Below are 57,671 nucleotides of genomic sequence, written 5' to 3' on the forward strand. Positions count from 1 at the left end.
GATAGTCGCCGTAGCCTTCTTTTTCAAGATCAGCTTTTGGTACGAAACGCAGCGCCGCAGAGTTGATACAGTAACGCATGCCACCTAATTCTTGTGGACCATCTGGGAAAACGTGGCCTAAATGTGAATCAGCATCTTTACTACGCACTTCTGTACGAATCATGCCATAGCGTGTATCAGTATGCTCTTTTAAAGGCGCTACAGGTTTTGCAAAAGCAGGCCAACCACAACCTGAGTCGAATTTATCTTTCGATGTGAATAATGGCTCTCCTGACACGATATCCACGTATAAGCCTTCTTCAAAATGTTGATCAAACTCGTTTTGGAACGGTGGTTCTGTTCCTTCTTCTTGTGTAACGTGATATTGCATCGCTGTTAAGTTTTTTAAACGTTGTTCTTTGTTGTCCATCTATTTTTGCCCCCAATGTTGCTGTTGAAATGCTACGCGACCTGAGCCGTGTGAATAGCGTTCGTAATGCAACGGATTTTTTCGATAATATTGTTGGTGGTAATCTTCTGCTGGATAGAAAGGTTTTGCAGGTAAAATTTTAACGGCAATCGGTTTATCAAACTTACCTGATGCTTCAAGTGCGGCTTTTGACGCTTCGGCAATTTCTTTTTGCTCGTCATCGTGATAAAAAATCGCTGTTTCATAACTTTGACCACGGTCAAAAAATTGGCCGCCTGCATCAGTTGGGTCGATTAATTGCCAATACAATTCTACTAAATCTTTGTAAGGATATACTGCTGGATCAAATGTAATTTGCACCGCTTCGTAGTGCCCTGTCGTTTCCGAACAAACTTGTTCGTATGTCGGATTTTCAACGTGACCGCCTGTATATCCTGAAATGACAGACTCAATGCCTGGTTGTTGGTCAAATGGTTTGACCATACACCAGAAACAGCCTCCTGCAAATGTTGCAACTGCCATATCAATTCCTCCTTAGTTAGATGGAATAATTACTTTCAATTCAATTTCATCTTTCGTTAAATCGAATTTTGTTGCACGTAAATGCGCATTTGTACCTTCTGATACTGGTACGTTAATTTCATTTAAATTAATGTACGCTTGATTATCGTTCGGTTGAATCGTAATAAAGTTTGGTAATTTACCAGTATCTTTTACTAATTTTAAAGCGGTTTTCGTTGGAATATCAAGTATTCCGACTGCAATGTTCGACAATTCTAGCATTAAGTTCCCATTTTTATCGATTTCCGGATCGAAATCCATCGTTACAGGTAACGTCGCGCCAAGAACGCTTACTTTACTCGTGAGCGTAATATCTTGGTCTACGTACATTTTGACAGGCATTTGTGTATCTTGTGTCGCATCGCTAATGAAATGATTCGCTAACGTTTCAAAATCATCAGCAGTTGCTTGTACGGTTACTTCACTGCCCGTAATCGATTTAAAATTCGTTGGAATTGCTTGATCTTCTGGCTTTGACGTGATCATGATAAATAAAGCAATAAAACCGATCACAATAAGTGCTAGTAACGTAAAGAAGGCAATTTTCCATTTATTCATCGTCGTTTCCCTCCAAATCTAAATTACCTTTCGATAATGTATATAAATCTTTCGTCTTTAACGTTGTGACAATTCGTTTTTCGATTAAACGATATCCTTTCGCATTCGGATGAAAGAAATCTGTATGATAAACTTTTTTGTCATTTGACACGAATAAATCGTTAATCGGTACGAATACCGCGTAATGATTATCTTGTTCGACAATTTTTTGCATGACCGCATTATATTCCGCCATCACAGCGTCGGTATCCCCGACATCTGTCGTATAAACGGTAAATGGATTGTAAACACCCATTGCGATAATTGGCGCTGTCTTATTTTGTTCACGAATCAAATGAAAAATTTGTTCGTAACGCTTTTCGTAAGCTGGAAGTGCCGCATCAAAGTCTTTTTTATCGAGACCGTTAATGTTTTGACGAACAATTTTCATAATATCATTGCCGCCCATCGTTAACGTAATAATGTCAGCATCTTTCAGTGCATCATTAATCTCGCCACTTTCTAATTGTGCTAACAGCTGATCGCTACGACGACCTTTTTTAGCCGTATTTGTCACGGTGACGCTTTTAACGCCTTCCCATTGTTGCATATCTTTTGCTAGACGCCCAACGTATCCACCACGTTCTTTCTCATCGCCGACACCTTCTGTTAATGAGTCGCCAAGTGATACGTAATGGATCGGTTTTTCTTCAATTTCTTTCTTATCGCTAAATGGCTTCCAACCGCTATCTTCTAGCTGTGAGGTCATGTCGCATGCGCTAAGCAACGCTAACAAGAAACACATCAGCATGATTGCTAAACCTTTCCTCATACAAACGCTCCTAATTAAAAAAGTTGCCCATGTTTGGACAACTTTTATGTTACTACTATTTGGCTGTTTTTGAAACTATTGTGCAATGATTATTCAGCGTAGTAGCTTAAGCCAATAGCGCCGACACCTGTATGCGTACTAATAATTGGAGATGTCACACTGAAGCGTACATCATCAAAACCAATTTCATTTTTGAAGAAGTCCATTAACGGTTCTGTTAACGCTGGACTATCCGCATGCTCTAAGCCGATTGCTTTAACCGTCTTACCTGCTGTATCTTCTAAAAATTGCTTTTTCAAAAACTTCACTGCTTGTTTATGGCTACGTACTTTCGTGCGATTCGTTAACGTACCTTCATATAATTCGGCTACTGGTTTGATGTTTAGTAACGTGCCGACCATACCCATCCCTTTACCGATACGGCCACCTTTAATTAAGTTTTCTAACGTATCTACAACTAAATATAGCTTCGTATTCGCGCGTACGACATCTAAACGTTCAACGATTTCAGTTAACGTATGACCTTGTTGCGCCATTTTTGCAGCTTCTAGCACTTGGAAACCTTGAGCCCAAGAAGTAAACGCTGAATCGATGACTTGCACATTTGCAATAGAAGACTGCCCAGCTGCAGTAGCAGACTTCACAGTACCGCTTAGTGTGTGTGTAAGCGTGATCACAAGTACATCGTCTCCATCTTTACCTAAATCATTAAAAAGTTCTTCAAATACGCCTAATGGTGGTTGAGAGCTTTTCGGTAATTGCTTTGAAGTAGACATGCGTGTTAAAAATTGCGCGGGTGTTAAATTTTCGCCGTCTTGGAACGATTCTCCATCAATAAAAATTGTTAATGGCACAATATGTATTCCGTATTGTGCAGCTTCTTCTTTTGAAATACCACTTGTTGAGTCAGTGACAACATGTACACGTTTCATAATATTTTGACACATCCATTTCTAAATTCAGATGCATTTCTGCATAACCTCTACTTTTATAACCTATTTTACTAGTGTTTGTCATATGATACATGTGACAAACGTCAATATTTATGCAGAGAAAAAGATGTCATAATTAATATAGACAAGAAAAAGACAAATTTAGCATGATTTTCAAAGGAGTGATGGCGTCATGACGCAAATTATCGCTGCAACAGACAAAAAAGATAGCGAAGAATTTTGGAACGTATTGACACATGGAATTGGTTTTTTACTCGCCATTCCGATATTAGTTTTTTTAATTATAGAGGGCGTTGCGAAAGGTTCAACACTATACGTCGTCAGTTTTACGATTTTTGGTATATCTACGATGTTGCTTTTTTTAGCGTCTACCGTTTATCACGCAGCATCTGAAAAATATAAAAGGTTTTTCCGTATTATTGACCATTGTTCTATATATGTATTAATTGCAGGAACGTATACACCATTCGCCTTAATTGCCATTGGCGGTAAACTTGGATGGACGATTTTTGCGATTGAATGGGGCATCGCTTTATGTGGGGTTTTATTTAAAATGTTCTTTATCGAACGTTTTAAAGCAGTGTCGCTCATTTGTTACTTAGCAATGGGATGGCTCATCATTATTGCTTTTAAAACTGTCGTATCACATATTACGATGCATGGTTTTTATTATTTATTAGCAGGTGGCTTAATGTACACGATTGGTGCATTTTTCTTCGCAAACCATAAAATCCCTTACAATCATGCAATTTGGCACGTATTTGTCCTTGCAGGTAGCGGATTTATGATCGGTACTGTTATGATATATGTATAGCAAAAATGGCTCGTAATATCGAGTCTTTTTTTATGAACATTTTTGAAGTATGATGGATTCAACTAAGGGGGCTTTTGCATGAAACAATATTTAGATCTTTGCCGACACATTTTAGCCGAGGGTCATGATAAAGGCGACCGTACAGGCACAGGCACATATAGCATTTTCGGTTATCAAATGCGTTTCAACTTACAAGAAGGATTTCCAATTTTAACGACGAAAAAAACGGCTTTTCGTTTAATCGCTAGTGAATTATTATGGTTTTTACGTGGCGATACGAATGTTCGTACATTAATGAATGACAACAACCATATTTGGGATGAATGGGCATTTGAAAACTGGGTAACATCTGCCGCTTATAACGGCCCAGATATGACAGATTTCGGCCATCGTTCATTAACAGATGATACGTTTAAAGTCGTTTATGAAGAACAAATGAATTTATTCCGCGAACGTATTTTAACGGATGATGAATTTGCAAAAAACTACGGAGATCTCGGTCCTGTATACGGGAAACAATGGCGTTCATGGCCAGACAATGATGGCGGCACAATTGACCAAATGCAACAAGTAATTGAATCAATTAAAACGAATCCAAACTCACGTCGTCATATCGTTAGCGCTTGGAATCCAGCAGAAGTAGATAACATGGCGTTACCACCTTGTCATACGTTATTCCAATTTTACGTAGCAGACGGCAAATTATCTTGCCAACTTTACCAACGTTCAGCTGACGTCTTCCTAGGCGTACCATTTAACATTGCAAGTTATGCGCTATTGACGCATTTGATTGCGAAAGAATGTAATCTAGAAGTAGGCGACTTCGTACATACATTAGGTGATGCACATTTATATAAAAATCACTTAGCACAAGTAGAAGAACAACTATCTCGCACACCACGTGCTTTACCAAAACTCATCATTAAAACAGACAAACCGTCTATTTTCAACTACACAATTGATGATTTAGCATTAGATGGTTATGATCCATATCCGCGTATTAAAGCACCTATTTCAGTTTAAAAGGGGTATTTAAATGATTTCATTAATCGTTGCACATGATCAAAATCGTGTTATCGGCTATGAAAATGATATGCCATGGCACTTACCAGGAGACCTTGCTTACTTTAAAAAAATGACGATGGGTAAGCCGATTATTATGGGCCGTAAAACGTTCGAATCCATCGGACGCGCACTCCCAGGTCGTACGAATATTGTCATTACACGCAATGCCGCATATACCGCAGATAACATTACGACAGTGGACAGTTTAGAAGCAGCGTTAGCAATCGCTCAACCACTCCATGATGAAGTAATGATCATCGGTGGCGGTCATATTTTTGAACAAAGCTTAGACATTGCAGATCGTTTATACATTACAGAAATTCATCACGCTTTTAACGGCGATACGTACTTCCCTGCTTATCCGGCATTTCATGAAGTGCAAGCTTCGGCACCACAACAAGCAGACGGTTATACGTTCGTTTATAAAATCTTTGAACGCTAAAAAAGAGGCTGGGACAAAACATTTCATTTTCCTTTTTTAGCGTTTGCAACAAAAAACCGGAACCGCGCCAGAGCGCGATTCCGTTTTTTTTATGCTCATTTGAGATGGTGTTTTTACACTTATATCCCAGCCTCTTTTTATTATTGGAGTTCTCTCGTTTGAGAAGATGCCTTTTGCTGTGCAAATTCTTGTGCCGTCATCACATCATCGACTTGCACATTCACTTCGATGACATCTAGGCCTGTAATATGATGAACGTCAGATTTAACAGCTTCAGCAATTTGTTTGAACACGAGTGGTGCACTATAACCAAATGCTAATATAGCTGTTAAATCGATTGCGACTTGTTTCTCTCCAACTTCGACACTTACACCATTTGTGAGTTCATCTCCGCCTAGTTTATTTGTAATACCGGCGGTGAAGCCACCTTTTAAATCTAATACACCTTCAACAGATCGCGCACTAACCGCAGCGATTTTTTCAACGACACGATCTTGAAACGTCAAAGCGTCGTGGAAGGTACGTTCATTCTGATCACCTTGCTTATTGATCGAGAGCGACGACATATGCATCCTCCTTATCTCAACTTATCGATGAATGTTAAAAACTCTGCTGTACGATCTTTCGCATAACCGATTCCGACACCGAGTGCACCGAGTGCGATGATGAGAATCGTTTTCCAAAATCCGAGGGTTAAAAATAAAATGGCGATTAAAATCATTGTTAAACAGCCGATAATGCGCCACTTATACGTACGTAGAAATGATGTTGCTGCGTGTTCTTCCTGCATATGAATTCCTCCTTGTTAAATCACGCGCTTATTTAGTAGCTTTTGATCTAACACATTGATTTTCACATCGCGAACAGGTAACTGTGAAAAATGTTCTGTCGTTTCTTTCACATCGTCGCGCATCGTCTTAATAAGCGTTTGAACATTCGTCGTCTGTGCAATAAACACATCGACAACAATGTCAATATAAGACGTTTTCTTCTTGTCATACATTTGAACGGATACGCTCGGTTGACGAATATCATCATATTTCGCAACCGTATAGCGAACATTTTTTTCGATTGCCTTTTTGTTTAACATCAGATCGCCATCACCATATTTTAATGCAACGTTTCGCTTTTTATGCGATGGAGAAAGGGCAAAAATAAGCATTATAATGGCAATAAAGATCAATACACCTACGACAATGTAAACGGTTGGCATAAACCACTCATATGCTCTAAGCTGTTCTTGGTACGTCGCCCATGATGATTGGTCAATGACGAGGAATAATAAAGTCGCGGTGGCGACGAGTAGCACAAGACCGTAGAGAAAACTAAAAAGTCGCTTCATACACACCCCTCCTATTTTTGTAAACAATATACTTTTCCCAACTTACTAAGGAGTTAATCATAGAATTAAACATTCACGTAAAAAGGCCGAATCATCTTTACGATGACTCGACCCATTTGATTATCCTTATTTTTCAAAGCGATATATAGGTGCAGCTGTTTCATTTGTCGTCGTTTTAAACAAGCTACCAGCGTCTTGTTGGGCTGCTTTTTGCGTGTCGGTTAAGCCCTCAGAAGCTGTTGTAATATATAAATTCGACGTCCCAGGTTGGAAAGCACAGCTCGTAATGTTTGCAACAGGCAGTGCTACCGTTTCAACAATGTCGCTTGTCGTCGGATCGATGCATTCAATGCGACGACCACCCCATAACGCAACCCATAGATGATCGTTTGCATCAATCGTCATACCATCAGGCGAACCGTCAACTTCTTTAAAATCGTAAACGACATGCCCTTCACCAAGCGTTAACGTCTCAGCATCAAACGGATAAGCACGCACTTGCTCTGTCGGCGTATCAATCGCATACATCGTATCACCCTTCTTGTTCCAAGCGAGACCATTTGAAATTGTTAAGCCTTCTTTTGCAACGTGTACATGTCCCGTCGCATCAACGACATACAATTTTGCATTTGGCGTTTGCTCGTCCTCATTCATCGTACCAATCCAAAGTCGACCAAATGGATCAATGCCACCATCGTTAAAACGTAGTGCATCATCGAAATCGGTAAATTGCACAAACTTTTCTTTATGACCCGTTTTTGGGTCAACAAACCATAATGCATTACGCGTCGACACGAGTAATTGCTGATCCGTCGTCGGCGCAACGAACGTTACATTCTCATCGAATGAAATTGTCGTCGTCTCCTTCGTTTTAGGATGATAGCGATATAATATACCTTTTTTAATATCAACAAAGCGTAAACTTTGTTCATCTTCATGCCACATCGGACCTTCCAATAAACGACCACGATATGCTTCTACTAATTGTGCTTTCATCTGCCCAGCTCCTCATACCATTTTTTGTTATTATACAAAAATTAGTACGTTATGTGCCACAATATGTCACGTACGGTTGTTTCATCATCGGTGGTTCACGATATAATTCGTGCTCCAATTTTACGTCAAACGGTTGTTGTAGCGCTTCCACAAGTGTTTTCACTGCCGTAAAATCGCCCGCTTCGGCATCTTGTATCGCCGCTTCTACATAGTAGTTTCGCGCAATAATCGCTGGATTGACTGCTAGCATCCGACGTTGCGCCGCTTCTACCGTTTCTGCTTCTGCAACAACACGTTGTTGCCACTGATCATGCCACGCTGCTAATACAGTCGGGACATTTCCTTCTGAAAGCGCACGGAATGTCGACGTGAAATCGAGTTGTTGCTCATGCATCGTCTGCAATAGTTGTACGATAAGCGTACGATCTTGCTCTGTTGCTGTTTGTAATCCGATTTTAGCACGCATTTGGTTTAACCATGCTGTTTGAAAAGCGTTGTTATAGTCCATTAACACTTCTTCTAACATTGCCGTTGCCACCTCTTCGTCATCATCGATAAGTGGGATAAACGTTTCTGCTAAACGTGTTAAATTCCACCCACCGATAGCAGGCTGTTGGCTATAGCGATATCTGCCATGCTGATCAATTGAACTAAACACTGTATCTGGATCAAATGTATCCATAAACGCGCACGGGCCATAATCAATCGTTTCGCCACTAATCGTCATATTATCTGTATTCATGACACCGTGAATGAAGCCGACACATTGCCACTGTGCGATTAGTTTTGCTTGACGGTTCATAATACGACGGAAGAAACCGATATAGTCCCCTTTTGCTAAATCTGCATCATGACGCGCCATTGCGTAATCTGCGAGTTCACGCACAGCCTCTTCTGACACCATAAAACGTGCAAATTGGAACGTACCAACACGTAAATGGCTCGCTGCAACACGCGTTAATACCGCTCCTTTTTGCACGTCTTGACGGTATACTGCACCGCCTGTCGTTGCAACTGCTAAACTACGGGTCGTCGGAATACCTAATCCGTGCATCGCTTCGCTAATAATATATTCGCGTACCATCGGGCCAATGCCGGCTAAGCCATCGCCACCTCTTGAGTATGGTGTTCGGCCTGCGCCTTTCAATTGAATGTCGTAACGTTTATTATCGACGACATGTTCGCCAATTAACATTGCACGACCATCGCCAAGCATCGTAAATTGGCCAAACTGATGTCCTGCATAACTTTGTGCAACATATGGACGATTTTCAGAACCTGTAAATAATGCTGTACGTTGCGCCTCATCTTGCACGTTTAACGCTTTTGCAAGTCGTTCGTTCCATAAGACAATATTTGACTGTTTTACTTGTTTTTCTGCGACAAATTGATAAAATACTTCCGGTAATACCGTATATGTCGTATCAAATTGGAATGGCATGAAACCACCCTTTCGTGTTGAAATCATCGGTCTTTTTTAAAGCCGCTGTTGTATTCATAAGTATACTATACCTCGTTTATTTTTTTGCATGTGCTGTTTTGAAAATGAACGGAGCAAAAAACATCAATAAAAAGCGGCTTACTGGATTGTCCAATAAGCCGCTTCGCTATATATTATTTCGTATAAGACAAGATCGCGTTGTGTAAACCTGATAATTTTTCAACTGCTGCTGCTTTTTCCGTATACTCGTACATTTCGATATCATTGATGTTATTAAATACTGTTATTACCCACATAGTTCATGTCTCCGTTTCATTTGCTGTGTATTACAACAATTATTATTTTTCCGATGACTTTTGCAAATTGTTATATAACATATTTCTTGAAATTTATTTTACGCTGATTTCCAAAAAAGAAAAGACCTTTTAGAATTTTTTCACAATTCGTTCATATTCAAAGCGTTTTCATTGACAGTTATGTGACAACAAAAAAGATGCCGCACAAGGCGACATCTTTTTTTATGATAACCATTTCGGTGGCGTATTTTTACTCCAATAAATATCCCCTAGATCATAATGTGTTACAAAACCATCATCATATGTATGGTAGTGGAAGTTGTAGTAAAAACCATCCATTGGGCGATTTTCTGTACGTACGTGGAAACGAATAATATCTTCGTGCGTATTGCGATTATACACATTAAAAATTTTCTCTGAATAATTCCCACTTGGGTTTTCCGTAATCGCTAAGTTTGATAAATCTTCATCGTTTAAACGCGCTACTGTCATATCGATTGCTTCTTGCATTTTCGGAAAAATAAGTGTATCGAAGTCTTCTTGAATTTTTGGGCCGATTTTTGCGCCGAATTTTGCGTAAGCTTGTTGACGTGCAATTTCTGTTAAGTCAATTGGTTGTTCATCTATTTGGTCTATCTGTTCAATCGTTCGTTGTTCTGAGGCATACGCAACGAGTGTCGTCGGTTCACTCGTATTTCCTTCCATTTGTGTTTTACTATTCGTATGCCCTTCAAAAATCCCTTCCCAGAAAGCATGGGATGGCGATACGAGTCCTAACGTCACTACCGCAACAGCCGATACCATTGCTTTTTGGAACCATTTTTTCATACAATCACCTTCTCAAAAATATTCTTACTATTCATACGTTTTTGTTTATATAAAAGTTTCGTAAAAAATAAAAAGTAGTAACCAAAATGGCTACTACTTTTATTATTCACGAAAATGCTTTTCATCAAACGTTGCGTCTTGTATAAGTTCAACGAGTGCTTTGTATTTGTCTAAATGATTATCGTTGGCACGTCGGACAAACACTGTCATAATGCTGCGATTTAATTCATCTTCAGCATAGTGCAATCGAATTTGCAATTGATTGCTCAGCAACATACAATCCGATACTTCAATCGTTTGGATCGTCGGTGTCATAATATCTGAAACGAAAGGCTTCGCCGCAATAAATTCGGTTAAATAATGTTTGATATTCATTTTCCGAAAAATCCACCCATGAAAAATCATTTGTTTTTGTTAAATCAAGCGTCAATGTTTCTCCATTTACATGACAGCGAACTGACGAGCGATTTTGCCAATAACGTCGCGTCAATAGCAATTGAATCATCGTTGAACTACCCCCACTTAGCCGTCTCTCCGTTGAAATAACAAAGCCTAATTTTAGAATATTTACCTCTTTTTTTAACATATTTTATCTAAGACGCCATTTCTTTCGATATATCAACTATATTTTTACCATTTCATCACTTTTCAATAACGCCGTAATGAAATTTAATATTCGGTCTTATAATGCGGCGGAAGCCAAATGTTTCGAATAATGGTGAACGATAATGTGCTTTTAATACGACGCGTTTTTTCGCAACGCGTAACGCTTCATTCATCCATTCGGTATCTAAACCGATATGCACACCTGCTTCACGCAGCGGTGCAAAACTTTTAGATTCTTCGATAGTTTCTTCAAACATCGGATCCATATAAACAACATCAAAACTATCATCAGCCAACGTTTTTAAATAATCTACCGCCACACTTGAAACAACTTCGATATGACGCATGACGTGCAACTGAGGTAATTTTTCTTCAAGATAGTCGTACGTAGCTAATCCTTGTTGTATGACGAACGCAATAATCGGATTACCTTCACAACCGACGACACGTCCTTCCTCGCCTACTTGTATAGCCGCAAGCATACTATCTGTCGCCATTCCAAGCGTACAATCTAATAAACGATCTCCTGGCGCTAACTTTGCAACATTTACAAACGTATCCGTTTCCCCACGTGCCATACGTTTTGCACGAAATGCTGCTGACGATGGATGAAAGAAAAAGGGTTCACTTTGCCCGTATGCATAATATTCATAGCGCTGCTTACCTGCTACGAGAATATTTGCTTGCTCTGTCTCCATCATTTTTTTCATCGATCGTTTACGTCGCTCAACAAATGGAATGTGTAATGTTTTTGACGCAAAAAGAGCGCGCTGACGAGCATTGTCGTCAGGGCGCCCTCCAGTTGTGACAACTGTTTGCATTAGTCGACGATTTTATCGAGTACGTCCGCTACGTGGTCACGTACTGATTCCATCATTTGACCTTCAATTTGTTCACGTGGGATGAAGTATGCTAAGTTGCCATCTTTCCAGAAAGCAATTGATGGTGATGAAGGTGGTACTTCTTCAAAGAATGCACGCATTTGAGCAGTTGCTTCTTTATCTTGACCTGCAAATACTGTTACTAAGTGTTCTGGTTTTTTAGTTGCAGTTTGTACCGCTTCAATCACTGCTGGACGTGCAAGACCTGCTGCACAACCACATACAGAGTTGATCACGATAACAGAAGTGCCTTTTGATTCTTGCATATGTTCTGCAACATCATCAGCTGTCATTAATTGTGTGAAACCTGCATTTACTAATTCTTCGCGCATCGGTTGAACGATGCCGCGCATGTACTCATCATAAGCGTTCATAATTCTAGCCTCTTTCGTATTGGGATACTCCCTTATATTTATGGGTTTTCTACTTTTTCATTGTAGCGTTCATTGCATGATATTTCATCCTTTTTTACTCGGAATATGAGATTTCTATCTGAACCACTTTATTTTAATGAAAACGAGGAATATTTATGGCTCATCACTATTCGCCTAGTTATGTTACACATTATTTAAAAACCGAGTCGTTTAATACTTTATCATTTCTTCGCACAATACCCCTTCCTCAAGGAACGGAGTGAGTAGGGAACGGATGAATGCGAACGCAATCATTTTGCTCGCATCAATTTGTTAAAAAGAACATCCATTCTCAATATAAAGCGTGAAGATTTTTTGAACAACCTATCAACGGCATTGATTCGCCAATATGACGTCATCTGCCTCGAAGACTTAAACACAAAAGGGGTGGTAAAAAATCACTCGATATTCGCATCTGGACTTGCCCATCTTGTGGCACAGAATTAGACCGAGATATTAACGCAAGTAAAAACATCTTAATCGAAGGATTAAGAATATTACACCAACAACCGTAGGAACTACGGGGCTCGCCTACTCAAAAAGTGAAGCCGCTGTTTCGAGCAAGTGGTAACAAGCAAGCGCTATTCGTAGGAATCTCCCACTTCAAGCATGTTCGAAGAACGGCTAAGTGGGGGTAGTTCAATGTATGTTTAAGCGTACGATTGTCATTTCTTATTAAAATTTTGCTATTCATCATTTTGTCGTTGAAAACTGGGTAAATGGGAGAAAAGCGACCATTTTCGACAATCTATTGTTTTTTGCATCTTTATTGTGTGTAGCCACACATAAGATTTTAAACACATTGTTTATTTTTCGGAGTATTCATCTTGCATTTACTTTATTTATACAGTTTAGTGTAATTTTATTCCGTTCTTTCACACTTAATCATACTTTTATTCCTTTTTATGGATAAAAAAATTAAAATCGAGCGTTTTACTTAGTTATAAATGAATGTGTAGCTTTCACATAGTTTTTAAAGCTGTTTACTGCCCTTGTAAACGTTTTTTCGACACCAATTGATGTAGTTGTCGATTTTTGTCTGATAACCAGTAAAAAGCCTTATAAACGCTTTTGTAATAAAATAAAAATCTACGAACGCAGGCGCTCGTAGATTTTTAACTTTTTTACCATTGGAATAACTTTTTACGCACGATAGAATCGAAATAACGATATAGTAAAGAAACACTTTCTACTAACTCTTCGATTTCTGCGTTTGAATAACCCCAAGGATTTTCTTCGTTATCCATAATGACTAACATTTGATTTATGTACAATTCATAGACTGCGATAGCATCTGCAAAACGATCAATTTCTGACTGTTGTGCAATTTCTTTGTCTTTTATGCTATCAAATACGTTTAATGCTTTTTGAAGTTCTTCTGCTACAGCTTGACGATCGCCAATTTTCACTGTTGGTGTTGGAACTTCACGTAAGCTAGAAAAACGTTTAATTCTTTTGTTTTTTTTATGTTTCTCTAATAATTCTTTCGTAGAATGCATTTCAATTCCCCCAACAAATATGTATTGATTTATCTCTTGTAATTCATGTTTGTAACTTACAATATCATAGTTTTTTAGTATAACGCAACTGCTATCAAAAAAAATTATTGTATATTTAATCAAACATTAAAAAAACGAGAAACCATCAAAATAATGCAAAACTAAGCGAAGCATTAGAACTTTAGAATTAAATGATAGGTATAAATTACTCATTTCCCCCATAAAAATATAGCTTCAATGCCTCTACCCATATATCATAGCCCTGTCCATTTAAATGTAAACCGTCATTTGTATAGGACTTTTTTAACTGGCCTTGTTGCTCATAAAGACGATAAATATTGATAAATGTTGCATTATATTTTTTTGATAAATGCATTATTTTTTTATTAAAAGCGATTACATCATCATTATGAACTTTTTTCCTATAAATATCATTATTAACAGGTAATACAGACATTGTATAAATTTTTGTATTCGGTGATTGATATTGAATTTGCGTTAACACCTTTTCGTATTGTAATACTGTCTTCTTTTGTGGCACATTCCGAGAAATATCATTAATACCAATCATTAAAACAACACGTTTCGGTTGGCCTTCTGTTATCGTATGCAACCGTCGCAATAAACCTGATGTCGTATCCCCGCCAATACCACGGTTCACAATTGGTTCATCAAAAAACTCTTGCCATTCATTATAGAGCACCATACTATCCCCTAACATGACCGTGTCATTTGGTGAAATCGTCAACGATTCAAATAGAGATTTTCGTTGTTCATAATGTGCGGGTCTTAAAACATCAGACGTCATCTTTTTCGTCGATGCTTCGCTATAATGCGTCCAGCTTATAAAAGCTAAAATACTTATCATCAAAACATTTATTGTGATTGAAATGATTAATTTTTTAGACATATTTTCACTCCTTTTGAAAAATTTCCAATTAAAAAAACGAGTTTACATTAAGATGTAAGCTCGCTTAAATCACTATATTTAGCTTGCAATACGCTGATGATAATACCAATTTAAAAAATCGAGACGTTTCACGACGTTTAATACGCATTTGGACTGTTCTAAACGTTCGAGACGACGATGTTCTATTGGAAATTGTGTTTCTACACGCGTTGTCATATATGGAAGATGACGTTGTGATGTTCGAGAGCGTAAGTTTTCAACACGTGCACCAGCAAATACATAATCTAATTGATAATTTAAAAATGCAGTATACAAAATTTTCTCTTTTGCAGCGAAATTATAGCCTTGCCCCCAATATTGTTCACCAATCCACGTGCTAATATGACAGCTACGCGTCGCTTCATCAATATTTTTTAATGTAATGACGCCAACGATTTCTCGTTTTTCATTCAAAATCATTCTTGAATAAAATCGCCCTTCCATTTCTTCTAATTGCATCGTACGAATAAATTGTTCCATCGCCTGCACCGTACAATCCTCATCCTGTAATGCTAATGCATGTTTCACACCAGGTGATTGGATAAGTGATGACAATTGTGTAGCGTATTGAATATCATGTGGCTTTAAAACGACTTTTACCATTGAAGTTCCCCCTAATCTACATTGGAGAGCTTCCCGATGACTTGCTTTGCGAGTTTATGATCTTTTTCAATTGCGATTATATCTTTTGCAAGTTGTAATGCTTCTTGTTGTGATACGAGTACTAATGATTCCGTATATAAAAACAATAAATCTTCAAGTGGCTCAAGCTCTTGGTGACTTGTAATTTCAATAGCACGTCTAGCATGATAGGCGGCCGATACGTAAGCGCCTTCGATAAAACTTAAACTACTCGTCAATAATTTATAAGCAATTTCATGTAACTTCCACGATTCGAGTTCGATGAGCAATGAGTTAACGAACGTATAGATGGCGATTGTTTCATGCTCATATGCCAAGTACAACAACTGTTCTTCGAGCTCTTCGTATGAAATTGTACGTGCGATATGAAATGCTTGAACGAAATGACCATTTAACAAATAATCCTCTAAATCACTATTCATCGGTATACTCCTTTTTTGTAATCTATGCCCATTATACACATTCGGACACAAAAAATTCAAATTTCCAACATGTTTTTTAAGTCTTATCGATTCTAATTATACTTATCATTTTAAACAGTCTAATTATTTTCCTAAATTATGTTTAAATGTAAATCATTTCGTCTATATTTTAATAAGTAACGCAGAAGGAGATGGTTACATGAAAGATCAGAATACGGCTTACTTTTATGCTTTCATTAGTATCACCTTATTGATTATGCTATTACTTGCGCCAATTGACAGTGTTATCATTCAACTCCTACTTTTCTTTACAATGCTATGTACAGGTGCTTTTGCTTATAAGCTGTACAAGCAGGTACAATTTCTTAGACTCGGCAAAACAACAGATGATTTATTCTCATCTTATGACTACGAATAAGTTAAAAAAGCGTGAACGAATGTAAATCGTTCACACTTTTTTTATCGTTATAAATCATTGTATGAGCAAGCTACCATTCCTGATACTTTGCTTTCTTGATCTTTTATGTATTCATCGAGTTCCATTTCAACTGAATGTGAGACGTGCACACCGCATTCACAAAATGTTGCCGGAATATCGCCAATCATTAATTGACCTTTTGCCATTTGGAATACTTTTGATGTTAATACTTTTTCTTTTTTGCAGGCACATGTTCCGCAAATCATCGCTTCCACCTCACCGTATATATTATGCTGATACACTATTATAGACCTATTCAAAAAAGAAAGTCAACGAAGCAAAAATACCTATTAATCGATATATAAATAGGTTTTAAATATCTTTATGATAGATGAAATAGTCATCTTTTTTTACCTTTTTTAAACTTTCATGAAATAATGATTCAAAAAAAATCCGTTGAATCATCATAAATTCAACGGATACATACTTATTTTTTATTGTTTTGACGCATTTCGGTCATTTGACGCCACATAGAACCTTTTGCATCTTCACCTTGTGTAATACGTTCAATCGCCATTTTCACTTGGAGTGCGACTTCAAACTCTTTATCGTCACTCGCAGCTTCTAATGCTGGCAGTGATGCTTCAGTTCCCGTTTCATATAAGTACATCGCCGCGCGCCAACGCACGAGTTTATTTTTATCCTTTAATGCTTGTTGCATTGCAGGCTCAAACTCCACGAAACTTAAATCACTCATACAGTCACCTGCTGTACGACGGACCGAAGCAGATTTATCGTTCAATGCTTCCACTAAATACGGTACAATTGCTCGATCTTCAATCATCCCGAAATAAACTGTAGCTAAACGACGAATTGACATCTTTTCATCGCGCAGTGCTGCCGCAAGCATCGGAATATCATCAAGCTCTGGGTCTGGAATTTGGTCAAGTAATTGGAAGCGTGTTTCCCAATCATCTACTTGGAACTCGGCTAATGAAATTTTACGTTTTGTCGTCGGTACGGTCGTATTATCTTGGCTTGCTTGAACAAGTTCTGCAATACGTGTATCTGTAAATGATGCTTCTAACTCTTGTACGAGTGACGCACCAACTTCTTCTTTATCCCCATAACGTACACCGTAATCGACCCACTTACGTTGCATAATGTAGTTTTCGTCTGCTTTCATCGCTTCATTAAACGCATCAATGAAACGTTTTGACAAACCGAAACGTTTTTCTTCCATATTATCAAATACTTTTACTTGTAATGGAATGCCATTAAACATTTGTACGTGAACATACGCTTCACCAAAATGGTCTACTGGGCCTTCTGCTTGTTTCGTTTGTGCTTCTTCACCGAACACTTCTCGAACGCTTGCTAAAATATTTACCCAGTCAAACTTACCGATACGTTCTACTGCTAAAAAGTCAGCGACGTGGTATACACCTTTTACACCTTCGATTTGCATAATAGCTTGAATCATTTCTGGTGCTGTATCGATATTTGTTTTGTTGTAGTTATGTGCTGTGCCAAATGGTAATTCTTGATCTAAAATAACCTTCATCGTATTTGGACTTGGTGTTGGTTCAATTGATTGAATCATCATTGTGCATTCCTCCTAATCGTTACCCATTTACAATATCACTTAAATATTCATAACGCTCAATCAAATGCTCATATTCAGCATTTAGTTCATCAAGTTCTGTCGTTAAGCGTTGCAATAACGTAAAGTCAGCGCCAGCTTTACCGATTTGTTCTTCATGTTCCATAATAGCTGTTTCGACTTTTTCAATGTTTCCTTCTATCTCTTTCCATTCTTTTTGCTCTTTGAAACTTAATTTTTTCTTTTCAGTCGGCTGTTTTTCTTTTACTTTTTCTTGCTTGTCTTCTTTCGACGCTTGATGCTTTTCTAATTGTTGTTGTTTTGCTAAAAAGTCTGTATAAACATCGAGTGAAACATCAACGCTACCCATTCCGTCTAACACCCATAATTTTTTCGCGATACGGTCTAAGAAGAAACGGTCATGAGAAATCGTTACGACAACGCCTGCAAATTGTTCAATGAAATCTTCTAATACAGACAATGTTTCAATATCTAAATCATTTGTCGGTTCATCTAATAGCAAAACGTTCGGTTGTTCCATTAACAATTTTAATAAATGAAGACGCTTTTTCTCGCCACCTGATAATTTACCAATTTGAGAACCATGCGTATGCATCGGGAATAAAAATCGTTCTAACATCGCTGCGGCAGAGAAATGTTCACCGTCTGCTGTTTTAATATCGTTTGCTGACTCACGAATGTATTCAATCATGCGTTGGTTCGAGTCCATTTCTGGTAAGTGTTGCGTAAAGTGCGCAATTTTCACAGTAGAGCCGACGTCTAACACACCACTATCTGGTTGTAAGTTACCCGCAAGCATATTAATGAGCGTCGATTTCCCTGCGCCGTTCGGTCCGATAATGCCGATGCGATCCCCTTGTTGTAGTAAGAAACTAAAATCGTTGATCAACTGTTTCTCGCCGAATGCTTTTGAAATGTTTGTCGCTTCAATGACTTTTTTTCCTAAGCGTGTTGTCGCTAAGTTAATATCTAAATCGGTATTCGTATTATCTTTTTGTAGGTTTTCTGATAACGTTTCAAAACGTTGAATACGTGCTTTTTGTTTCGTTGAACGTGCTTGTGCACCACGACGAATCCATTTTAATTCATTGCGGTAACGGTTACGGTTTTTCGCCTCTGTCGCCGCATCCATATCTTCGCGGATGGCACGTACTTCTAAATAATCTGCGTAGTTACCGTTATGTTTGTACAGCGTTTGATTCGCAAGTTCTAAAATTTGTGTCGATGTACTATCTAAGAAGTAACGATCATGGGTAATAATAATCGCCGCGCCTTTTAAGCGATTGACCATATCTGTTAACCATTCTGTTGATTCAACGTCTAAATGGTTCGTCGGTTCATCAAACAAATAAAGGTCAGCTGGTTCAATGAGTGTTTTCGCAAGTGCAACACGTTTTTGTTGACCACCTGATAAATTCGTCACGATTGCTTCATAATCGCTAATCCCTAGTTTTGTCAGTGCCGTTTTCGCAAGCGCATTGACGTCCCAGCCATCCTCATTGTCCATACGTTGTTGCAAGCGGAATAAATCTTGTTGCAAACGTTCATTCATTGGGTCTGCATTTAATTTTACTAATGCTTCTTCGTATGTACGGTTTAATGTGATGACGGGCGAATCACCTGTGAACACTGCCTGTAATACCGTAATTCCTTCTTCAAACACTGGATTTTGCGGTAAGTACGCAATACGATAGTTTTTCGGGTGATCGACGTGGATACTATCCGTCTCTAACTCTCCTGCTAAAATCGCCATTAACGTCGATTTTCCTGTACCGTTAATACCGATTAAACCAGCGCGTTCCCCTTCTACTAAAGTAAGTTCAATATTGTTAAACAGTGTTTTATCTCCAACTGTTTTTGTAAAGTTCGATACGATTAAATGGCTCATATGTTACCTTCTCTTTCCTGCTGTAATTGTGCTAAAAATGTTAGCATAAACTGATGACGACACTCAGCAAGCGCTTTGCCTTTTTCCGTTGTCATTAAATCTTTTAATAGTAGTAGTTTTTCATGAAAATGTGTGACGACTGAACTATTTTTCGCGCGATAACTCGCTTCTGAGTCGTACTGTTTGGCACTTTCCGCGTCATTATAAAGTTGACTTCCAAACTTTCCACCAAACGTAAAAGCACGTGCAATGCCAATCGCGCCGATTGCGTCCAGGCGATCTGCATCGCGGACAATTTTCATTTCAATCGTCGTTGCCGGTAACTCATGACCGCCTCGGTAAGAAACGGCTGCAATCGTTTGTGAAATTTGCTTGCGTTCTTCTTCAGTGAGTGGTAATTGCGCTAAAATTTGCTGTTCGTGATCTTTAGATGCCGTATATTTCGCATCACTCACATCATGAAGTAATACGGCAAGCTCAATAATTTTTAAATTGGCAGTTGGCTCTGTTTTCGCAATCGTACGCGCTGTCGCAAGCACACGTTCAATATGTTGAAAATCATGACTTGCATCAAACTGTGCATAAATTTGTTTTACAAGTGATGTGCATTGTTCAATCGTATTCATCGTTTCACCTCGTCAGTTGTATTATACCATCTGACAGCACAAAAAAAGAGCCGATTGCTACCGACTCTTTTCGTATCGTTAAAATAATCCAATGGCGTTGCCGTCTTCGTCAATATCCATACGAAGTGCAGCCGGTTCTTTCGGTAAACCAGGCATCGTCATAATATCCCCCGTTAAACATACGAGAAATTTAGCACCTAATTTCGGGATCACTTCACGAACTGTGACTGTAAATCCTTCAGGACGACCGAGTAATTTCGGCTGATCTGATAATGAATATTGCGTTTTCGCCATACATACCGGTAAGTTACTCCAACCGAAACGTTCAATGTCTGCTAATTGTTTACGCGCTGTATCTGTGAATACTACATCTTGTCCACCGTAAACACGTTGAACAATTGTACGTACTTTCTCTTCAACACTTTGCTCTACATCATAAATCGGTTTAAAGTTGTTATCTGTTGCTAATACGTCTAATACGGCTTGGCCAAGTTCAAGACCACCTTTACCGCCTTGTTCCCAAACGTTTGTAAGCGCAATTTTAACACCATTTGTCGTACACCAATTTAAAATGACATCTAATTCTTCTTGTGTATCAGTAATGAAACGATTTAACGCAATGACAGGCTCTACGCCAAATGCACGAATCGTTTCTACATGTTTTGCTAAGTTTTGCATACCTGCAGCAATCGCTTCTGCATTTTCTTCTTTTAAGTTCGCTTTATCGACGCCACCATGCATTTTTAACGCACGCGCTGTCGCAACAACGACGATAGCGCTCGGTTTGAAACCTGCTTGACGAGCTTTAATGTCCATAAATTTTTCTGCGCCTAGGTCCGCACCGAAGCCCGCTTCTGTTACGACGATATCAGCCAATTTACGTGCTGTTTGTGTCGCTTGTACAGAGTTACAGCCGTGTGCAATGTTGGCGAAAGGACCACCGTGAATGATTGCTGGTGTCCCTTCTAACGTTTGGACTAAGTTTGGTTTAAACGCGTCCTTTAATAATAGTGTTAGCGCGCCTTCTACTTTTAAATCGCGAACGAAAACAGGTTCTTTGTCATATGTGTAACCAATCACGATATCGCCAAGACGTTTTTTCAAATCTGCATAATCTGTCGCTAAACAGAAAATCGCCATAATTTCAGATGCTACTGTAATATCAAAGCCATCTTCACGTGGCACACCTTGTGCTGGACCACCAAGGCCGATGACAACATTACGTAAAGAACGGTCATTCATGTCTAATACACGTTTCCATAAAATACGACGTGGATCTAAATTTAATTCATTACCACGATGGATATGGTTATCGATTAACGCAGCTAATGCATTGTTTGCTGTTGTAATCGCGTGTAAATCACCTGTGAAATGTAAGTTGATTTCATCCATTGGTACAACTTGTGCGTAACCGCCACCTGTTGCACCACCTTTAATCCCCATTACAGGTCCTAATGATGGTTCACGAAGGGCAACGATAACATTTTGTTCTAATTGATGTAAAGCATCTGCTAAACCGACTGTTACTGTTGATTTCCCTTCACCAGCTGGTGTTGGATTAATCGCTGTAACGAGTACGACTTTTGCATCTGCTGTTTGATTTTTCAATTGCGTTACGTCAATTTTCGCTTTATATTTGCCGTATAATTCAAGCGCATCTTCTGGAATGCCAGCTTCTTTTGCAATCGTTGTAATCGGCTGCATGACCACTTTGTTCGCAATTTCTAAATCAGATAATGGTGTTGTAACGTTTGACATGAGTATCCCTCTTTCTTCATCTGAATGTTTCGAATCTTTCTAGCCTTACATTACTACAAAATGCGCGTCGCTTCAATGACAGGACGCATCTATCCTATTAATTGACAATAAAAAGAAATTCGTGCTATAGTTTTGGCAAGAACTTGCATGAAAACGAATATTGCGACATACGGAGGGGACGCATATGCACCAAGGTACGGTGAAATGGTTTGATACTGTAAAAGGCTATGGATTTATTGAAACAGATCAAGGTGAAGATATTTTTGTCCATTTTACAGGGATTGTAGCTGAAGGTTTTCGTACATTAGACGAAGGGCAACGTGTCCAATTTGATGTCGTTGAAGGCAATCGTGGTAATCAAGCAGCGAACGTAACTGTTATATAAATAAAAGAGGAGATCACTTTTACGCGATCTCCTCTTTTTTATTGTTCTGCTTCAGCTTCTGCTAAATTTTCACGCGCTTCTGGTAGGCGTTTAATGTCAATGCGGACGATTTGATGATTATTCACTTCGATTGCTGTAAAGCGGAATCCTTGTTCATCAATTGTATCGCCTTGTTGAACATCGCTACGTTGGGCCATAAACCAGCCACCAATCGTATCAATGTCCTCATCGTCTAATGCCATACCCGTCAAGTCGTTTACTTCATCAATCAACAACTTACCGCTAACGTTAAAGTGATTTTTATTGAATTCATGTTTTTCAGGTAATTCATCTGCATCAAATTCATCGCGAATTTCCCCGACAATCTCTTCAATAATATCTTCAATCGTTACTAAACCAGACGTACCACCGTATTCATCTAATAAAATTGCAATATGAATGCGTTTCGCTTGGAATTTAATTAATAAATCGCCAATTGGAATCGTTTCAATGACTTGAATAATCGGTTGTACAAATTCTTCAATTTTCTTTTGACCACTTTCTTCATGGCGAATCATTTCTGAAAGCAATTGCTTCATATTCACGAAGCCGATAATGTGGTCTTTATCGCCGTCCGTTACCGGATAGCGCGTATATTGTTCTACGTCCATTAACGTAAATACTTCCGTTAATGTCATATCTTTTTCAAGACTAAAAATTTCAGTACGAGGCACCATTACTTCTTTCGCGACACGATCATCAAATTCGAAGATACGGTTTACATAGTTGAATTCAGCAGGGTTAATCTCGCCGCCTTTAAAACTATCAGCAACGATCATACGAAGTTCCTCCTCGCTATGTACCTCTTCGTTTTCAGACATCATTTGTAAGCCAAACATTTTTGTTAATAGACGCGCTGAACCGTTTAATAAACGAATCGGCAAGTACATAATTTTATAGAAAATCATGAGTGGTCCTGCAAAAGCTAATGTTACCGCTTCTGCTTTTTGAATGGCTAACGTTTTCGGGGCAAGTTCCCCGACGACTACGTGGAAATACGTGACAAGTGAGAACGCAATAATAAACGACACAATCGTTGCAATGCTTCCTTCCAGTCCCATTGCATGGAATACTGGATGTAAAATCGCTTCTACTGTCGGCTCCCCGATCCAACCTAAACCTAATGCTGTAATCGTAATACCGAGTTGACACGCCGATAAATATTCATCTAAATGTGTAATCACTCGTTTTGCTTTTACTGCACGTTTATTGCCTTCTGCGATTAGTTGATCAATACGTGTTGTACGAACCTTTACAATCGCAAACTCCGTCGAAACGAAAAATGCGGTTGCGGCGATTAATACCGCGAATAAAATAAGTTTCCAGACTATTTCTCCGTCCAAATAATTTCTTTACGATGGTGTAATGCTACCACCATAAAGAATTCACCTCCTGTACATGTGTTAATTCTAATGTAATCAAAATCTACTCTATAATGCAATCTATAACTATTTTAAAAGTAAATTTTCTATACAAAAAAACTTTTTATGTCACAATTTCACAAAAAAGACGTACACAAATTGTATACGTCTTCTTAACAACTTTATTTACACGTTAACGGGCTGAAAAAATTCTTCGTACAATGATTTTAAAATAGCATCTGCATATTGATCTTGTACCCCAAATGATAACGATACTTCTGAAGAACCTTGATTAATCATTTCGATATTCGCACCCGTTTTAGAAATGGCTGTCGCTGCACGTGCCGCTAAACCTGTATTGTTATTCATACCTTCACCGACGACAACGATCATCGAGAAGCCATGACGGAAATGTACATCATCCGCATGTAATTCTTCGCGCACACGTTTTAAAATACGTGCTTCTTTCGCTTCATCTAATTGATAGCTACGAACGATCACTGAAATATCATCTAATCCTGATGGTGTATGTTCGTATGAAATATTTTCTTCTTCTAAAATTTGTAGCAATTTGCGACCGAAACCGATTTCGCGGTTCATTAAATATTTACTTACGTAAAGAATCGAGAAACCTTTATCGGCAGAAATACCTGTTACAGGACGACGTTTTTCAACACTTTCTGCAACGATACGTGTACCTGGCGCTGCTGGATTGTTCGTATTTTTGATGTTTACTGGAATTTTCAATTTAAATACAGGCATTAAAGCTTCATCATGGAACACTGAGAAACCTGCATATGATAATTCACGCATTTCACGATAAGTGATTTCTGTAATTTCGGCTGGATTGTTTACAACTTTCGGATTAGCACTAAATACGCAATCGACGTCTGTAAAGTTTTCATAAAGATCTGCACCGACTGCAGCTGCTAAAATTGCGCCTGTAATATCTGAACCACCGCGGTCAAACGTACGTAAAACGCCGTCTTTCGTATAACCGAAGAAACCAGGGAATACGATAATTTCTTTTGAATCTTTTAACACGCTTAAGTTTTCGTACGCTTCTGGTAATGCCATCGTACGTGCAGGTGGTTCGTTAACGATTAAACCGTCTTTCGGGCTTACGTATTTCGCTTCGATTCCGATGCTATTGAAGTACATCGCAATCATTTTTGCGTTATTGTCTTCTCCACTCGCCTTTAAGCTATCTAATACGTATTCAGGCGAAACTTTTACAGCGTTCGTGCAACGGGCACGTAAATCTGCTTCGATAATGTCAGAGATTTCTTGATCTAAGCCTAAGCCACGTGCGTTATCTTCGTAACGTGTCACGACTGCTTGGATTTTATCTTCGATTTCAGCACCAGCGTTTACAGCTTCTGCTAAATCGATTAATAAATCTGTTACTTTAATATCGTCTGCATGACGTTTACCAGGCGCTGAGACGACAACGCAACGACGTTCGCTATCACTCTGTACGATATTTGCCACTTTTTTTACTTGCTCTGCACTAGCAACGGATGTGCCACCGAATTTACATACTTTCATGTCATCAAATCCTTATCGTCTGTATTTTTAGAATAAACATCTGTCTTCCAACAGTGTACATAATGATTATCGAAAGAGTCAATATATTTTTATATTTTATTCTTGCAAAAATATTCAGAATTTTCAAGAGTATATAATAAAAGGGACGTCCAAAAACGCGTGAATTCGCTCGATTAAGAGTGCCATTTACGTCTTGTGAAAAGATTTGCTACAAATATCTTTTCTTTCGTCCCAGCTATCTATTATTTTCTTGTATATACCTTCAACAATTCTTGTCCTAAAAACTGTAATTGTTCGCCAACTGTGCACGATTCAATGCAAAAACGGTGTGCGCCTGGTTTGCCGCGATCTTTGCGCAATTGTTCCTTCACGAAACACCCTTCACAATAACGGTCGGTCATATCGTCTATTTCTTTTACGATCGATTGATGATCCAACAATGAAATCACCTCAATTTTAAGTATTTTTATATTTTACGCTGTCCTATGATATGATGCAAGTAACGTTTCTTAGAAAGTAGGGATTGAATGTTAGAAGTGTATATTGATGCAGCAAGTGCCGGAAATCCTGGCAAATCAGGCATCGGTATTTTTATTAAAGGCGAAGGCCATCACGTAAAAATTAGCGAACCAATTGGTGTGACAGACAATCATCATGCGGAATTTCAAGCGCTTGTACGTGCGTTACAAGAAGTACAACCGTTAGCGCCATCGATCGTCTCTGTGCGCTCTGATTCTAAAATTGTCGTTACTTCTATTGAAAAACGCTACGTGAAAAAAGAATCGTATCGTTTGTTGTTAGATGAAGCGCTCGAAATCATCGATACGTTCCCACTCTTTTTCATTAAATGGATTCCTGATGATAAAAATAAAGCAGCGGATGCGCTCGCGCGTGAAGCAATTCGCAAGCAATAAAAAAAGCGGTACCACAATTGTGGCCCGCTATTTTTTATGCGTGGGTTTGTTTTTTACGCGTAAATCCAATCATATATACGATTAAAATGACAATCATTAAAATGGCTGACAGTAAGTATACTTCATGATAGCTCATTGATACGGCGATAATACCGAGTACGTATGAGCCAAGTGCGATACCTAAATCGAAAAATGTGAAGTAAGTCGCTGTCGCATAGCTTGTACGTGTCGGCGCTGTCGCTTGTACGCACAGTGATTGGAAACTTGTCGTTAATGTACCATACCCTGCCCCAATGAAAATAGCAGAGCATAAAAATAATAATGCACCGTTCGCATTGGCAATCATCGCTAAACCGATAGCAAACAACATGAATGATGGAATAATGACAAATTTAGCACCGTACGTATCATAAATACGCCCTGTCAGTGGACGGACACCGATCATCGCAACAGCTAATACAGCGTAAAAATAACTAGCCGCGCCGAGTAAATCTTTCTCCGATGCGTATAGTGATAAGAACGATAAAACGCTTGAATACGCGATCGCGATAAACGCTGCAATCATCGCTAACGGCACCGCTTTTTTCTCAAATAAATCGTTAAATGTTAAACGGAATTTTGTCGTTTGCTTCACAACAGGTGCTGTTTGTTTAAACGTCATCGCAAACAATGCTCCGAGTGTCACAAAAACAGCCAATACGATGAAAAGCGCGTTAAAGCTAAAATATTGAATCACTAATAAGCTAATAAATGGCCCGATAACAATCGCTAAATTCGTAGACATAGCAAAATATCCTAAGCCAGTCCCTTTACGTTTTTCCGGCACGATATCGGCAGCGAGTGATCCTGCTGCTGTCGTTGCAATACTAAACCAAATCCCTTGGAAAAAGCGCAACGCTAACAATAATGTAAAATCTTTAAAAAACACATACGCCACGGTACAAATTAAGTAAAATAATAAACTAATGACGAGCAAACGTTTTTTGCCGTATAAATCGAGTAACTTCCCGCTAAACGGACGTGCAATAATTGCAGATACTAAAAACACTGTCACAAGTAATCCAGATTCATCGTCCGAGCGATGCAATGTGTCTAATGCGTATAATGGCAATGTCGTCACTAAACCGTAAAAGACGAGGAAAATGGCTAAATTCGTAAAAAATAAGCTTAAAAAGCGTGGTGTGAAAATATGTTCGTTTTGTTGTTCCATATGCTCAACCTTTCTATTGCGTCTACAATAGACGTCTTCAATATTACGTATCCATGATACCGCAACAACAAAATTATGTCATAAAGCACGTAAAATAGAGCAAATCTATTGGAATCATCAGTATATTTTTACACAAAAATCATAAAAAAAGAACCGTCATCCGACGATTCCTTTCATTTTTATAAAGAGTTTGTAGCACATTCTTTAGCATATAACAATGCCCCAATAGCGCCACTAAAACCTTCATCCCCTAAAAAGACAGCTGTTTTTTTCTTTAATTTCGTATAACTTGCAATGACTTCTCGTAATTTATCGTTATGATCCAGTGTCGTTCCTATATAAACGATGTGCTCTACTTGATATTGCTCAGCAAGTTGAATACTTAACGTCGAAACAACTTCCCCTACAAGTCCCATCGTCGTCGCTAATAAATCTGCTTTTTCATAATCACGTGGCGATTTTAAGCCAACTTTCCCGAAATTACTTGCTGTTAAATCAGGATCTAGCGGTGCAGGTACTTCCATACCTTCAAAAATGTCAGCGACCATCAAGTCCACTTTTTTACGATTACCCGTTTTTGCATGCTCTGCAATCGTATGATAATCATATTCTCCTGTCATTAGAGCGCTCAAGCCAACGAGCGTACCACCACCAATACCTGTACCACTTACACGTTGATACGCATCACCATTTTTATAATGAATCGATGTCCCCGAGCCAATATTCGTAATAATACAACGGGCCAAGTTGCTATTTTGTTGTTGTAATTGTTCGTTCACACCGCGCAATGTTGCTTCAAATTCGACTAAAAAATAAAGCTGACGTTGATCGTCTAAAAGAGCGTTTAATTGCTCTGCGCGACCACCTGTCATACCGATTGTCTCAATTTCTGGATGTTCATTAATAAAAGCTGCTACACGCGCTAATTGTGTTGATGGATAGTGCTGAACTTGTAATGCACCTGCATCATCTTGATACGCTACTTTCGTTAGCGTGCCGCCCGCATCAATCCCAATAGTTGTCATCATCTATAAATCTTCCTTTCGTTCCCACTCCACTTTAATTCGAAACGCGCTCCGTTGCAACTATTTCTCGTGCTGATAAACAACGTTTCCTGCAACGACGGTTTCTATGACGACCGTTTGTAAAATTTCTTGCGGTGTACATTGACATAAATCTCGATCAACAATCGTAAAATCCGCATCAAATTGTGGCGCGATATGCCCTCGATACGTTTCTTGATTACCTGTATACGCGCTCCCTACTGTATACATATGTATTAAATCATATGCCGACAAGCGTTCGTTTTCGCCGTAAACATCACCACCACTAAACGGTTGACGTGTTACACCCGCATAAATATTTTCAAACGGATTGATTCGTTCAATTGGTGCATCTGTACCCGCGCCTAAAACGAGCCCTGCTTTTAAGAAGCTTTTCCACGGATATAAATATTGTGCGCGCGTATTTCCTAATTTTTTAGCTACCCATGGCATATCAGATAATAAAAAAATTGGCTGTGCATCGACAACGACATTTAATGAAGCAAGTCGTTCAATTTGTGCTGGCGTACATAAACTCCCATGAATATAACGGTCACGCATATGAACGGGCTCAACTTTTTCTAACACTTCGATTACTTGCTCAATCGCACCGTCACCAATTGCATGAACAGCTATGGCACAATCATATTTTCTCGCTAGTTGAACGAGTGCCAACATTTCCTCATCTGTATGAATACGCAATCCTTTTGTCGGTGCCGTTTCATACGGCTCAACTAAATACGCTGTATCTCCACCGAAAGAGCCATCTGCAAAGATTTTCATCGCGCCCATTTCAATATACGGATGTTCAGAAGTTGCGCCATCTTTTATCATTTGTTCGAATACACGATGGTTACGCAACATATGTGCACGAAAATGTCGTTCACGTCCAATAATGCGATGATATGCACCGAGTGACTTCGTGTAATGCCCAAAATAACCTAAATCTTCACTATGTACACCTGTAATGCCATTCGCTACTAATTGGTCAATAGCTAGGCGCATCATGTCGTCTAATTGTGCTTCTGATACATTTGATGATGCTAGTTCTAACAATGCATCATTCGCAGATTCATACAATAAGCCATTTAAACGTCCATCTGCATCTCGGCCATACGTGCCACTTGGTGGATTTTCACTTTGTTCGTGAATATTTAATTGTGCTAGGCCCGCATGATTCGTTAACGCAACATGGCGACAAACACGTCGTAACATCATCGGCCCTTCATAAATTGCATCTAGCTCTTTAATAGTAGGAAGTCGATCTAATTGATTATCATCCCACATATCCGCATACAACCAAGCCTTACCATCTAACTGTTTAGCTTCTGCTTTTAATTCTTCTAACATTTGTGCTGCTGTCGTCACGTGATGTAATGTGCGTTTCATTAATAATTCACCGTAGCCGATTAAATGGATATGATTATCGACAAATCCTGGATACATGACATTCCCATGAAGATCTTTTTTCTCATTTGCGAGTGGTGCTAGCTTTTCATATGCACCTGTTTTTATAATCTTACCGTCTTCTACAAGTAGAGCTTCGACAGTATCCCCTTCACCAATCATCGTATAAATCGTACCACCGTACCATAAAGTTTTCATCATCGTTCCCCCTTGCGCGCTTAAGTTGGCATTATTATATCAGAAATTGGAAATTGTCTCGAAAATCTGTTTTTTCATTGTCTATTTCAAACTATTTGCGATACGATAAATAGGAAAACAATTTAACAGTTCGAACGGAGGTATCCGCGTGATACAACAAAAACAATTATATAAAGAAGCCATGAATGTTTTAAAAGCGACGAGTCGTACATTTTTTATCCCGATTACGTTTTTAGAGAAAGAAATGAAAACGACCGTTGCGACAGCTTACTTATGTATGCGTGCAATCGATGAAATCGAAGATCACGAAGACATTTCAGTAGAAGAAAAAGCACGTATGTTAAATAAAACGGCGGATTTACTGGAAAACTTACCTTTTAATGAAGAAGTTTATTTAGCTGAGATCGCGGATTACGCGAATATTTTACCAGAAGTATCATTACGTTTAGCTGATTGGTTATCACTTTGCCCAGATGCCATTCGTACACGTGTCGCCGCTTCTACAGCCGAAATGGCACGCGGTATGGCAAAATGGGCATTAAAGGGTTGGGTTTGCAAAACAAAAGAAGACTTAGACGATTACACATACTATGTAGCAGGCCTCGTCGGTGTCATGCTTTCAGATATTTGGAAAACATTCGCTGATATTGATACGGATCGTGACTTAGCAATCGGTTTCGGTCGTGGTTTACAAGCGGTCAATATTTTACGTAACCAAGACGAAGATGCAGAACGCGGTGTCTGCTTCGTACCAGAAGGCTGGACACGCGATGATTTATTCGCCTATGCCAACGACAATTTAACAAAAGCTGAAGCATATAATCAGCAATTATCAAAACGTAGCATTAAAATGTTCTGTAAAATTCCATTAGCACTTGCGCACAAAACGTTAGCAACGATGGAAAAAGGACATGAAAAATTAACGCGTGCAGAAGTAGAAGCCACTGTCGCAGCGTTAGATGAAGAGACAAAATAACTTCACACATAAAAAGAGACTGAGACGAAACATTTCATTTTCCTTTTTAGCTTTCTCAACAAAAAACCGGAACCGCGTCATAGCGCGATTCCGGTTTTTTTATGCTCATTTGAGATGAGGTTTTTACACTTATGTCCCAGCCTCTTTTTGTGGCACTTTTCGATAAATCATTCAATTCCTATGCCATATGCTCCGTTATATGTCTTTTATATACGAGCAAATATTATTAAATATCCACTTATCTCATAGATGCATAAAAACAATCTCATTTCGTGATCGTTCAACCAGAATAATTTCATTTCCGAACGTTGTTTGATACGCGTAATTTCATCGTCAAAAACTTGACACAACTGTTTCTTTTCTAAAAAGGGATAAAAATTCTGATAAATAATACCTTAAAATCGTTAATTAATCTCATTTCGATATGTAATCAATCTAATTTATCTATATATAATATCCGTTCACAAATTTGTCGAAATTTTTCTAAGAAGATTTTATTTGCATCTTTCGCACGTTTTTTAGGCCCCTTTATGTGCCCACCGTTTTGGCGAATCTTTTTGCTAACGTGGCGGATATTTAACAAAGCATCAATATTTCCATGGGTATATTCTCTCCCATTTTGATCAACACAAAAACCATTTTTTGCTAACACCATCGTGGCAAGACCGTAATCTTGTGTCACGACAATATCCCCTTTTTGAATTCGGTTGACGAGCGCGAAATCCGCGGAATCATTACCTTTGGAAACGGTTACGGTTGTTGCGCCCTCTCTGACAATCTCATGTGATGTATCACAAAAAATGATCACCTCTAGTCCAAATTGTTGGCCCACTTCAATGACTTCTCGTACGACTGGGCACCCATCAGCATCAATACAAATTTTTGGCATTTTCTCTTCCTCCTTCCTTTTCACTTTACCCTCATTATGAACATTTCGAAATGCAAAAACCATTTTTTGTTTAATCGCTCTTTTATGAATTGTCAGTTTTTTTATATCTTAAGACGTTTGAAATTTTTGAAATTTCCGTTTACGATTAATGCATCAACAAAACATAAACACAATGGGGGCATTTTTAATGGTTACACTTACAAACACAGATTCTCAAGCAAAAACATACATCGATAACGTTTATAACAAACTACAAACACTAAACGCTCACGAACCAGAGTTTTTACAAGCAGTAAAAGAAATCATCTATTCTTTAACACCTGTATTTGAACAACACCCAGAATATGTTGACGCAGCGATTTTAGAACGCATCGTTGAACCAGAACGTATTTTAAAATTCCGTGTTAGCTGGGTAGATGATAACGGTAAAGTTCAAGTGAACCGCGGCTACCGTATCCAATTCAACTCTGCAATCGGACCTTACAAAGGCGGTCTTCGTTTCCACCCATCAGTAAACGAATCAATCATCAAATTCTTAGGTTTCGAACAAATTTTCAAAAACTCACTTACTGGCCAACCAATCGGCGGCGGTAAAGGTGGTTCTGACTTCGATCCAAAAGGTAAATCAAACAACGAAATCATGCGTTTCTGCCAAGCATTCATGACAGAACTTTACCGTCATATCGGTCAAGATACGGACGTTCCTGCTGGTGACATCGGCGTAGGTGGCCGCGAAGTTGGTTACTTATACGGTCAATACAAACGTATCCGCGGTGGTTACGAACCAGGCGTCTTAACTGGTAAAGGCTTATCATTCGGTGGTTCTTTAGCTCGTACAGAAGCAACTGGTTACGGCTGCGTATACTTCGTAAAAGAAATGTTAAAAGAAATCGGTGAATCTTTCGCGAACCAAACTGTCGTTGTATCTGGTTCTGGTAACGTAGCAATCTATGCAACGCAAAAAGCACAACAACTTGGTGCAAAAGTCGTTGCCGTATCAGATTCTTCAGGTTACATCCACGATCCAAACGGTATCAACATTGATACATTAAAAGATATTAAAGAAGTACGTAAAGCGCGTATCTCTGAATACGTAAACGTACACCCAGAAGCTACTTACACTGAAGGTTGCGCAGGCATCTGGACAATTCCATGTGACATCGCACTACCTTGTGCAACACAAAACGAAATCGACGAAGCAGCTGCAAAAACATTAGTAGCAAACGGTGTAAAAGCTGTCGGTGAAGGTGCAAATATGCCTTCTACATTAGAAGCAATCGACGTATACTACGCAAACAAAGTATTATTCGGCCCTGCAAAAGCTGCAAACGCTGGTGGTGTAGCTGTATCAGCATTAGAAATGGCACAAGATAGCCAACGTCAATTCTGGACATTCGAAGAAGTTGATGCAAAATTACACGGCATCATGAAAAATATCTACAAAGAATGTAGCGAAGCTGCAAAACAATACGGTCACGAAGGTAACTTATTAGTAGGCGCAAACATCGCAGGCTTCAAAAAAGTTGCAGATGCAATGCTTGCACAAGGTGTTATCTAATTCGAGCTTCATATTTCGTTAAAACAAACTAAAATATGCTACTTTAAGAAAGTGCGTCTCTCCAAAGGAAACGCGCTTTCTTTTATTTTTTGTCGTTTTTACATTAAATCCCTTCTTTTATTCTTTTCGATACAAATTACTATCTTTTCCATTAAAATACAACTAAGAGATGACAGAGGAGTGATTAAAATGAAATTAGTCTACGAAGGAAAAAATAAGAACGTTTATCGCCTACCAAGCGGTGCGCTTCAAATTCAATTTAAAGATGCAGTAACAGGCAAAAACGGGATGTTTGATCCTGCTGCAAAATCAGTATTAAAAACGATACCAGGTGCTGGCTTATCAAGTTTGCGATTATCTGCTTACTTCTTTAAGAAGCTAAACGCCATCGATGTCCCAACGCACTTTATTTCTGTGAACGAAAACAGTCCCACAATGTTCGTTAAAGATACGAAGCCTTTCGGACCTCATGGCATTGATGTCATTTGTCGTTTCCGTGCAATTGGCACATTTGAAAAACGCTTTAGCGATATTATTGAGCATGGCGAAGAACTAGATTCACTCGTTGAAATGGTATTAAAAAACGAAGATGAAGAATTACCACCTGTTACGCAAGAAACGTTAGAAGCGCTTCATTTAGTAACCTCTCGTGAATTTAATTTCATGAAAGAGCTATCACGTGACGTCGCTGAATTTATTCGAAGAGACTTAGCTAAAAAAGGTTTAGAACTATACGATATTAAACTAGAATTTGGGCGCGATTCACAAACGGACGAAATTTTATTAATCAATGAAATTTCAGCGAACAATATGCACGTTTACCAAGGAGAGCGTTTAATCAACCCGATTGAATTAGAAGAAATATTGCTAGCTTAACGATGGAAAAGACAAGGACTCCCCTTGTCTTTTTTATATTTCAAAATTTCGACAATTCTTATATAATGAATTTAATTCGATTGTCGAATGATGAAGGAGTTGAAATGATGCTACAAAGTGCACCGAAAAGACAAGCTATTCTTGATGAAGAAAAATGGGATTTAACACATCTCGTCAAAGATGAAGCAACGTTTGAAAAAGCGTTACCATCATTTTTAGAAAAAGCTCAGCAATTACAACAACAATGGCAAGGCAATGTACAAACAGCAAAGGACGTTTTAGCGTTAATTAAAGCGTATGAAGCATTTGAAACAGCACTCGTACCATTTTCAGAATTTGCGATGCTCGACCCAGAAACAGATGCAACGAATACCGTTGCACAAGAACGTTACGCAAAAATGGCGGCGACACTTGCACAAGTGAATGCCACATTATCATTTATTGAGACAGATATTTTAGCGCTATCAGAAGACGTTCTTACGCAAGCAAAACAATTAGATGAGACGTATACGCACTTTATAACGCGTTTAATTGAGCGTAAGGCGCATTTATTGCACCCAGAGACTGAAAAGGCGCTCGCTTCCCTACAAGAGACGATAAACGCTCCTTACGGCTTATATAACACAACGAAATTGACAGACATTCAATTCCCTAACTTTGATGTAGACGGTAAAAGTTATCCAAATAGCTACAACTTATTTGAGGGTGACTGGGAAGTCGAAGAAAATACAGCAATTCGTCGCGCAGCATTTGACGCATTTTCAAAACAATTAAAGCTTTATGAAAATACGACGGCGAAAACGTATCAAACACACGTTAAAACTGAAAAAACGATTGCAACTTTACGCGGGTATAATTCTGTCATCGATTATTTACTAGCAAATCAAGAAGTTGACCGTGATTTATACAACCGTCAAATTGATATAACGATGAAAGAGTTAGCACCACATATGCGCCGCTATGCTCAATTATTAAAAAAAGTACACGGCTTAGATTTCATTTCTATCGCTGACTTAAAAGTGTCACTTGACCCTGAGTTTGAACCAACGATTACAGTTGAACAATCACGTGATTACTTGAAAAAAGCATTACACGTTTTAGGTGACGATTATTTATCAATGATTGATGAAGCATTCGACAATCGTTGGATCGACTTTGCACAAAATGAAGGAAAATCAACAGGTGCCTTTTGTGCAAGCCCATACGGTCATCACTCATACATTTTAATTTCATGGACGAGCCGTATGAACGAAGTATTCGTACTCGCACATGAATTAGGTCACGCAGGTCATTTCCGCAACGCACAACGCGCACAAACGTTGTTTAATAGCGAATCTTCTACTTATTTTGTTGAAGCACCGTCTACGATGAATGAAATGTTAATGGCCAATTACTTATTAAAATCGTCAGACGATCCACGTTTCAAACGTTGGGTCATTTCAACAATTATCGCACGCACGTACTTCCATAACTTTGTCACGCATTTATTAGAAGCAGCGTATCAACGAGAAGTGTATGACATGATTGATGCAGGTGGTTCGGTGAATGCTGAAACGTTAAACAACTTATTCCGCGAAGTTTTAGAGACATTCTGGGGCGAAGACGTTGTAATTAATGAAGGTGCCGAATTAACATGGATGCGTCAGCCACATTATTACATGGGCTTATACCCTTACACATATAGCGCTGGTTTAACGATTTCTACACAAGTATCTCAACGCATTTTACATGATGAAGCAGGTGCAGTAGATGATTGGTTAAAAACGCTTCAATTAGGCGGTTCCGTTTCTCCTGTTGAACTAGCAAAAACAGCAGGTGTCGATATTACGACTGATAAACCGTTAAAAGATACGATTGCGTTCATCGGCAGCCTTGTCGATCAATTAGAACAACTGACAGCTGAAATTGGTGACTAATGTTCGGACAATCAAAATAAGTCGCTAATAGAGAAAGTAGCAATTTTTGCGAGAACAACATGCGCGCCAACAAATAGATGGAGCTGTGCCCAAGAAAAGCGTCTGTCAAAGACGAAAAAAGACATTCACGATTTTATCCAAATCATGAATGTCTTTTCTTATTGACTATTTTTTCTCTAGTCACTTTTCATTATGCTTTATTGACCTGTCATTTGACGTGTTTGACGCATTTTTGCCCATAAACCGAGCGCAATTAAAATGACCATCATCAGTACTGGAACGATCCAATCCATTTGTGGGAATAATGCTTCTACTAAATATTTATGTCCATATTTATCACTTACAAGCATTTCCCCTGATGTATAGGCGATTAATAAAGCCCCTAACCATACGAGAATCGGTAATTTTTCCATCAGTTTCATAATGACTTGACTACCGAAAATAATAATTGGAATACTAATAATCAAGCCAAGTGCAGCAAGACCAACGTGACCATCTGCAACACCCGCAACAGCAAGCACGTTATCTAAGCTCATAACAAAGTCTGCGATAATGATCGTGCGGACTGCGGCAAACAAACCTGAATTCCCTTTGATATCAGGATCATCATCTCCTGATTTCACTAAATCCCATGCGATATATAATAACATTAAACCACCGATAAATTTAACGAACGGAATATCTAAAATCCAAACGGCTACGACTGTTAAAACAATTCGTAAAATGACAGCCCCTGCTGTTCCTAGTAAAATAGCTTTTTTACGTTTTGACGGGTCTAACTTACGACATGCTAGCGCAATGACAACTGCATTATCACCACTTAGGACGATATCGAGTAAAATAATCGATAAGATTTTACTTATCATTTCACCATCCATAATTCTCCCACTTTCTATTGTAAAATGTATACTTTATTTTACACCTTTCCTCTAAAAAGAAAAGCACATTTCATAGAACAGGTCATTGCGACTAAAAAAGGTGTTTGCGCATCTACGCAAACACCTTTTTATTTAGCGTTCTTGAACGACTGGCTCATATTGAAGCCAATCGCTAAAGCTACCTGTATACACTTGTACGTTCGGATATCCTGCTTCTTTTAGGACAGCATATAATGGCGAAGCAGTTACACCGCTTCCACAATATACGATAATATCTTCATCTTTTGACACAGTATTTGCAAGCGTCTCATTTGGTGCAAGCATTCCTGCTGTAATGAGTTGTTCCCAATCATAGTTGCGTGCGCGCGGAATATGACCCGCGACCGCATCAATCGGCTCTTCCTCACCACGATAACGCACGTTTGAGCGCGCATCTAACAACACTTTGTTTATTTTACCACGCGCAACTTCTTTTACCGCCGCACGATCTACGTACACATCATCATTAAATTGAACGTCTACGTCTGACGTTGTTGTCTCAACGTCGGTCGTTACAGCAAAACCTGCACGTTGTAATCCTTCATAACCATCTTGCACGATATAGCTATTCGTGAAACCGCCATATTGCAACATAAAGTACGCACGTGCAGCGAACGGTTCGCCACCGTTATCGTAAATATAAATCGGCTGGTCATACGTTAATCCGAGTTGACGGAATGTCGCTGTTAATTGCGCTTTTGTCGGCATCGGGTGGCGTCCTGCGTCAGATGACATATCAGATAGATGATCTTCAATGTCGATATGACGCGCTCCTTCGATATGCCCTGCTGCAAAGGCTTGTTTTCCTGCTTGTGGATCTGCTAAGTTAAAACGCGCATCTAAAAAATAAGCTGGTGTTTGAATTTCAGACGCTTTTACAAATACGGTTGTCATATTTAATGCACTCCTGCCACTAAAGAATTGTAAATACCTTTCCATTCAGCTAGCTTGCTATCTTCTTGTAATAAGTTACGTTCCGTTTCAATTTGACGAAGCGCTTGTTTTTCAAGTGATTGACGAAGTGCATCTGATTGCGCCTCGATAATTGCTTTTGCCCAAGCTGTCATGCGTTCGCCTTGTGCATCTAAGTACACTTTCGCATCTGGTTTTGAAATTTCTTCAAGTTTATCACGTAATGCGAAGCGTTCGTTTTTCTCGAAGAATGCTTTTGAATTACGGAATAATTTGTTTACTTCTTTATATTTCGTATAGTCATCGAATGGACCTGTAAATTCTAAAATTTCAGGGTCTTCTAATTCGAATGGCATGAATGAGAAGCTTTCATTCATATCTTTCATTTTACGTACATCTGTTGTGTAACGGTCTTTAAATTTCGCCACTAAAAATTTAGATAGACGGAAGTTTGTCACACGCATTTCTTGTTCGAAGTCAAAGCTTAATGCGCCGACTAATTCTTTTAACGCAAAATCAAGTGCGACAGATGTTGAGTAGTTATTGAACACTGCTGGGTTATACGATTCTTTAAAGAAGTCTGTATAACGTAAGTACACACGTTGTAATACGTAGTATAGTAAGTCTTTTTGTTCGTTCGCTTCATCTTTTTCGATAACCGCTGCTGCAGATTGTGAGAAGTATTTTTGAATAAATGCTTCTAAGTTACGAAGTTCTGCTAAACGTTCATCTTTACGCGCTAAGTTTTGCTCTGTTTGCTCGATTAATGAAGATAGGCGACCTTCCGTTTTTTCTACTTCTTCTGCTAATGCTTGAACAGCAAGTGCCGTTAATTCATTTTCTAAGAAGTTGTGGAAGTTTTCTTCGAATGGCTTCATGCCTGATTCGTGATCTGCGCCTTCTACTTTTTCTTTTAATGCGAGTAAACTTGAAATACCGAATAAACGTGGTTTACGGATACCGAAACGTAGTAATTCGCCACGAACGTATTCGATCACGGCATCGCGCTCTTCCTCATCAGATGCAAGGTCAATTGCGTTTACGACGAAGAACATTTTATCTAGTTCAAATGCATCTTTCACACGACCTAATTGAATTAAGAATTCACGATCCGCACGTGCGAATGCGTGGTTGTAATACGTAATGAATAAAATCGCATCGGCATTACGGATGTATTCGAATGCAACACCTGTGTGACGAGCGTTAATTGAATCTGCCCCTGGTGTATCTACTAATGTAACGCCCATACGTGTTAACGCACAGTCAAAGTAGAAGTCGATATTATCAACGAAACAAGAACGGTTTTCTTGTGCAACGAATTGTTCGAATTCTTCGTAGTTTGCACGCACTGTTGTACCTAGTTTATCTTTAAATAATGGGTAGCCTTCGCGGAACGCACGTACGAATGATTTGTGGACGTGTAAACGTTCATCGACAAGCTCTACGTCAAGTGCTTGCTGTGCTTTCTCAAAAGCATCATCAAGAGATGTAACAGTGACACCGATGGCACCGTATGACGCAATAATATCTTCAGTCATTTGTGCTGGCGTTTTTAGTACGACGTCTGCTGTTTCGTGTGGGTGATCTGGTGATACCGGACGAATTTTATTAATAGCAGCTGTCGTTGGGTTTGGTGATACTGGTAAAACTTTTTGGCCCATTAAGGCGTTTGAGAATGATGATTTACCCGCACTAAATGCACCGAATAAAGCAATCGTAAAGTCTTTTTCTTCTAAACGTGCCACTTTGTTTTTCAAGTATGCAGATACTTCTTCGAAACCATCAATTGGTTCTACAGCGTTCGCTGTGCGAAGTGCATGTTCAATCGTTGCAGCGAGTTGAACGTTATATTCGCCTTGTGTTAATTCTTCTTCCTCTTCAACGACAGCTGTTTCTTCTTCAGCAGCCATCATTGATGGATCGAAGTGGCGCATTTTATCGTATGCTTCACGACGTTCTGTAATCCAGTTGTTCGTTAATTTATCTGCTTCTTGGTTTAATGTGCGAATATCAACTGTTTGTTGGATTGCAAAGTATTTTTCTTGATCTTCGATTTTTTGATATTCACGAATAATCGACACTTTTTCTTCTAGCATCGCTTTTTTCTTTTTAAGTGGTTCGATATGTGTCGTTGCAAGTTCTTCAACTAATGCTTTTTTGTTTTGTTTCCAATCATCGGTTTCACGTTTGAACCAAATACGTGTCGCTGATACGACGCGGTTAGCAAAGTTTAAAAGTGCATCCCCTGCCACAGCGTTCGTACGTACTTCACCTTCAATGACACTAAACGGAATGTCGAATTTAAAGTCATCAATCGCAAGTGATTCAGCATCTGATAACGCACCGATATCTTTTAGCGATTTTTTCATAATGTTTAACATATGACCTGAAATTTGAGCACCGACAACTTCTTTGTATTTCGCATACAATTCATTTTGACGTTTTTCACGTTCAGCTGCCGTTTTCTTTTTCTTACCGAAAAGACCACCGACGCTAAAGTCATCTTGTTTTGATTCTGCGTATTTCCCTAATAAATCTCGCAGTTCAAATGGCATTAGTACCGCATTTTCAAGTAACTCATCAACTTGTGTGTTGTAGTTGATTTCCCACTCGTCTACTGAATAAAGCTCTAATTGACGCACGACTGTTTCATATTCAGCAACGATATCTTCTTTACGTGCCCAGTCATCTTCAGAAACGACTTCTAAGCTATTGTCGTAAATTTCTTGTTTTTGTTGTGCAAGATACGCTTCATGCTCTGCAAGTAATTGTTTTAACGTATTTTCACCGTTATTAATAATTGAATCTTGCCAGCCATCCATACTATCCATAACGATTTTTTTCACTTGCTCGAAATCATTGTTCGGATTGTTGACATCGCGTAGAGACGTGAAGAACATCCCTTTCGGAATAACGCCCCAGTTCGCAAATGATTGTTCAGCCGATTTTTTAAAGTCTTCAAATGATAATTCTGCATCTTTATGCTTATCAATTTGATTGACGATTAAATAAACGTTTGGATTGTATTTCATTAACGTTTTTGTAAATTGGAAATTTAATTCAGATTGTACGTGGTTGTAGTCCATCACATAGAAAACAATATCCGCTAAATGTAGGGCAGATTCTGTTGACATGCGGTGGGCATCATCTGTTGAGTCAACCCCAGGTGTATCCATGACCGTAACGCCGTCTGGTAAAACAGATTTACTATGACCGATTTCGATTTGTGATACAAGTGCACCATTTTTGGCGAATTCTTTTACGGTTTTAATATCGTAATCCGCATCGAATTTGACCGGTTCGTCGTCTACTAAGTAAGCGATTGCATAGTCATCCTCAGATTTACGCACTTTTACGACGTTTGCACTTGTCGGAATTGGACTAGACGGCAGCAATTGATCTCCCGTCAATGCGTTGATCATACTAGATTTACCGGCCGAGAAGTGACCTGCAAAACCGATCGTAAATTCTTTTTTAATCAATTTATCCGCAAAAAGTACGGATTTTGCCATGCGCTCATCATCTTCGTTGCGCTTGTATGTCATGTAGTTCAATGCTGTTTGTTTTAACAGCAACTGAATTTTTTCCTCAAAATTAGCCATACACTACTCAAACTCCTTTATTTCATTATATATTGACTGTTGTTCACATTTTAGCCACGTTTCTTTCTACATTTTACACGACAATAAAAAAAAATCCCCCTATTCTAGGAAGATTTTTTCTTTTAACGCAAATGTGCAGTCGTTTTTGATAAAACTTGCTTCATGACGATTGCATAAATTACAACTGTTCCGCCGATAAATGCCGCTACCATGGTCATTCGCCCCTTATGTGCTAATTTATATTCAAGTAATACTGATAATCATTCTCATTAATTCATCTTTATCTTATGAAAAAAAATACATTTCGTCAAGTATTTTTTAGGGAATTTTAGTATTAGTCGTGATATGATAGATGAAAAGTCACAGAGAAAGAGGTGCTGTATGAGTAATTCAAACCAGATACAAATTTTATTAAATGGCCTGATCCAATCGATGCAAGAGGTCATTCCTCAAACAGTGAAAATTGGCACACCGTCATTATATAAAGAACCATTTACACAAAACGAAGCCGGCGTTTTAATCGGGGTTACTGGAGACGTTCGCGCTCGTATTATTTTAGAATCATCAACGAAAGTATTCAGTGGTATTGGCTTATCTATGTATGGTATGGAAATTAGTGGTGAAATGTTAGAATCATTTATCGGTGAGTTCGGTAATATGTCCGCAGGTAAATTATGTACGCATTGCGCAGAAAACGAATTGGACTTAGATATTACCCCACCTACCGTAATGATTGGACAAACGAAGTTGTTCGGCTTCCAACATGCTTTTAGATTACCAATCGACATCGAAGGTCTTGGTACAATGAACGGTTTATTAACAATTGACAATCCAGATGAATAAAGACGGTTAAAAGCATGCATTCGACGTATCGATTTTCATACGCTCGTCTGCGTGCTTTTATCTTTTTTAACCGTTAAAATCAAACCATTTAATTTTAAAATTGGAAAAATAGGGAAAATTGTCTATAGTGTCACTTAGAATTTTCAGATTTTTTTCGGACGCGAAACGTTGGTATGACGCTATTTGGTTTTTTTTGTAATTTATAAGGCGTTGATTTTTTAAATATAGGTCGTTACACTTATTTAACAAGGAGGAGTAAATGACGTCAAAAAATAGCGATGAACCGGTATTATTTAGCAAAAAGCGTCGATTCGTTATGTATTTATGAACTTACGACAACAATTTGATTGTCTCTGTACTTTTTCATAAGACATAAAGGATTTACGAATCATCTATTTGACATGTTGTTTAGATGCGTTTGCTTACAAACGACGTTGTTTCAATGCTGACTTACATATATAACGCTTCTTATTCATACTTAAAACTGTATGACAGCTTTTTATACGTCAATGAACAATCAATACGATGCATCGCTCTTTTTTCACATTTACGAATCATATCGTTTTTTATAATGGGTTTTAAACATTATACATTACACTGACAATCGCTTATAAATAAAGAACAGCGGTTTGTACAAGGGAGGACTTTCAATGGCTTTATCTCAAATGAGTACACTTATCGTTCAACAACAAAAATTTAATTTGTTTAAGGAGTATTTGGACAGTACCCCAGTTTTACGACAACTGGTAGATGAACATGACCATCCGTTTTTCGTACAACTATGCCGCGATATTTGGTTTTCACTATGTGAACAGCGTCACGAACCGATTTTAAACGCTGATGCAGCCATTGAAAACCCAATTCGTTATACGATTGTTAAACAGTTCGTATCGCATCCAACGTATCATTGTTTATGTGATTTATCGAATGATGAAGGTAATAACACGCTTGTCAACGCGATGATTATCGCAGATTTTTTAACGAATTGGCTGGCGCACGAACTGAATGGTCGGTCATTTGCGCATGATCAACAACGTTTACAATATATTTTAGAACTCGTTTCGATTTCACAAGCAATCGAAGGTGCAGCGCAGTTTTTAGCCCACATGCAACCGAAGTTAACGAAAGACCGCGATTTGTGTGACTTTTTATTGCTTGATTTTCATGAGCAAGCAAATGAAAATGCGACATTATTATTTGAAGTCGCAACGGCTGGCGTAACGCGTCATCTTTACAAAGCAAAATACATTTATGAATCGATCGCATAAAAAAATCCCGCTGAATTTAAAAGCGGGATTTTTTCATTATACTTCTGTCGGCTCGACAGCAAATACAGGTTTTACTTGATCGATGACTTTTTGTTCATCTTCATTTAATAACATATTAATTGTACCATGGTCATTGTTCGTACGAATTAAACGCCCCATCCCTTGTTGTACACGTAGTAACATGTAAGGAAGTTCTACTTCATCAAATGGATCGTCTGCAAAGCTACGTTTCGCATCGAATAATGGGTCATGCGGTGGGAATGGTAAATCGAAAATGATCACGCGTGTAAGCGCCTCTTCCGGTAAATCTAAACCTTCCCATAAGTGATACGAACAAATCACTTGCATTTTTTTCGCTTGGAAGTCGCGAATAATTGATGATAATTCACGGTCCCCTTCAAACTCGATATGTGCTAACGCTTCTGCACTCGCAGCTTCTTTAAATGCCAACATCGATTGTTTCGATTTGAATAAAATGAGCGTTTGATCGCCATTTTTCATCAGCGATTCCACTTCTGCTACTTTTTCCGCTTGAGAACGATTGTGTAATTGAATGTTCATTACTTCTTCGTAATCAAATGGTGATGCTACAGAGAATGATTCATATTTTTTAATGCCTAAGCTATACGCGATAAAGCTGAAATCTTTATCAATTGATAGCGTTGCAGAAGAAAAGACGAATGGAATTTTTTTCGAGAATACTTTTTTCGCTAAAATTTCTGTAATTAAATGCGGCATGATGACAAGTGTTTCTTCACCATCAGCTTCTTCTAACCAGTCAACCGCATCGCCATTACCGATAAAGATACGCATTGCTTCTTCGTATTGCTCTAAAAATTCTTCTGCCATGCGAATTTCATATTCAGGAATGATATACATTTCTGATTCGAATACGAACTCTTCAAATAGTTGTTCGACAAGGCTAATCACTTTTTTACCGATTTTCAGTAACGTTGGACTTTTCTTAATACGTTTACGTTCTTCATCTGAATCGATAATGTCGTCGCGTAATTGATCGAAGAATAACTCGTGTCCATCTTGCAATTGTTCCATTAAGTTCAACGTTTTTTCACGTACGCCATCTACCATTAAACGTTCAAGTACTTTCACAATTGTGTAATCTTGAATTTTAATTGTCATTGCTTTTTGTGCAGCGTATTCTAATAAGTGTCCTTCATCGAATACGACCATTGATGCTTCAGGAAGCAATGGCGTTTGGCCTTCACGTTCACGTGATTCTTTCGTTGCGATATGCTCCATATAGAAGTCTTGTGAACAAATAATTAAATCTGTTGATTCGCGATAGTTTTGACGGTGTAATGTTTGACCACAGCGATTACGAACGTCACACACTTGGCACTGTTGGATCGCGTTGTAATTAACATGTCCCCACTCTTCGTCTGAGACGTTTGGATAGTCACTTCGTTGTCCATATAAGTTTAGCGGGCCATCGCCGTATACACCTTCTGGAATCGTTACAGCAATTTCGTCTAAATATTCGCCGTCTAAAAATTGTTCTGCTTCTTCATAACGTTTTAGACATAAATATTGGTCACGAGATTTTGCTAAACGTACGTCAATTTTTAAATCGAGTAGTTGTTGTAATTTATAAATATCGCCGCCCTCTTTTACGAGTTGGTCGATTAATGTTTCATCCGCACAAGCGATTAATGCTGGTTTCCCTGTATAACGTGCATAAGCGATTGATGGTAAAAGGTATGCAATTGTTTTACCTGTACCGACGCCTGCCTCTGCAAATAACACTGATTTTTCACGTAATGCGCTTTCGATTTGGTACGCCATAAACACTTGTTCATCACGTAGTTCTAGCCCTTTTTCAGGGAGTTCATCATAAAGAACGTCACCGATCCAATCTCCTAAAGAATCGAAGAATGATTTATCTTTTGATAATTCGAATGGAATTGATTGTCGCATTCAAAATAGCTCCTTTCCTAATTGACAACGAAACGGAAGGAGCATCTCCTTCCGCTTAAAAATTATTTTGGTTTACGTGGTGAACGTTGACCCCAGAATTGATAATAATCTGTTTTCATCGCACCGTTGAATAACTTACGTTTTTTCGTTGCACGACGACCGTACATCGCTTCAAAGTTTTCCATAGAAGATAGCATATATACTGACCATGTTGGATATTTACGCATTAAGGTACCTAAACCGTTGATCATGTTTTCAATTTCTTCTTTTTCACCGATACGTTCACCGTAAGGCGGGTTACCGATCATGACACCATCTGTAAAGTTCGTTGTGAAATCAAGCACTTGCATTTGTTTCACTTCGACAAGTCCTTCGAAGCCAGCCTCTTGAACATTACGTTTTGCGATTTCAACCATACGGTGGTCGATATCTGATGCAATAATATTTAATGGTTGATAGTAATTCGCTGCTGCATCTGCTTCAGCACGAACTTCATCCCACATTTCTTTTTTCATCATTGGCCAATCTTCGCAAATAAATTCACGGTTGTAGCCAGGTGCTACATTTTGTCCGATCATTGCCGCTTCAAGTGCAATCGTACCAGAACCACAGAATGGATCTACGAACGGACGTGATGGATTCCAACGTGATAAGTAAACAAGTGCTGCAGCCATCGTTTCTTTTAATGGTGCTTCCCCTTGTTCTGTACGGTAACCACGTTTGTGAAGTCCAGGACCTGATGTATCAATCGTTAATGTCACCATATCTTTTAAAATCGATACTTCGACTTTAAATTTAGGGCCTGTTTCTTCTAAGAAACCTAAACGACGATAATGTGCTTTTAAACGTTCAACGATTGCCTTTTTCGTAATTGCTTGACAGTCAGGTACACTAAATAATGTTGATTTTACAGATTTACCTGTTACCGGGAATTCTGCATCTACTGGCATAATTTGCTCCCAAGGAAGTGCTTTTACACCTTCGAATAATTGATCAAATGTTTTTGCTGGGAATTTACCTACAACGATTTTGACACGGTCTGATACGCGTAACCAAAGATTCGTTTTCGCAATATCGCGCTCCGTTCCTTCAAAATAAACACGCCCGTTATCGATGTGTGTTGTGTAGCCCATTGCTTTTAACTCATCTGCAACAATTGATTCTAAACCCATTGCAGCAGTTGCTACTAATTGATATGTTGTCATGCTTCATTTTCTCCTCTTGCTTCTAATTTCCAAACTTCCACAAAGTCCATTAGCTCGTGAAGCGGCATTGGCTTCGCGTAATAGTATCCTTGAATCATATCACAGCCCAAACGCTCTAGCAATTTTACTTGCTCAGCTTGCTCGACGCCCTCTGCGATTACTTTCATATGTAAACGGTGCGCCATTTGAATGATCGCATCGACGACAGCTTCTTTATCATCAAGCGATGTAATGTATTGAATAAAGCTACGGTCAATCTTTAAATAATTTAATGGGAATTGCACTAAATAACTTAATGATGAATAGCCTGTTCCAAAGTCATCAATCGATAACTTAAAGCCCATTTCTTTTAATTGTAACAGCTTATGAATTGAATCACGTTCACTGTTCATAACTGTTCGTTCCGTCAGTTCTAGCTCAAAATAATTTGGTGAGCAATTGTACGCTTCAAAAATCGATTGAATCGATTCAATAAAGGTTTCTTGATGGAAATGAATGCTCGATATATTAATCGCAATGTTTAATACTTCTCGGTGTGTCACGCGCATTTGTTGATGCGCCTCACAAGCGAGTCGAATGACACATTCACTAAGTGGAATAATAAGCCCTGTTTCCTCTGCATATGGAATAAATTCTCCTGGGGAAACAAACCCGAGCTTGTCATTGTGCCATCGTACTAATGCTTCGACACTATTAATTTGCTCACTACCGACTTGCACTTTCGGTTGGAAGTACAAGTCGAAGTCATTGTTGGTGATTGCTTTTCGTAATTCATTGTCTAAAAGAAGCACCCGTTTTGAATCGACTTTTAAATCATCGAAATAAAACGCAAATTGATTGCGACCATTTTGTTTCGCATAAGCCATCGCTTGATCTGCTTTTTTCACGAGTACTTCGGTTTGTCGACCATCTTCTGGATATAAACTAATACCGATACTCATTGACATATATATTTGTTGTGATGCTACTAAAAAAGGTTCTGACATCAGTGATAAAATCTTTTGCGCGACTTGAATCGCTTCTTGCATATGATGAATATCCGTTAACGTAACCATAAATTCATCGCCACCATAGCGCGCAATAATATCTTTATTTTTCAAGACATGTTGAATACGCTCTGTCACTTTGACGAGCAGTTCGTCGCCAACTGTGTGACCGAGCGTGTCATTTACTTGCTTAAAACGATCTAAATCGATAAATAGTACGGCATGATGATAATCACCTTGTGTAGACGATTGGAGCAACGTCTCCATACGTTGTAAATAAGCATAACGGTTCGATACACCCGTTAAAATATCAGTTAACTTTCGACGTTCGATTTCACTTTCAGCATTTTTCTGCGCTGAAATATCTTCAAAGATGCCACAATAATGTGTCACGACGCCTTCATCGTTACGAATTCCGATAATCGTCAGCCATTCAGGATAAATATCACCCGTTTTACGACGATTCCAAATTTCACCTGACCATTGACCTTTTTCACGAATCGTCTGCCACATATGTTGATAAAATGTTTCATCGTGGATACCTGAGTTTAAAAGGCTTGGATTTTGTCCAATTGCCTCTTCACTCGTATAACCTGTTACAAACTCAAAAGCTGGGTTGACATGTAAAATGCGACTTTTCAGGTCAGCAATCATAATGCCCTCTTTAACGCTATTAAAAATCGTCGTCGCAACATTCGTTGGAGAATGAAATGCTTGTTCGATTTGCTTCCGCGTATTTGCCATCTCTTTCATCACCATATCCCTTTTCCGTTTATAAAAGAAAAGCTCTCCACCAACGAGGAGAGCTAAACTAATTGTTATATTAAAAAGTACATCATATAGAACTATAAGCCATGTTTTGTGCCCTAGTACTCAAACGGCCAAAGCCTCGTACGCTGGGTAGTAATCATCTATCTATGCATTGTATAAAGACAATACATCCATACCTCCGTTCATTTCCTTCGGTACGACGCCCCTACCATAATTTGGGTTGCACACTCGCGGGGTTTACCTCGTTCCACTCTATATGTTTCCATATAGACTTCGTCACTGTGGCACTTTCAGGAAGTTTCAACCATATCCGAAGACTTAGGTTTTCCTTCCGCCGTTAGCATTTCAGCTACTTCCGCTTATTTATTCGCGAAACACGATCACTACGGTCATCTCAGAACCGTGCGTGCATGGACTTTCCTCAGCAACACTTAAGTGTTACAGCGATTACTCATTCATCTATGATGCTGTAGTTATTATAGTACTTCAAAGCTTATGTGACAAGGTTTTTGACTATTTTTTATCACGTTTCATTAAAATAAATGTTTTCCGACAATTTAACCATTGCCGAAAATATGTAAAAATGCGGCTGTCTGATGTGACAACCGCGGCTGTTCGATTAGCCTTCTACGTCATCGTATAATTTGTCACCAAATACACGTTTTTCTAAGTTGGCTAAACGTTTTAAAATATCATAATTTGTTACGTTGTTCGCTTGCTGTGCAACAGGCGCTTCTTTTTTCTCAAGCGTCGGTTGAGGTGTTTCTTTATATCCTGCTTTTGCTTCACGTAGTTGCGCTTCTAGTTCCGCAATTTTCGCTTCTTTTTGTTTTAATACTTGCTCAAAACTTTCATAATCTTGAATAATTTCGTCTAAAAACTGGTCAACCTCATCTTGGCTGTAGCCGCGAAGACCTGTTTTGAAATCTTTATCTAAAATAATTTTTGCAGATAGTTTGATATCCAAGTCCATCGTCCTTTCGCTTCTATAAGAATAGCATTCATTATAACATATTTTTTTTCGTTAAACGTTCGATACGGTGCCTTAACGCATCAATTCGCTTCATTTTTGCCGTCGGTTGATAGCAAATGCTTTGTTTTGTGAGCGCTAAAGCTTCTTCACTATAGCGTAATGCCGATGCTAAATCGTCGAGTTGATGCTCACACAATTTCGCTAGCTCGATATATGCCTCGATACGCTGTCTTTCAGGCATATACGGAATACATAGCGTAAAATGCTCAAACGCACCTGTATAATTCCCTTGTTTTTTCAATAAATAACCTTGGTAAAACGACGCCTCTGCCGCTTCTTGCACATCGTATAGCGTTGTGACAGCACGCAGCAGCGCTAAACTCTCATCACTCTCTTTTAAATCTTTATACCATTTCCCAATGTTCGTATACGCTTGCGCACTTTCTTGCTGTACACCTTCTGTGAGTAACTGTGTCGCTTTCGTATAAAGCGTGACGAGGGATAATAAATCGTATTCATTATGCACGAGCACTTTCATTAAGGCGTCCGTTTCGCCACTTCTAACCGCGTCCAAATAAATAACAGGCGCTAAATAACCTGGTACATCTCCTACACGTGTAAAACCTAGCTTTTCATGTTCAATCGCTGACAACTTCATCGACGCGACGTCACTTTTCCAAATGCGTTTTGCCATATGCATCAAATCCACGTGCATCGGTTTTTGAAGCGGTGGTAAAACATCACGATGAAACGTCCAACGCATTTCGAGTTGCGGCCAATCAAAGCTTTTCCCATTGTACGTCACGACAGACTGCCCGCGTTGCCAAAACTTCGACTCAAATAAAAAAGCAGCTTCATGACTCGGATCTGCGAGCACGTATTGTTTTAGCGTAAACGTACCTTCATCAAACGTTAATAAGCCGTTTAAAAAAATGTGCGTCCCCGTTCCTTTTAAACCGGTCGTCTCCGTATCGAAAAAAACAATCGTACTGTCCGCATCGAGTGCAATCGGGTGCGTTTGTTGTTGCCATACGTCCAAAGCCTTTATAAAGTCACCGAGCGCGATATTACCATGCACATAATCGTAACGATAGTGTACTTCACGAACAAATACGGTCCCAAAATCGTTGTCAATCCGCGTTAAACCTGCGCGCTCCCATGCATCACTATACGAAGGTGCCGCCGGTTTTACATAAGCAGGCTTTTCTGCTTTCGCAGGCGCTTTTTTCTTCATCATTTTTTTCATTGCTAAAATTTTATTTTCGTAAGACATTGTGCATCATCCTCTCAAGAGCACTGTCTCTAAAAAATGTTTTACTTGCTGTTTACTACCTTCTGCTATATCTTGTGCGCCAATACATGATGGACACCCATGTTGACACGGACAACTGTCGACGTGTTCGTAAACACGATCAAGCAGCACTTCCCATAAATCGTAAACACGTTCGCTTAGACCAATACCACCCGGATAACGATCGTAAACGAAAAACGTTGGTTTCCCGTTATGAACCGCTTTCACTTGTGGGACGACATGAACATCGCTACGGTCACTTTGAATATACAATGGGATAAAACTATTCATCGCATAAGCAACCCCTGTCATCGCAGCACTTAAATCGTCTTCACGCCAGTTTGCAGGTGGCTCGAAACTTAACCACGTACTCGACGTATGCAATTCTTCAGGCGGTAACGTAATGGGACCTGAACCAATATTGTCATGTGTATTAAAACGAATTTTTTTAAAAATAGTTGCCGTTGCTAGCGTCATGACATCCCCGTAATCAACCGTCATACCATCAAATGTGCGCGTCTTATCTTCTGAAATGACTTTAAGCTCCACTGCTAAATTCGCGTCGGTAAAATAATCAACATCTACTTCACGCACATATGCTTTTTTCTCTTCCCAATCGAGCTTTTCAACTTGAAATTGTGTCCCTTGATGTAAATAAATGGCCTCTTCATGTAACAATGTCATCGCACTATAGCGGTCCATCTCGCCGATGACATGTGTTTTTGTCGGCACAGATTGATCGATAATGACGACATTTTCTTGCGACGCCGACCGTAAACTAATATCGTGTGCTGGGAAACTATCCGCCATCCAATGCCACGTATTACTCGTCTTTAATAACACTTGCTCATCGACAAAATAATTTAAGAAATCGGTCACTTCAAACTCTCCGTAACTATCGCCTACTTTAAACGGCAACTCAAAGGCAGCACATTTTAAATGATCCATTAAAATTAGCATATTATCGGGGAAAATACGCGCTTCTTCTGGTGTGCTATTAAATAGGTAATGAGGGTGTTTTAAAATGTATTGATCGAGCGCAGTAGATTGTCCGACGTAAATAACGAGCGCTTCCTCTTGTCGACGGCCTGCACGACCTGCTTGTTGCCAAGCACTCGCAATATTTCCTGGGTAACCGGTCATAATACACGCTTGTAATTGTCCGATATCGACGCCGAGTTCTAACGCATTTGTCGATACGACCGTTTGAATGTCCCCGTTACGTAACCCTTTCTCAATGGCCCGGCGTTCAGACGGTAAATAACCACCACGATATCCTCGAATCGACTCATCGTGAATTTTTTTTGCGGTTAAGCTTTTTAAGTACGTGACGAGCATTTCAACACGCACGCGACTTTTCGCAAAAATAATCGTTTGAATGCCAGCTTTATATAAATCTTTCGCAATATCTTTCACTTCAAGAACGGCGCTGCGCCGCACACCAAATGTCGGGTGCACAATAGGTGGATTGTAAAATACGAACGTTTTCTTCCCTGTTGGCGCCCCACTTTTCGTAATGAGTGCATGCGGTTCATTCGTTAAATTTTGTGCGAGTTGTTGCGGGTTTTTAATCGTTGCAGACGTACAAATAAACGTCGGATTGCTACCGTAAAAGTCACAAATGCGCTTTAATCGACGCAATACGTGTGCAACGTGTGAACCAAACACCCCTTTGTAAGTATGCAGTTCATCAATGACGATATAATCGAGGTTTTCAAATAGCGATACCCATTTCGTATGATGCGGTAAAATGCCTGAATGCAGCATATCTGGATTCGTCATCACGATATGCCCCGCTTTTCGTACTTTCGTGCGAATGCCCGGCGCGGTATCGCCATCATACGTATAACTTAAAATATCTGCACCGATATCTTCGATTAAATCGTTTACAGCATTTTTTTGGTCTTGCGCGAGCGCTTTCGTTGGGAATAAATAAAGCGCGCGACTATTTGGATTACGTAAAATCGTTTGTAATACGGGTAAATGATAACAGAGTGACTTTCCCGAAGCAGTCGGTGTAATCGCCGTAAACGATTGACCGCGCATCGCATATTCATATGCTTCTGCTTGGTGACTATACAATTTTGTAATCCCTCGATTCGCTAACGCAGCAACGAGCGACGGTGCCAAATCTGTGGGTAAGTCACGGTAGTCACCTTTCGTCGCTTCCAATGTTTCAACATGTTCAATTTGATGCTTCGCGTCGCTTTGCAAGAATTGATCTAGCCATGTCGATAACGCCATCATGCTTTCTCCTCCCTTAGTGCAGCAAGTAATGTTTCACACGTATATTTTGCTGCTTGAATTGATTGATACAATCTTTTTTTACTCGTGTTCGCATAAAAAGATTGCACGACAAATTGATCTATTTGCTCAGCTGCATTTTGAATTTGAACAATGTGTACATATTTTGGATTTTCTATTTTAATAAAGTTAATCGCTAATGATTGCCAATCGCAGAGCATTGCATGAATACGATCTGCATACGGTTTTACTTCGTTAAAAAAATCGGCTTCGCGCGCAGTTTCACGCATATTTAAAAAACGCGCCCAGCTTCGGTCGCATTCTGCATATAAAGTTTCAGTTAGTTGTAATAACACGTTCAACGCCTCTTTCATAAAATGATTCAAAGTTCGCAAAAACGCGAACAAATATTCTTGCGCTATCGTCTTTTAGTATAATTCAAATTCCGATTTATAGCGACGAATCAAACAATGAAAGTTGCAAACATTGGATATCATTGCTAATATCTTTTGAGTGAGTGACGCAAAACAGCTCACTTACATATGTGATATGATTAAAGGCGGTAAGGAGTGATTTGAATGGCCATTCGCTATCCAAACGGACGAAAATATACACCTACGCAAGCACAACAAAAAAGTGCTGCTAATCGAGCAGCTGATGAACATGCGAAAAATAAGCAGACATTTAGCAATCGTGGGAAAATGTTAGAAGATGATATTGATGAAGCTAATGCATTTTATTTAGCACGCGGCCTAGCAGTGATTCATAAGAAACCTGTCCCGGTACAAATCGTCAAAGTATCGTATCCGTCACGTAGTGCAGCTGTCATTCAAGAAGCTTATTTTAGAACCCCTTCCACGACAGATTACAACGGTGTCTACAAAGGACATTACATCGACTTCGATGCAAAGGAAACGAAAAATAAAACATCTTTTCCACTACAAAATGTTCATGCGCACCAAGTAACGCACATGCGTGCAGCAACTGCACAACATGGAGTTTGTTTTCTACTTGTCTGTTTTTCAACATTATCACGCCATTTCATTTTGCCATTTCACGTGTTAGACGAAGCGTGGCAAGCAATGGAAGACGGGTCGAGAAAGTCGATTCCTCTGAGCGTGTTTGAAGAACGAGCAATTGAAATAACTGAGGGCTACGCACCGCGGCTTGATTATTTAAAAGCGGTCGATCAATTACTATCTAACTAGATAGCTGAAAGAGAGGGATTTCTGTGGACGAAAAAGAGAATATGTCACGGATGAACAAACGTAAATCGCAAAGTACGAAAGCGAAGCGTCCAGCAGCAAAAGAAGGACAGCAAAAAACAAAAGGACCTAAAAAACCGAACAAGCCGTTATTAAAACGTATCTTAATCGGTATCGCGTCAGTGTTTATTGTGCTCTTCTTACTAGGTGGCGCTGCTTTTGCATACTTAGCCTTTACATCTCCTGACCTCAATGAGGACACATTAAAAGATCCTGTTTCTTCTAAATTCTATGATAAAAACGGCAAAGAGTTTTATTCAATGGGCAATGAAGAACGGGAAAATGTTAAATATGAAAATATACCACAACAAATGCAAGATGCGATTTTATCAGCAGAGGATGCCCGTTTCTACGAGCACCACGGTATTGACTTCTGGCGTTTAGGTGGCGCTGTCGTTGCGAACGTACGTGACGGCTTCGGTGCACAAGGGGCATCAACATTAACACAACAAGTTATTAAAAACTCATTCTTCGATAATAAGAAAACGTTAAAACGTAAAGTACAAGAAGCATATTTATCAATGCAACTTGAACGCGAATATTCAAAAGATGAAATTTTTGAAATGTACTTTAACAAAGTATTAATGTCAGGCCGTATTTACGGCTTTGGCACAGCTTCTGAATTTTTCTACGGTAAAGATTTAAAAGACTTATCATTAGACGAGATGGCAGTTTTAGCGGGTATGCCTCAAGCACCGAACGGCTACAACCCATTTAAAAATCCAGAACGTGCTGAAAAACGTCGTAACGTCGTTTTACGTTTAATGTATAACAATAAAAAAATTACAAAAGAAGAAATGGAAAAAGCACAAAAAGTCGATATTAAAACGGGCTTACTTCCTGAAAGCAAACGTCAAGCAGCAGCAAAAACAAAATACGATGCTTACATTGATGTCGTATTAAAAGAACTTGCTGAAAATGGCGATGAAAAAGCGCTTGAAGAAGGTATTAGCGTTTATACAAACTTAGATGTAACTGCACAAGAAGCAGTTGAAACGGCATTAAATAACGATGCAAACTTCGTTGGCCGTACAGCGAAAGAAATTCAAGCGGGTATGGCAGTAGTCGATACAGAAACAGGTGCTTTAGCAGCTGTTGGTGGTAGTCGTAACTACGGTCAAGAACGCGGTTTAAACTTAGCATCAAGTAAACACCAACCAGGTTCAACGATGAAACCGTTAATCGATTACGGTCCAGTCATTGAAAACCACCATTGGTCTACAGGCACGATGATTAGTGACTCACCAATCAAATATACAGGTACGAATCAAACTGTAACGAACGTTGATAATACGTACTTAGGTAATATGACGATTCGTGAAGCGTTATATCGTTCACGTAACACACCAGCAATTAAAACGTTCCGTGAAGTCGGCGCATCAAAGGCGAAAAAATTCTTAGGTAAAGTCGGCATTAAACCTGAAAAAGCACTTGTCGAATCAGAAGCAATCGGTGGCGGTAACTTAACCGTATCTCCTATCCAAATGGCTGCTTCTTATGCCGCATTCGGTAATAACGGTATTTATTCAGATGCACATGCTGTGAAAAAAATCGTTTACCGTGATGGTAAAACATCTAAATCGTATACACCAGATCCGAAAGATGCGATGTCCGATTCAACGGCTTACATGGTAACGGATATGCTACGTGATGTCGTTAGCTCAAAATCAGGCGCTACTGGTACAGCAGCGAATGTATATGGCTTAGATATCGCTGGTAAATCAGGTACGACAAACTTTAGTGCAGATGTAAAAGCGAAATTAGGGTTACCAAATGAAACAGCACCAGATAGCTGGTTCGTCGGTTACTCTACGAAATATTCAATCGCAACATGGTCTGGTGACCCTGCGCGTAAAACAGGTTTAAAAACGTTAACAGAAAAACATATTCCACAAACATTATTTAAAGAAGTTATGACAAAAGTTTCTGCCGGTAAAGATACACCTGGATTCGAAAAACCAGATTCAGTTGTAGAAGGTGGCAATGGCGAATTATACGTGAAAGGTGAAACAGCTACAGCACCAACACAATCAATTACGACACCATCTACACAACCGAAAGAAGAACAAAAAACAGAAACAGAACAACCAGCAACAACTGAACCGGAAACAACTGAACCAGAAACGACAGAGCCTGAAACGACTGAACCGGAAACGACAGAGCCTGAAACAACTGAACCAGAGCAACCGGCAACAGATAACAGTGGTACGCAAAATCAAGGCGGTACTCAAAACCAAGGTGGTACTCAAAACCAAGGCGGTACTCAAAACCAAGGTGGCACTCAAAACCAAGGTGGTACTCAAAACCAAGGCGGTACTCAAAACCAAGGTGGTACTCAAAACCAAGGTGGTACAACGCCATCTACCCCACCGGAACAACCAACTGATCCAGGCAACACACAAGATCAAGGTAGTACGCAAGACCAAGGTACGACAACACCTCCTGTAGAAAACGACGCGTCGAATAGCGGCGGTGAAACAGAAGCACATACTTCTGGCGTTCGACCAGAGGACGAAGCACCTGAAACTGGTGAACAATAAATAAACCGTTAAAAGGCTAGGGAAATGTATCCCTAGCCTTTTTTTGTACAATAAAAGGACGCAGCGATATGCGTCCTTTTTACATTATGATTTTTTTAAACGAAGGCGCGCACAACGCTTTTTCGTTTCGATAAACAATTCATCTAATTGGCGATAACAAGCATATTGACCTGGACGCATTTTAACGAATTGTAGACGTTCATTACCGTTAATCGGTAACAATTCGTATTGTGCATGTAAATCGAATGGTGCTGTCGTATCAGAAGCTTGTTGGACAAATTGCTCGTAATGTTGAATTGCTTCTTCCATTAACGTTTTAGCAGCTTTGTCGCGTTGGCTATGCGCTTCGTGAATGCG

At 39.1% G+C, this 57,671-nt stretch carries 57 protein-coding genes and 1 other RNA gene (1 of these 58 running past the window's edge); 15 read left to right on the forward strand and 43 right to left on the reverse strand.

Annotation, left to right across the window (positions count from 1 at the left end; translation table 11 throughout):
• The 5 genes from msrB to KMHG_RS00795 all read right to left on the reverse strand — a co-directional run.
• Window positions 1-409: peptide-methionine (R)-S-oxide reductase MsrB (msrB, locus tag KMHG_RS17210; RefSeq protein ID WP_010285971.1), on the reverse strand; the 409-nt coding region annotated here is incomplete at its 3' end.
• Entirely contained in the window at window positions 410-931 is a 522-nt protein-coding gene (gene msrA / locus KMHG_RS00780) for a peptide-methionine (S)-S-oxide reductase MsrA (protein WP_010285972.1), read from the reverse strand.
• Between the two features lie 12 nt (window positions 932-943).
• Window positions 944-1,528, reverse strand: a complete 585-nt coding sequence (locus KMHG_RS00785; RefSeq protein ID WP_010285973.1) for a YpmS family protein — start codon at window positions 1,526-1,528, stop codon at window positions 944-946.
• Window positions 1,521-2,339 carry an SGNH/GDSL hydrolase family protein gene (locus KMHG_RS00790; protein ID WP_010285980.1) on the reverse strand — a complete coding sequence of 273 codons (819 nt, stop codon included), beginning with the start codon at window positions 2,337-2,339 and terminating at the stop codon, window positions 1,521-1,523. The genes KMHG_RS00785 and KMHG_RS00790 overlap by 8 nt, the downstream gene beginning before the upstream one ends.
• 89 nt (window positions 2,340-2,428) lie before the next feature.
• Entirely contained in the window at window positions 2,429-3,271 is an 843-nt protein-coding gene (locus tag KMHG_RS00795; protein ID WP_010285981.1) for a DegV family protein, read from the reverse strand.
• Between the two features lie 193 nt (window positions 3,272-3,464).
• On the opposite strand from KMHG_RS00795, the gene trhA reads away from it, so the two are divergent.
• The 3 genes from trhA to KMHG_RS00810 all read left to right on the forward strand — a co-directional run bounded on the left by trhA (window position 3,465) and on the right by KMHG_RS00810 (window position 5,613).
• The gene (gene trhA, locus KMHG_RS00800; RefSeq protein WP_010285982.1) at window positions 3,465-4,106 is read left to right on the forward strand and encodes a PAQR family membrane homeostasis protein TrhA; all 642 of its coding nucleotides are present in this window, start codon (window positions 3,465-3,467) and stop codon (window positions 4,104-4,106) included.
• 78 nt (window positions 4,107-4,184) lie between these two features.
• A complete protein-coding gene (locus KMHG_RS00805; RefSeq protein ID WP_010285983.1) occupies window positions 4,185-5,129 on the forward strand; it encodes a thymidylate synthase in 945 nt (314 codons plus the stop codon).
• A gap of 13 nt (window positions 5,130-5,142) precedes the next feature.
• Window positions 5,143-5,613: a dihydrofolate reductase gene (locus KMHG_RS00810; protein WP_010285984.1), complete on the forward strand. Its 471-nt coding sequence runs from the start codon at window positions 5,143-5,145 to the stop codon at window positions 5,611-5,613.
• A gap of 140 nt (window positions 5,614-5,753) precedes the next feature.
• Here KMHG_RS00810 and KMHG_RS00815 read toward each other — a convergent pair whose 3' ends face one another.
• The 10 genes from KMHG_RS00815 to KMHG_RS00860 all read right to left on the reverse strand — a co-directional run bounded on the left by KMHG_RS00815 (window position 5,754) and on the right by KMHG_RS00860 (window position 12,377).
• The gene (locus tag KMHG_RS00815; protein ID WP_010285985.1) at window positions 5,754-6,179 is read right to left on the reverse strand and encodes an Asp23/Gls24 family envelope stress response protein; all 426 of its coding nucleotides are present in this window, start codon (window positions 6,177-6,179) and stop codon (window positions 5,754-5,756) included.
• Between the two features lie 11 nt (window positions 6,180-6,190).
• Window positions 6,191-6,403 (reverse strand): DUF2273 domain-containing protein, encoded by a 213-nt coding sequence (locus tag KMHG_RS00820; RefSeq protein ID WP_010285988.1) that lies wholly within the window; start codon window positions 6,401-6,403, stop codon window positions 6,191-6,193.
• Window positions 6,404-6,418: 15 nt separating this feature from the next.
• Window positions 6,419-6,955, reverse strand: a complete 537-nt coding sequence (gene amaP / locus KMHG_RS00825) for an alkaline shock response membrane anchor protein AmaP (RefSeq protein ID WP_010285989.1) — start codon at window positions 6,953-6,955, stop codon at window positions 6,419-6,421.
• A gap of 126 nt (window positions 6,956-7,081) precedes the next feature.
• On the reverse strand, window positions 7,082-7,951 hold the full coding sequence (locus KMHG_RS17215) for an SMP-30/gluconolactonase/LRE family protein (protein ID WP_010285990.1): 870 nt from the start codon (window positions 7,949-7,951) through the stop codon (window positions 7,082-7,084).
• A gap of 49 nt (window positions 7,952-8,000) precedes the next feature.
• Window positions 8,001-9,392, reverse strand: coding sequence for a protein adenylyltransferase SelO (locus tag KMHG_RS00835; RefSeq protein ID WP_010285991.1), 1,392 nt, complete (start codon window positions 9,390-9,392; stop codon window positions 8,001-8,003).
• 173 nt (window positions 9,393-9,565) lie between these two features.
• Window positions 9,566-9,688 carry a hypothetical protein gene (locus KMHG_RS19670; protein ID WP_261797368.1) on the reverse strand — a complete coding sequence of 41 codons (123 nt, stop codon included), beginning with the start codon at window positions 9,686-9,688 and terminating at the stop codon, window positions 9,566-9,568.
• Between the two features lie 222 nt (window positions 9,689-9,910).
• A complete protein-coding gene (locus tag KMHG_RS00845) occupies window positions 9,911-10,516 on the reverse strand; it encodes a YpjP family protein (RefSeq protein WP_010285992.1) in 606 nt (201 codons plus the stop codon).
• 102 nt (window positions 10,517-10,618) lie between these two features.
• On the reverse strand, window positions 10,619-10,891 hold the full coding sequence (locus KMHG_RS00850) for a hypothetical protein (RefSeq protein WP_010285993.1): 273 nt from the start codon (window positions 10,889-10,891) through the stop codon (window positions 10,619-10,621).
• A gap of 266 nt (window positions 10,892-11,157) precedes the next feature.
• A complete protein-coding gene (locus tag KMHG_RS00855) occupies window positions 11,158-11,943 on the reverse strand; it encodes a class I SAM-dependent methyltransferase (RefSeq protein WP_010286000.1) in 786 nt (261 codons plus the stop codon).
• On the reverse strand, window positions 11,943-12,377 hold the full coding sequence (locus KMHG_RS00860; RefSeq protein WP_010286001.1) for a BrxA/BrxB family bacilliredoxin: 435 nt from the start codon (window positions 12,375-12,377) through the stop codon (window positions 11,943-11,945). The genes KMHG_RS00855 and KMHG_RS00860 overlap by 1 nt, the downstream gene beginning before the upstream one ends.
• 452 nt (window positions 12,378-12,829) lie before the next feature.
• On the opposite strand from KMHG_RS00860, the gene KMHG_RS19915 reads away from it, so the two are divergent.
• The gene (locus KMHG_RS19915; protein WP_390618588.1) at window positions 12,830-12,931 is read left to right on the forward strand and encodes a zinc ribbon domain-containing protein; all 102 of its coding nucleotides are present in this window, start codon (window positions 12,830-12,832) and stop codon (window positions 12,929-12,931) included.
• A 609-nt stretch (window positions 12,932-13,540) separates the two neighbouring features.
• Here the strand turns inward: KMHG_RS19915 and KMHG_RS00865 are convergent.
• The 4 genes from KMHG_RS00865 to KMHG_RS00880 all read right to left on the reverse strand — a co-directional run bounded on the left by KMHG_RS00865 (window position 13,541) and on the right by KMHG_RS00880 (window position 15,928).
• Window positions 13,541-13,915, reverse strand: coding sequence for a hypothetical protein (locus tag KMHG_RS00865; RefSeq protein WP_010286002.1), 375 nt, complete (start codon window positions 13,913-13,915; stop codon window positions 13,541-13,543).
• A gap of 205 nt (window positions 13,916-14,120) precedes the next feature.
• Window positions 14,121-14,825, reverse strand: a complete 705-nt coding sequence (locus KMHG_RS00870; RefSeq protein WP_010286003.1) for a GDSL-type esterase/lipase family protein — start codon at window positions 14,823-14,825, stop codon at window positions 14,121-14,123.
• Between the two features lie 78 nt (window positions 14,826-14,903).
• On the reverse strand, window positions 14,904-15,467 hold the full coding sequence (locus KMHG_RS00875) for a GNAT family N-acetyltransferase (RefSeq protein ID WP_010286007.1): 564 nt from the start codon (window positions 15,465-15,467) through the stop codon (window positions 14,904-14,906).
• An 11-nt stretch (window positions 15,468-15,478) separates the two neighbouring features.
• Window positions 15,479-15,928 (reverse strand): hypothetical protein, encoded by a 450-nt coding sequence (locus tag KMHG_RS00880; protein WP_010286010.1) that lies wholly within the window; start codon window positions 15,926-15,928, stop codon window positions 15,479-15,481.
• Between the two features lie 199 nt (window positions 15,929-16,127).
• Between KMHG_RS00880 and KMHG_RS00885 the strand changes: the two genes are divergently transcribed.
• Window positions 16,128-16,346: a hypothetical protein gene (locus KMHG_RS00885; RefSeq protein ID WP_010286012.1), complete on the forward strand. Its 219-nt coding sequence runs from the start codon at window positions 16,128-16,130 to the stop codon at window positions 16,344-16,346.
• Window positions 16,347-16,393: 47 nt separating this feature from the next.
• Here the strand turns inward: KMHG_RS00885 and KMHG_RS00890 are convergent, their stop codons facing one another.
• From KMHG_RS00890 to KMHG_RS00910, 5 genes are all read right to left on the reverse strand, one after another.
• Window positions 16,394-16,612: a hypothetical protein gene (locus tag KMHG_RS00890; RefSeq protein ID WP_010286014.1), complete on the reverse strand. Its 219-nt coding sequence runs from the start codon at window positions 16,610-16,612 to the stop codon at window positions 16,394-16,396.
• A gap of 221 nt (window positions 16,613-16,833) precedes the next feature.
• A complete protein-coding gene (locus tag KMHG_RS00895) occupies window positions 16,834-17,952 on the reverse strand; it encodes a conserved virulence factor C family protein (RefSeq protein WP_010286016.1) in 1,119 nt (372 codons plus the stop codon).
• Between the two features lie 19 nt (window positions 17,953-17,971).
• Window positions 17,972-19,858 carry an ABC-F family ATP-binding cassette domain-containing protein gene (locus KMHG_RS00900; protein WP_010286018.1) on the reverse strand — a complete coding sequence of 629 codons (1,887 nt, stop codon included), beginning with the start codon at window positions 19,856-19,858 and terminating at the stop codon, window positions 17,972-17,974.
• Window positions 19,855-20,484, reverse strand: a complete 630-nt coding sequence (locus KMHG_RS00905; RefSeq protein WP_010286020.1) for an HD domain-containing protein — start codon at window positions 20,482-20,484, stop codon at window positions 19,855-19,857. The genes KMHG_RS00900 and KMHG_RS00905 overlap by 4 nt, the downstream gene beginning before the upstream one ends.
• 78 nt (window positions 20,485-20,562) lie before the next feature.
• Window positions 20,563-22,242: a formate--tetrahydrofolate ligase gene (locus tag KMHG_RS00910; protein WP_010286023.1), complete on the reverse strand. Its 1,680-nt coding sequence runs from the start codon at window positions 22,240-22,242 to the stop codon at window positions 20,563-20,565.
• A 184-nt stretch (window positions 22,243-22,426) separates the two neighbouring features.
• On the opposite strand from KMHG_RS00910, the gene KMHG_RS00915 reads away from it, so the two are divergent.
• Entirely contained in the window at window positions 22,427-22,627 is a 201-nt protein-coding gene (locus KMHG_RS00915) for a cold-shock protein (RefSeq protein ID WP_010286024.1), read from the forward strand.
• Between the two features lie 38 nt (window positions 22,628-22,665).
• On the opposite strand, the gene KMHG_RS00920 is transcribed toward KMHG_RS00915, so the two are convergent.
• The 3 genes from KMHG_RS00920 to KMHG_RS00930 form a co-directional block, all read right to left on the reverse strand.
• Complete coding sequence (locus tag KMHG_RS00920; RefSeq protein ID WP_010286025.1) at window positions 22,666-24,009, reverse strand: hemolysin family protein; 1,344 nt, start codon at window positions 24,007-24,009, stop codon at window positions 22,666-22,668.
• A 204-nt stretch (window positions 24,010-24,213) separates the two neighbouring features.
• Window positions 24,214-25,575 carry an aspartate kinase gene (locus KMHG_RS00925; protein ID WP_010286026.1) on the reverse strand — a complete coding sequence of 454 codons (1,362 nt, stop codon included), beginning with the start codon at window positions 25,573-25,575 and terminating at the stop codon, window positions 24,214-24,216.
• A 242-nt stretch (window positions 25,576-25,817) separates the two neighbouring features.
• The gene (locus KMHG_RS00930; protein ID WP_010286035.1) at window positions 25,818-26,012 is read right to left on the reverse strand and encodes a zinc-finger domain-containing protein; all 195 of its coding nucleotides are present in this window, start codon (window positions 26,010-26,012) and stop codon (window positions 25,818-25,820) included.
• Window positions 26,013-26,102: 90 nt separating this feature from the next.
• Here KMHG_RS00930 and KMHG_RS00935 point away from each other — a divergent pair, with 90 nt between their 5' ends.
• Window positions 26,103-26,489 carry a reverse transcriptase-like protein gene (locus KMHG_RS00935; RefSeq protein WP_010286036.1) on the forward strand — a complete coding sequence of 129 codons (387 nt, stop codon included), beginning with the start codon at window positions 26,103-26,105 and terminating at the stop codon, window positions 26,487-26,489.
• A 34-nt stretch (window positions 26,490-26,523) separates the two neighbouring features.
• On the opposite strand, the gene KMHG_RS00940 is transcribed toward KMHG_RS00935, so the two are convergent.
• The 3 genes from KMHG_RS00940 to KMHG_RS00950 all read right to left on the reverse strand — a co-directional run bounded on the left by KMHG_RS00940 (window position 26,524) and on the right by KMHG_RS00950 (window position 30,347).
• Window positions 26,524-27,750: an MFS transporter gene (locus KMHG_RS00940; protein ID WP_315969395.1), complete on the reverse strand. Its 1,227-nt coding sequence runs from the start codon at window positions 27,748-27,750 to the stop codon at window positions 26,524-26,526.
• 128 nt (window positions 27,751-27,878) lie between these two features.
• Window positions 27,879-28,727, reverse strand: coding sequence for a type II pantothenate kinase (coaW, locus tag KMHG_RS00945; RefSeq protein ID WP_010286040.1), 849 nt, complete (start codon window positions 28,725-28,727; stop codon window positions 27,879-27,881).
• A gap of 57 nt (window positions 28,728-28,784) precedes the next feature.
• The gene (locus KMHG_RS00950) at window positions 28,785-30,347 is read right to left on the reverse strand and encodes an amidohydrolase (RefSeq protein WP_010286041.1); all 1,563 of its coding nucleotides are present in this window, start codon (window positions 30,345-30,347) and stop codon (window positions 28,785-28,787) included.
• Between the two features lie 148 nt (window positions 30,348-30,495).
• On the opposite strand from KMHG_RS00950, the gene KMHG_RS00955 reads away from it, so the two are divergent.
• The gene (locus KMHG_RS00955; protein ID WP_010286042.1) at window positions 30,496-31,323 is read left to right on the forward strand and encodes a squalene/phytoene synthase family protein; all 828 of its coding nucleotides are present in this window, start codon (window positions 30,496-30,498) and stop codon (window positions 31,321-31,323) included.
• A 430-nt stretch (window positions 31,324-31,753) separates the two neighbouring features.
• Here the strand turns inward: KMHG_RS00955 and KMHG_RS00960 are convergent, their stop codons facing one another.
• Window positions 31,754-32,212 carry a YaiI/YqxD family protein gene (locus tag KMHG_RS00960; RefSeq protein WP_010286043.1) on the reverse strand — a complete coding sequence of 153 codons (459 nt, stop codon included), beginning with the start codon at window positions 32,210-32,212 and terminating at the stop codon, window positions 31,754-31,756.
• A 187-nt stretch (window positions 32,213-32,399) separates the two neighbouring features.
• Here KMHG_RS00960 and gdhA point away from each other — a divergent pair, with 187 nt between their 5' ends.
• From gdhA to pepF, 3 genes are all read left to right on the forward strand, one after another.
• Complete coding sequence (gdhA, locus tag KMHG_RS00965) at window positions 32,400-33,770, forward strand: NADP-specific glutamate dehydrogenase (RefSeq protein WP_010286044.1); 1,371 nt, start codon at window positions 32,400-32,402, stop codon at window positions 33,768-33,770.
• A gap of 189 nt (window positions 33,771-33,959) precedes the next feature.
• Window positions 33,960-34,646: a phosphoribosylaminoimidazolesuccinocarboxamide synthase gene (locus KMHG_RS00970; protein WP_010286045.1), complete on the forward strand. Its 687-nt coding sequence runs from the start codon at window positions 33,960-33,962 to the stop codon at window positions 34,644-34,646.
• A 107-nt stretch (window positions 34,647-34,753) separates the two neighbouring features.
• The gene (gene pepF, locus KMHG_RS00975; protein ID WP_010286048.1) at window positions 34,754-36,562 is read left to right on the forward strand and encodes an oligoendopeptidase F; all 1,809 of its coding nucleotides are present in this window, start codon (window positions 34,754-34,756) and stop codon (window positions 36,560-36,562) included.
• Between the two features lie 197 nt (window positions 36,563-36,759).
• Here the strand turns inward: pepF and KMHG_RS00980 are convergent, their stop codons facing one another.
• The 3 genes from KMHG_RS00980 to KMHG_RS00990 all read right to left on the reverse strand — a co-directional run bounded on the left by KMHG_RS00980 (window position 36,760) and on the right by KMHG_RS00990 (window position 41,993).
• Window positions 36,760-37,440: a TerC family protein gene (locus KMHG_RS00980; RefSeq protein ID WP_010286049.1), complete on the reverse strand. Its 681-nt coding sequence runs from the start codon at window positions 37,438-37,440 to the stop codon at window positions 36,760-36,762.
• 132 nt (window positions 37,441-37,572) lie between these two features.
• Window positions 37,573-38,373 carry a sulfurtransferase gene (locus KMHG_RS00985; RefSeq protein ID WP_010286052.1) on the reverse strand — a complete coding sequence of 267 codons (801 nt, stop codon included), beginning with the start codon at window positions 38,371-38,373 and terminating at the stop codon, window positions 37,573-37,575.
• 2 nt (window positions 38,374-38,375) lie between these two features.
• Entirely contained in the window at window positions 38,376-41,993 is a 3,618-nt protein-coding gene (locus KMHG_RS00990) for a dynamin family protein (protein WP_010286053.1), read from the reverse strand.
• Window positions 41,994-42,374: 381 nt separating this feature from the next.
• Here KMHG_RS00990 and KMHG_RS01000 point away from each other — a divergent pair, with 381 nt between their 5' ends.
• Both KMHG_RS01000 and KMHG_RS01005 read left to right on the forward strand, forming a co-directional pair.
• Window positions 42,375-42,836 carry a chemotaxis protein CheX gene (locus KMHG_RS01000; RefSeq protein ID WP_010286056.1) on the forward strand — a complete coding sequence of 154 codons (462 nt, stop codon included), beginning with the start codon at window positions 42,375-42,377 and terminating at the stop codon, window positions 42,834-42,836.
• Window positions 42,837-43,486: 650 nt separating this feature from the next.
• On the forward strand, window positions 43,487-44,104 hold the full coding sequence (locus KMHG_RS01005; RefSeq protein ID WP_010286057.1) for a hypothetical protein: 618 nt from the start codon (window positions 43,487-43,489) through the stop codon (window positions 44,102-44,104).
• Window positions 44,105-44,140: 36 nt separating this feature from the next.
• On the opposite strand, the gene KMHG_RS01010 is transcribed toward KMHG_RS01005, so the two are convergent.
• The 8 genes from KMHG_RS01010 to KMHG_RS01040 all read right to left on the reverse strand — a co-directional run bounded on the left by KMHG_RS01010 (window position 44,141) and on the right by KMHG_RS01040 (window position 53,865).
• Window positions 44,141-46,039: an ATP-dependent DNA helicase gene (locus tag KMHG_RS01010; RefSeq protein ID WP_010286059.1), complete on the reverse strand. Its 1,899-nt coding sequence runs from the start codon at window positions 46,037-46,039 to the stop codon at window positions 44,141-44,143.
• 62 nt (window positions 46,040-46,101) lie between these two features.
• The gene (locus KMHG_RS01015) at window positions 46,102-47,244 is read right to left on the reverse strand and encodes a THUMP domain-containing class I SAM-dependent RNA methyltransferase (RefSeq protein WP_010286062.1); all 1,143 of its coding nucleotides are present in this window, start codon (window positions 47,242-47,244) and stop codon (window positions 46,102-46,104) included.
• Entirely contained in the window at window positions 47,241-48,983 is a 1,743-nt protein-coding gene (locus tag KMHG_RS01020; protein WP_010286064.1) for a putative bifunctional diguanylate cyclase/phosphodiesterase, read from the reverse strand. The genes KMHG_RS01015 and KMHG_RS01020 overlap by 4 nt, the downstream gene beginning before the upstream one ends.
• A 90-nt stretch (window positions 48,984-49,073) precedes the next feature.
• Window positions 49,074-49,460: RNase P RNA component class B (gene rnpB / locus KMHG_RS18660), an RNA gene on the reverse strand.
• Between the two features lie 160 nt (window positions 49,461-49,620).
• Window positions 49,621-49,974, reverse strand: coding sequence for a cell division regulator GpsB (gene gpsB, locus KMHG_RS01025; RefSeq protein WP_010286067.1), 354 nt, complete (start codon window positions 49,972-49,974; stop codon window positions 49,621-49,623).
• A gap of 31 nt (window positions 49,975-50,005) precedes the next feature.
• Window positions 50,006-51,247, reverse strand: coding sequence for a ribonuclease H-like domain-containing protein (locus tag KMHG_RS01030; protein ID WP_010286069.1), 1,242 nt, complete (start codon window positions 51,245-51,247; stop codon window positions 50,006-50,008).
• Window positions 51,248-51,253: 6 nt separating this feature from the next.
• Window positions 51,254-53,512 (reverse strand): DEAD/DEAH box helicase, encoded by a 2,259-nt coding sequence (locus KMHG_RS01035; RefSeq protein WP_010286075.1) that lies wholly within the window; start codon window positions 53,510-53,512, stop codon window positions 51,254-51,256.
• Window positions 53,509-53,865 (reverse strand): YppE family protein, encoded by a 357-nt coding sequence (locus KMHG_RS01040; RefSeq protein WP_010286076.1) that lies wholly within the window; start codon window positions 53,863-53,865, stop codon window positions 53,509-53,511. The genes KMHG_RS01035 and KMHG_RS01040 overlap by 4 nt, the downstream gene beginning before the upstream one ends.
• A 222-nt stretch (window positions 53,866-54,087) precedes the next feature.
• On the opposite strand from KMHG_RS01040, the gene recU reads away from it, so the two are divergent.
• Together recU and KMHG_RS01050 are read left to right on the forward strand one after the other, a co-directional pair.
• The gene (recU, locus tag KMHG_RS01045) at window positions 54,088-54,717 is read left to right on the forward strand and encodes a Holliday junction resolvase RecU (RefSeq protein WP_010286077.1); all 630 of its coding nucleotides are present in this window, start codon (window positions 54,088-54,090) and stop codon (window positions 54,715-54,717) included.
• A 50-nt stretch (window positions 54,718-54,767) separates the two neighbouring features.
• A complete protein-coding gene (locus tag KMHG_RS01050; RefSeq protein WP_238984657.1) occupies window positions 54,768-57,314 on the forward strand; it encodes a transglycosylase domain-containing protein in 2,547 nt (848 codons plus the stop codon).
• A gap of 84 nt (window positions 57,315-57,398) precedes the next feature.
• On the opposite strand, the gene KMHG_RS01055 is transcribed toward KMHG_RS01050, so the two are convergent.
• Window positions 57,399-57,671: the 3' portion of a YpoC family protein gene (locus KMHG_RS01055; RefSeq protein ID WP_010286079.1), read on the reverse strand. Its footprint extends 78 nt past the window's final position; 273 of the gene's 351 nt are visible here — the last part of the coding sequence; its start codon lies beyond the right edge, outside the window; it ends in the stop codon at window positions 57,399-57,401.

It is taken from the genome of Kurthia massiliensis (assembly GCF_000285555.1).
Classification (GTDB): domain Bacteria; phylum Bacillota; class Bacilli; order Bacillales_A; family Planococcaceae; genus Kurthia; species Kurthia massiliensis.

Coding starts and splice junctions, on each gene's coding strand:
- msrA (WP_010285972.1), bottom strand. CDS start 931: ATGGCAGTTGCAACATTTGCAGGAGGCTGTTTCTGGTGTATGGTCAAA.
- KMHG_RS00785 (WP_010285973.1), bottom strand. CDS start 1,528: ATGAATAAATGGAAAATTGCCTTCTTTACGTTACTAGCACTTATTGTG.
- KMHG_RS00790 (WP_010285980.1), bottom strand. CDS start 2,339: ATGAGGAAAGGTTTAGCAATCATGCTGATGTGTTTCTTGTTAGCGTTG.
- KMHG_RS00795 (WP_010285981.1), bottom strand. CDS start 3,271: ATGAAACGTGTACATGTTGTCACTGACTCAACAAGTGGTATTTCAAAA.
- trhA (WP_010285982.1), top strand. CDS start 3,465: ATGACGCAAATTATCGCTGCAACAGACAAAAAAGATAGCGAAGAATTT.
- KMHG_RS00805 (WP_010285983.1), top strand. CDS start 4,185: ATGAAACAATATTTAGATCTTTGCCGACACATTTTAGCCGAGGGTCAT.
- KMHG_RS00810 (WP_010285984.1), top strand. CDS start 5,143: ATGATTTCATTAATCGTTGCACATGATCAAAATCGTGTTATCGGCTAT.
- KMHG_RS00815 (WP_010285985.1), bottom strand. CDS start 6,179: ATGTCGTCGCTCTCGATCAATAAGCAAGGTGATCAGAATGAACGTACC.
- KMHG_RS00820 (WP_010285988.1), bottom strand. CDS start 6,403: ATGCAGGAAGAACACGCAGCAACATCATTTCTACGTACGTATAAGTGG.
- amaP (WP_010285989.1), bottom strand. CDS start 6,955: ATGAAGCGACTTTTTAGTTTTCTCTACGGTCTTGTGCTACTCGTCGCC.
- KMHG_RS17215 (WP_010285990.1), bottom strand. CDS start 7,951: ATGAAAGCACAATTAGTAGAAGCATATCGTGGTCGTTTATTGGAAGGT.
- KMHG_RS00835 (WP_010285991.1), bottom strand. CDS start 9,392: ATGCCATTCCAATTTGATACGACATATACGGTATTACCGGAAGTATTT.
- KMHG_RS19670 (WP_261797368.1), bottom strand. CDS start 9,688: ATGTGGGTAATAACAGTATTTAATAACATCAATGATATCGAAATGTAC.
- KMHG_RS00845 (WP_010285992.1), bottom strand. CDS start 10,516: ATGAAAAAATGGTTCCAAAAAGCAATGGTATCGGCTGTTGCGGTAGTG.
- KMHG_RS00850 (WP_010285993.1), bottom strand. CDS start 10,891: ATGAATATCAAACATTATTTAACCGAATTTATTGCGGCGAAGCCTTTC.
- KMHG_RS00855 (WP_010286000.1), bottom strand. CDS start 11,943: ATGCAAACAGTTGTCACAACTGGAGGGCGCCCTGACGACAATGCTCGT.
- KMHG_RS00860 (WP_010286001.1), bottom strand. CDS start 12,377: ATGAACGCTTATGATGAGTACATGCGCGGCATCGTTCAACCGATGCGC.
- KMHG_RS00865 (WP_010286002.1), bottom strand. CDS start 13,915: ATGCATTCTACGAAAGAATTATTAGAGAAACATAAAAAAAACAAAAGA.
- KMHG_RS00870 (WP_010286003.1), bottom strand. CDS start 14,825: ATGTCTAAAAAATTAATCATTTCAATCACAATAAATGTTTTGATGATA.
- KMHG_RS00875 (WP_010286007.1), bottom strand. CDS start 15,467: ATGGTAAAAGTCGTTTTAAAGCCACATGATATTCAATACGCTACACAA.
- KMHG_RS00880 (WP_010286010.1), bottom strand. CDS start 15,928: ATGAATAGTGATTTAGAGGATTATTTGTTAAATGGTCATTTCGTTCAA.
- KMHG_RS00885 (WP_010286012.1), top strand. CDS start 16,128: ATGAAAGATCAGAATACGGCTTACTTTTATGCTTTCATTAGTATCACC.
- KMHG_RS00890 (WP_010286014.1), bottom strand. CDS start 16,612: ATGATTTGCGGAACATGTGCCTGCAAAAAAGAAAAAGTATTAACATCA.
- KMHG_RS00895 (WP_010286016.1), bottom strand. CDS start 17,952: ATGATGATTCAATCAATTGAACCAACACCAAGTCCAAATACGATGAAG.
- KMHG_RS00900 (WP_010286018.1), bottom strand. CDS start 19,858: ATGAGCCATTTAATCGTATCGAACTTTACAAAAACAGTTGGAGATAAA.
- KMHG_RS00905 (WP_010286020.1), bottom strand. CDS start 20,484: ATGAATACGATTGAACAATGCACATCACTTGTAAAACAAATTTATGCA.
- KMHG_RS00910 (WP_010286023.1), bottom strand. CDS start 22,242: ATGTCAAACGTTACAACACCATTATCTGATTTAGAAATTGCGAACAAA.
- KMHG_RS00915 (WP_010286024.1), top strand. CDS start 22,427: ATGCACCAAGGTACGGTGAAATGGTTTGATACTGTAAAAGGCTATGGA.
- KMHG_RS00925 (WP_010286026.1), bottom strand. CDS start 25,575: ATGAAAGTATGTAAATTCGGTGGCACATCCGTTGCTAGTGCAGAGCAA.
- KMHG_RS00935 (WP_010286036.1), top strand. CDS start 26,103: ATGTTAGAAGTGTATATTGATGCAGCAAGTGCCGGAAATCCTGGCAAA.
- coaW (WP_010286040.1), bottom strand. CDS start 28,727: ATGATGACAACTATTGGGATTGATGCGGGCGGCACGCTAACGAAAGTA.
- KMHG_RS00950 (WP_010286041.1), bottom strand. CDS start 30,347: ATGAAAACTTTATGGTACGGTGGTACGATTTATACGATGATTGGTGAA.
- KMHG_RS00960 (WP_010286043.1), bottom strand. CDS start 32,212: ATGCCAAAAATTTGTATTGATGCTGATGGGTGCCCAGTCGTACGAGAA.
- gdhA (WP_010286044.1), top strand. CDS start 32,400: ATGGTTACACTTACAAACACAGATTCTCAAGCAAAAACATACATCGAT.
- KMHG_RS00970 (WP_010286045.1), top strand. CDS start 33,960: ATGAAATTAGTCTACGAAGGAAAAAATAAGAACGTTTATCGCCTACCA.
- pepF (WP_010286048.1), top strand. CDS start 34,754: ATGCTACAAAGTGCACCGAAAAGACAAGCTATTCTTGATGAAGAAAAA.
- KMHG_RS00980 (WP_010286049.1), bottom strand. CDS start 37,440: ATGGATGGTGAAATGATAAGTAAAATCTTATCGATTATTTTACTCGAT.
- KMHG_RS00985 (WP_010286052.1), bottom strand. CDS start 38,373: ATGACAACCGTATTTGTAAAAGCGTCTGAAATTCAAACACCAGCTTAT.
- KMHG_RS00990 (WP_010286053.1), bottom strand. CDS start 41,993: ATGGCTAATTTTGAGGAAAAAATTCAGTTGCTGTTAAAACAAACAGCA.
- KMHG_RS01000 (WP_010286056.1), top strand. CDS start 42,375: ATGAGTAATTCAAACCAGATACAAATTTTATTAAATGGCCTGATCCAA.
- KMHG_RS01005 (WP_010286057.1), top strand. CDS start 43,487: ATGGCTTTATCTCAAATGAGTACACTTATCGTTCAACAACAAAAATTT.
- KMHG_RS01010 (WP_010286059.1), bottom strand. CDS start 46,039: ATGCGACAATCAATTCCATTCGAATTATCAAAAGATAAATCATTCTTC.
- KMHG_RS01015 (WP_010286062.1), bottom strand. CDS start 47,244: ATGACAACATATCAATTAGTAGCAACTGCTGCAATGGGTTTAGAATCA.
- KMHG_RS01020 (WP_010286064.1), bottom strand. CDS start 48,983: ATGAAAGAGATGGCAAATACGCGGAAGCAAATCGAACAAGCATTTCAT.
- gpsB (WP_010286067.1), bottom strand. CDS start 49,974: ATGGACTTGGATATCAAACTATCTGCAAAAATTATTTTAGATAAAGAT.
- KMHG_RS01030 (WP_010286069.1), bottom strand. CDS start 51,247: ATGTCTTACGAAAATAAAATTTTAGCAATGAAAAAAATGATGAAGAAA.
- KMHG_RS01035 (WP_010286075.1), bottom strand. CDS start 53,512: ATGATGGCGTTATCGACATGGCTAGATCAATTCTTGCAAAGCGACGCG.
- recU (WP_010286077.1), top strand. CDS start 54,088: ATGGCCATTCGCTATCCAAACGGACGAAAATATACACCTACGCAAGCA.
- KMHG_RS01050 (WP_238984657.1), top strand. CDS start 54,768: ATGAACAAACGTAAATCGCAAAGTACGAAAGCGAAGCGTCCAGCAGCA.